The sequence below is a fragment of the Paenarthrobacter ureafaciens genome (assembly GCF_004028095.1).
In the GTDB taxonomy this organism is placed as follows: Bacteria; Actinomycetota; Actinomycetes; order Actinomycetales; family Micrococcaceae; genus Arthrobacter; species Arthrobacter ureafaciens.
In genome coordinates this window covers 1,932,414-1,990,084 of the sequence record NZ_SBHM01000007.1, presented here as the reverse complement: position 1 = coordinate 1,990,084, position 57,671 = coordinate 1,932,414, and the positions used below count along the sequence as shown (strand labels likewise).

The following is a 57,671-nucleotide window of genomic DNA, read 5'->3' as shown; positions in this document are numbered from 1 at the left end:
TGCCGTCCGTCGCGCGGGCCCTGACATAGTGGTTGCCGGGCGTTGCGTCCCACTCGTACGACCACTGCCTCCACGTGATGGTGGACGCTTCGTCCGACAGCGTGGCTTCCACCCAGTCGCCGTCGTCTATCTGCACCTCCACTTTGGTGATGCCCCGGGTTTGGGCCCAGGCGGAGCCACCGACAGCGACCTTCCCGGCCGGCAGTTTCGCAAAGGACGCCGGGACGTCCACCCTCGCCATGGTCTTGATAGGTCCCCGCTCGGACCACCCCCGCTCGGTCCAGTAGGCCTTGCTGTCTGCGAAGCGGGTGACTTCCAGGTCGACGACCCACTTGGTTGCGGAGACAAAGCCGTACAGTCCTGGAACCACCATGCGCACCGGGTAGCCGTGTTCGAGGGGCAGGGGTTCGCCGTTCATGCCGATGGCCAGCATCGCATCCCGGCCAGCCTCCTGCAGGACTTCCAACGGAGTGGAGGCGCTGAACCCGTCAATGGAGCGGGACAGGACCATGTCCGCGCCCTCCTTCGGGCGTGCCTTGGCCAGGACATCGCGCAGGGGCATCCCCAGCCATTTCGCGTTACCGACCAATTTTCCGCCCACCGGGTTGGAGACGCAGGTGAGCGTGACGTGCGATTCGATCAGCTCCGCGTCGAGCAGGTCCTGGAAAGTCAGCGTGATCTCCTCTTCGACCATCCCATGGACCCGCAGTTCCCAATCCTCAACGTTGATTTCGGGAACGCTCAAGGCTGTATCGATCCGGTAGAAATCCTTGTTCGGCGTCAACCATGGCAACACACCCTTCACCGGCGACTGGACATTCGCCGGTACGGGGGCAGCTGGCCTGGAGGGCACAGGAAGCCTTAGTGCATCCCGGGCCTGGGCGATGTTATTCCGGGCCGCGCTCAGCAACCGGCCACCGGTAGCAGCGATACCGGCCGCCGCCGCCGTCACACCGGCAGCGGCAAAGAAGCGACGGCGGCTGGTGACGCGGCCGCCGTCGGGAGTGTCGGCGTCGGTTGCCATATCCGCCGGGATTTCCGGCCAAGCCTTCAACCGCCACACCGGCAGGAGAAGCAGGCGCAGGACCGCCAGCCCGGCAAAAGTTCCTGCAATGGATGGAATAGCGTCCGCGGGTTGCACCCCGGCCCGCGTTAGGACACAGGCCACGATCACGGCACCCATGAACAGCACGCCCAGGACCCCCAACGCCCACTTCCGGTAGGCAACCACACCCAACACACACGCCAGAACCGCAATGGTCAGGCCCATCCCAACCAAGAGGGCGGCCTTGTCATTGGTACCGAACGTTGCGATCGCGAAATCCTTCAACCACGGCGGCGTGAAATCAATGAAGGTGGCCCCCAGAGCGAACAACGGCGTTGCCCTGGCCGTGAAGAACGCACCGACCAACTCCGCGACTGCCAGAACAACCGCGGCCGATACCACCCCCGCCAGCGCGGCCATACCTTTAGCATCCCTGATCCTGTGCGTATTCCTCGTCATGTATAGAGATTCGGAGCAGCCGGACGTATGGATCGGTGTACAACCCCGCCAGTGGACCCGTCGTCAGAATTACCTGCGACAAGAAAGGCCATATTCGCCGGCAGATCGGGCCCACGTTCCCAGCTAACCAGCCAACACAACAGCCCCCAGGCCCAGAGCCGCAATCAACGCCCACGCGAACAGAGCCATGACCAGGGACCGCGGTCCGGCGTGCAGGAGTTCGCGCACGCGCACCGAGGAACCCAGGCCGAAGAGGGCTGCTCCAAGGGCGATCTCCTGCGCCAGGTTTCCGAAGTCCAGCACCTCCGGCGAAGCCCAGCCGAGGCTGCGGACGGCGATCATGGCCAGGAAGCCCACCACGAACAGGGGAACGATCGGCGGGAACGTGCCCGCATGGTCCGCTGCAGCGGCAGTTGCCCGCCGCCGTCGTCGTTCAAACAGACCTGCGGTGGCGACGATCGGAGCCAGCAGGACCACCCTGGACAATTTGATGACCACCGCGGCGCTGAGTGCAACAGCACCGGCCGTCTGGGACGCAGCCACCACCTGTCCCACATCGTGAACCGATGCACCAACCCAGCGGCCAAACGTCACGGCATCCAGGCCCAGGGGGTGCATGAGCAACGGAAGCGTGCCGATGGCCAAGGTGCCGCACAGGGTTACGAGGGCCACGGGCAGCACCGTGTCCTGGTGCTTCGTTCCCCGGACCGCTGCCATGGCACCGATGGCCGAGGCACCGCAAATAGAGAATCCCGTGGCGATGAGAAGAGGTGCGTCGCCGGGGAGCTTGAAGAGCTTGCCCAAGGCGTACGTACCCGCGAAGGAGAGCAGTACCACCGCGACGATGAGCGCAAAGGACTGCCAGCCGAGGGCCGCGATGTCCCCGAGGCTGAGCTTCAGGCCCAGGAGGACGATGCCGGCACGCATCAAGTGCTTGCCCGCGAATCGAAGGCCGGGTTGCCAGGATCCGCCAACCCATCCCGAGACGCCGGGCAGGTTTGCCGCTGCGATGCCGAGGACCACCGCCAGTGTCATGGCGGGCAGTGACGGCAGTAAGGCGTGGATGCCGAACGCCAGGGCCAAGGCCACGACGCACGCGGCCAGCCCGGGCGCCAGGGAAAGGACAGGCCCACGACGCCGGCCGCCACGTCCGCCGCGCGCGCCCCACCCGGGGGTCGCAGGGGCTTCCGATGCGGCGGAGGTCCGCGGCCGTGTTGTGCTCATGGTTCCACCATCCTCCGAATCCCCTCCCGGCGGTAGCCGCCTTTCCGGCCTGAACTCATGCGCAATTGACATGACCTTAAGGCTGCACATATCTTCCAAGCATGAGCAGCCGCCCGGACCTGACCGCGTTGGAGATCCTCGTCCTGGTGGCAGAGACTGGTTCGTTGGGGGCTGCGGCAAGGCGCGTCGGCATGGCCCAGCCGAACGCCAGCCGTGCCCTCGCCCGGCTGGAACGCCAACTCGGCCTCACCCTTGTGGTCAGGACTCCGGCCGGTTCACGGGTCACCACCGAAGGGGAGGTGGTGACTGCCTGGGCCCGCGAGGCACTTGGTGCGATGGACCGGATGATCCTTGGCGCCCGGTCCTTGGCAGCGGAGCAGGCCGCCCACCTTACGGTTGCGGCCAGCCTGACCATCGCCGAGTACCTCGCACCGCGCTGGCTGGCACGCTTCCGCAGGGCACACACGGACCTGCACGTGAGCTTGGCGGTAGGGAATTCGGGAGAAGTCCTTGAGCAATTGGCTGCACGGAAAATCCCCTTGGGCTTCGTGGAAACCCCCACAGTTCCGCGCACTGTGGCGTCAACTACGGTGGCCCGCGACGAGCTGGTTGTGGTGGTCGGAACGAGCCATCCATGGGCGCGGCGACGCACTCCCGTGGAGCCCTGCGAACTGATTGCCGCGGAGTTGGTGCTCCGCGAAGTCGGCTCGGGAACCCGCGACACCTTGGTCCGGGCGTTGGAGCGGTCCGGCACCCCGTTGGCGGCAACGAGCATGGAACTTGCCAGCACGGTGGCGGTCAAAGCGGCCGCCGTTGAAGGTTCGGCGGTGGCTGTGCTGAGCGAACTGGCTGTGACGGCGGAGCTTGCCACGGGCCAACTCGTGGCAGTGCCCGTCCAAGGGCTGGATCTCACCCGTTCACTGCGGGCTGTCTGGCTGCCCGAGCGACGCCCGGAGGGGACTGCCGCGGAGTTGATCCGCATCGCCAAGGCGAGCAAGTAAAAGCACTCAACGCCCCTTGAGCACGTAGCGCCTTTCCGGACGTCCGACGCCGTACTTCAGCTTCACGTCAACGGCGCCGGCATCGTGGAGGTACTCAAGATAACGCCGCGCGCTCACCCGCGATGTGCCCAGTTCTTCTGCGACTTCGGCGGCTGACAGGTCCCCGGAAGCAGCCTTCAATGTTTCCTCCACCCGTTCCAGGGTCTCCACGCTGCACCCCTTGGGCAACGTCCGCTCGGAGGTTCCCAGCCCAAAAACCCTGTTGACGTCGGATTGCTCAGCTTCGGCTTTTGAAGAATCCAGGCCGTGGTACGCGTGCAGGTAATGCTCGAGCCGCTCTTGGAGGTCGGCCTGGGAGAAAGGCTTGATGAGGTAGTGGACAATGCCGCCGCGGAGGGCCTTGCGCACCGTTTCCACTTCGCGGGCTGCACTGATCACCAGGACGTCCAGGTCCGGAGCCACCTCCCGCAGCTTGTGCATGAGGTCAAGTCCGTTGGCGTCGGGCAAGTGGATATCCAACAGCACAAGGTCCGGTTGCAACCGTTGTGTTTCCAGCACGGCCTGCGCGCCCGTATGCGCCACTCCCAAAACGGCAAATCCCGGAGTCCGTTGGATGAAGCCGGCATGCACTTTGGCCACCATGAAGTCGTCATCGACAATCAGGACCTTGATCACGGGCGTACTGCCTCCTTCATGAAACGCGCAGCGAACACCGCACCGTTATGGTTCGATACCGACAGATCGCCGCCGCTGCGCCTGCAAATCACCCGGGAGATTGCCAAGCCGAAACCCCGGGAATCCCCGGAACCTGGCTCCTTGGTGGAGAAGCCCTGCGAGAAGATCTGTTCGGCATCGCCCTCGGGAATCCCGGGACCATTGTCCCGGACGGTGACCCGGACCTCGTCACCGGACTCGACCACCAAGACGCTGACCGTTGCCCCGGGGAGTCCGGTGACGGCGTCGAACGCGTTGTCCACCAGGTTCCCGACCACAGTAGTGAGGTCGCGGGAAAGTTCCTCCGCTACGCGCGGCAGCGCGGATCCCGGATCAAGCTGCAGTTCCACCCCGCGCTCCGTAGCGAGGCTGGACTTGGCAATCAACAAGGCCGCGAGCGCCGGGTCCTGGATCCTGCTGGTCACTTCATCATTTAGCCTGGTGCGGTCCACGGTGGCGCCGTTGACGAACTGGATCACGGATTCGTACTCCTCCAGTTGAAGCAGCCCGGAGATGACATGGAGCTGGTTGGCGAACTCGTGGGCCTGGGCACGGAGCGTGTTGGTTACTGTCCGGGTTGCCCCGAGTTCGCGCTCCAAGGAAGACATTTCCGTCCGGTCCCTGAGCGTCGTGACCGAACCCATGTCCCTTCCGCGGGAGGTCAGCGCAACCCTGTTCATGACCACCAGCCGATCACCCACCAGAACCAACTGGTCCGGGTCCGCCTGGTCCCTGGCCAGCACCACTTTGAGCGCCGGGTCGACGGGCAGCGAAGCGAGGCGCTGTCCGACGCAATCGCCGGGAAGCCCCAGGAGTTGCCGGGCGCTCTGGTTGGCCACAGTGATCCGCCCGTGGGGATCCAAAGCGACCACACCCTCTTTCAGGCCTTGCAGCATGGCCTCCCGGTTTTCCACGAGTCCGGTGATCTCGCGTGGTTCCATGCCCAGGGTCTGCCTCTTGACGCGCCGGGACAACAAGAGCGAACCCGCAACGCCGAGGATGCTGGCCACGCCGAGGTAGGTCAGGAGGTTGGGCGCGGCGTCGCCCAGTCTTTCCAGGGTTGAGGGGTAGTTACGGCTGATGGAAGCTATGCCGATCATTTCACCGGAATCATCCAGGACCGGCACGTGGGCGGAAAGGACCGGGCCGGTGCTGCCGGCGAGGACTCCGGTCCAGGCCCGGCCTTCCTTCACCCGGCTGTCGCCAAGGGGCAGAATTTTGCCTACCAACCCGGGATCGGAGGCGGTGACCACCGTCCCGTCCAGTTTCGCGAGGGCAACCTGGCCCGAGCCGGAGACTGTCCGTACCGACTCGGCGACGGCCGGAAGGGCGGAACCGGCGCGGGGTTCCGCCGTCGGGAGCAGTTCACGGACGGTGGGGTTGTTCCCCAACGCTTCGGCAGCGGACAGTGCCCTGCGCCCCTCGGTGCGCTCGAAGGCGGCGGCGGATTCAGCCAGCGAAATAGCTGCGACGGCCACGAGCACGGCGAGCACGATCAACAGCTGCAGCAGAAGGTACTGTCCGGCGAGGGACATGCCTCTTCTTCGAGCCAGTCGGGTCACTGCTTGGTCCTTTGGGTGATTTCCAGGTTTGCCGGATGCCGATGGGCTTCGATGCGTTCACGGGACATCCGCCATGGAGTACCGGAACTATACCCCTGAGCGGGTCTTTTTGCCTCTTACTGCGTGAACGCAATGAACTTAAAGATCACTGCGAACACAAGGGTGATCCACGTCACCGGCCGTCCTAGCATCGACCGCAGGGCAGGAACCCGAGGGAACCTGCACAGAGATTCGATGAAGAATTTTTTTCACTGAGAAGAGGAACATCATGCGCCAGATCCGCGCATTGCGCATTGCCGCCGTTGCAGCCGGCATCGCCCTGATGGCTACCGGTTGTGGTGCCACCAGCAAGAGCTCCACCGGCACCGAAAGCACCGGTGCGGCCAAACCCATCAGCGGTCTGCAAATCATGGTCCCCAACACCCCCGGCGGCGGATACGACACCACCGCCCGGGCCGCGGCCAAGGTCCTGGACAACGAAAAGATCGCCAGCAACACCGAGGTCTTCAACCTGGCCGGAGCAGGCGGCACCGTGGGCCTGGCGCGCGTGGTCAACGAGAAGGGCAACGGCGATCTGGCCATGCTCATGGGCCTGGGCGTGGTGGGAGCCAGCTACACCAACAAGTCGGAATCCAAACTGACCCAGACCACTCCCCTGGCACGCTTGATCGAGGAACCCGGCGCCATCATGGTCAGCAAGGACTCCCCGTACAAGACCATCGATGACCTGGTGAAGGCATGGAAGGCCGATCCCGCTTCCATTTCCGTGGGCGGCGGCTCCTCGCCGGGCGGCCCGGACCACCTCCTGCCCATGCAGCTGGCCGGTGCCGTGGGCATCGACGCTACCAAGGTGAACTTCGTTTCCTACGACGGCGGTGGGGACCTCCTGCCTGCGATCCTCGGCAACAAGCTGGGCTTCGCAGCGTCCGGAGCCGGCGAGTACCTGGAGCAGATCAAGTCCGGCGAAGTCCGCGTTCTGGCTACCAGCGGCGAAAAGCGGTTGGACGGCGTGGACGCACCAACGCTCAAGGAGTCCAACATCGACCTCGTCTTCACCAACTGGCGTGGCGTTGTGGCACCTCCGGGCATCAGCGATGAGGACAAGAAGTCCCTGATCGCGGCCTTGGAAAAGATGCACGAATCCGCAGGATGGAAGGAAGCCCTGAAGACCCACAGCTGGACGGACGCCTTCATCACCGGTGACGAGTTCCAGACCTTCCTGACCGACCAGGACAAGCGGGTGGCCGACGTCCTCACCAAGCTTGGCTTGGCGTGAGCACTGCAGTAAAAGGCCTCAAGGGCCGCGCCGAGCTGGGAGTTTCCCTCCTGCTCGGCGCGGCCGGGGTCCTGGTCTTCCTGGACGCCAACGGCCTGGCCACCCCGTACTCCAAATCGGACCCGGTTGGGCCCAAGACTGTGCCGTTCATCGTCGCAGGCCTCTTGCTGGTTTGTGCCGTTCTGCTGGCCATCAACGTCCTCCGCGGCGGCAAGGGTGAAGCCGAAGGCGGCGAAGACGTCGACCTGGCGCACCCCGCCGATTGGAAGACGGTCCTCCCCTTGGCGGGCGCCTTCATCCTGAACATCCTGCTCATTGACTGGGCCGGATGGGTGATCTCCGGAACTCTCCTCTTCTGGGGCAGCGTTTTGGCCCTGGGCAGCCGGCGCTATGTCCGTGACGGCCTGATTGCCCTGGCACTCTCCCTGCTGACCTTCTACGGCTTCTACCTCGGCCTGGGCATTGCACTGCCCGCCGGGCTTCTGGAAGGAATCCTCTGATGGACGTCCTGTCCTCGCTGATGGACGGTTTTGCCACCGCCCTGACCCCCATGAACCTCCTGTACGCCATGATCGGCGTACTCCTCGGCACCGCCGTTGGTGTCCTCCCCGGCCTGGGACCGGCCATGACCGTGGCCCTGCTCCTGCCCGTGACGTACGCGTTGGAACCTACCAGCGCTTTCATCATGTTCGCCGGCATCTACTACGGCGGCATGTACGGCGGTTCCACCACCTCCATCCTGCTCAACACCCCGGGTGAGTCATCGTCCGTTGTCACAGCCATTGAGGGCAACAAGATGGCCAAGGCCGGGCGGGCCGCCCAAGCGCTGGCCACGGCCGCCATCGGCTCGTTCGTTGCCGGCACCATCGGCACCGCCTTGTTGGCCGTCTTCGCGCCGATCGTGGTCAAGTTCGCCGTCAGCCTTGGCGCCCCCAGCTACTTCGCCATCATGGTCCTGGCCCTGCTGGCAGTAACAGCGGTCCTTGGTTCGTCCAGGCTCCGCGGCTTTGCATCACTGGCACTCGGGCTGGCCATCGGCCTGGTGGGCATCGATTCGGTCACCGGCCAACGCCGCTTGACGTTCGGCCAGCCGTTCCTGGCCGACGGCCTGGACATTGTGGTTGTCGCCGTCGCCATTTTTGCTGTTGGTGAGGCACTCTGGGTAGCCGCCCACCTTCGCCGCAGCCCATTGCACATCATTCCCGTAGGCCGCCCCTGGATGGGGAAGAAGGACTGGAGCCGTTCCTGGAAGCCGTGGCTCCGCGGCACCGCGTTCGGCTTCCCGTTCGGCGCCCTTCCCGCAGGCGGAGCGGAGATCCCCACCTTCCTCTCCTACGTCACCGAGAAGCGGCTAAGCAAGCACCCTGAAGAATTCGGCAAGGGCGCAATCGAAGGCGTTGCCGGGCCGGAAGCTGCCAACAACGCAGCCGCGGCGGGCACCCTGACCCCCATGCTGGCGCTGGGCCTGCCCACCAACGCAACGGCCGCCGTCATGCTCGCAGCCTTCACCACCTACGGCATCCAGCCGGGACCGCAGCTCTTTGCCAGCCAGGGACCGCTGGTGTGGGCCCTGATCGCCAGCCTGTTCATCGGCAACCTGCTGCTGTTGCTCATCAACCTGCCACTGGCTCCGCTGTGGGCCAAACTGCTCCAACTACCGCGGCCCTACCTGTACGCAGGAATCCTGTTCTTCGCCACCTTGGGCGCCTACTCGGTGAACCTGCAGGCGTTCGACCTGGTGATCCTGCTGGTCCTCGGTGCCCTGGGCTTCATGATGCGCCGCTTCGGCCTACCTGTCCTGCCCTTGATCCTCGGCGTCATCCTCGGCCCGCGGATCGAAGGCCAACTCCGCAAGACCCTGCAACTGAGCGCCGGCGACCCCGCCGGGCTCTTCAGCGAGCCGATCGCGATCGTTGTGTACATCATCGTTGCGATCGTGCTGGTTTGGCCGTTTGCGTACAAGCTCATCCGGCCCAAACGTCCAGCCAAGGACCCGCTGCTTCCCGCCAATTCCGGTGCTGCGGACTACAGCGACTAACACCAAGAAACAGGAGAACCCATGACCATCGTGGTGGGATACGTCCCCACGCCGGAAGGTGAGGCCGCGCTGACGCAGGCCATCGCCGAGGCAAAGAAGAGCAACAACCACCTCCTCGTCATCAATTCCTCGAAGGGCGATGCCCTGGTGGACAACCGCTACGCCCAGGAGCCGGACATCCAGGGAATCGAGCAACGGCTTGCAACGCAAGGCATCAGCCACACCATCACGCAACCGGTTCGTGGCCATGACGCGGCGGCCGAGGTCCTGGATGCCGCAGATGAACACGACGCGGATCTGATCGTGATCGGACTGCGTCGGCGCAGCCCCGTTGGAAAGCTCATCATGGGCAGCGTCTCCCAACGGATCCTGCTGGAAGCGGACTGCCCGGTGCTGGCAGTCAAAGCCGACTAGGAGTTTTGCGCACGGAAAATGCCCCTAAGATGCGTTCTTGGGGGCATTTTCCGTACCCGACTCCTGGAGGGACACTGCGTTGACCGAGACTATCCGCACCGCTACAAGCAACGACGCCGGGAAGCTCGCTGAGCTTGCGGCCGTCACCTTTCCGCTGGCGTGCCCGCCGGGCTCCTCCCCGGAGGACATCCAGGCCCATCTGGAGAAGCACCTGAGCGAGGCCAGGTTCGCCGAGTACCTCGCGGACGCGAACATCACCATCCTCGTGCTCGATGACGCCGGCCAACTGAACGGCTACACCATGCTCATCGCCAAGCCCGCCAGCGACCCCGATGTGGCCTCGGTCCTCTCAGCCCAGCCTTCCACCGAACTCAGCAAGTGCTACGTCCATCCCGAACACCACGGCCACGGCGCAGCTGCCCGGCTCATGAAGGCCTCCCTTGCCGATGCGGCAGACAAGGGAGCGGCCGGTGTGTGGCTCGGAGTCAACAGCCAGAACGCCAAGGCCATCCGTTTCTACGAGAAGAACGGCTTCGAACGGGTGGGCACCAAGTCATTCCAGCTGGGCAACACCGTGGAGCACGACTTCGTCATGGAGTACGCGGTCTAGCCGAACAGGTCCCCGGCCAACGGCGGCCGCGGATCGTTGCGCAGCCGCAGGTTTTCCGGCAACCCCGCCACCGACCCCGTGGGCCCGGCTGCCTCGATGGTGATCCGTGAGTCACCCAGCAAGACGTTGTCAGCGCTGAACGTCCCGAAGGATGCGGGGAGTATCGGTGCCAGGTGCAGCACGTCCCGGGTGAAGTCCGGATCGAAGCGCAGCAGGATCCTGGCGAGCTGCACCGGAGCCGCAGCCGCCCATGCCTGCGGGGAACACGCCGTCGGATAGGGAACGGGCTCCGGAAAGTCCGAGCGGTCAAAGCCGCAGAAAAGTTCCGGAAGCCGGCCGCCGAAGTGCTTGGCGGCGTCGAACAATCCGCTGGCAACGCGACTGGCTTCCTCAACGAAGCCATATCGCATCAATCCGGTGGCGACGATCGCCGTGTCGTGGGGCCACACCGAACCGTTGTGGTAGCTGACGGGGTTGTAGGCCCCCATGTCCGAGGCGAGGGTGCGGATCCCCCAGCCGGTGAACATTTCAGGCGACATGAGCCGCTCGGCCACCAGCGGCGCTTTGTCTTCGTCCACGATGCCAACCCACAGGCAGTGGCCCATATTGGACGTGCACGAATCCACGGGCTTCTTGTCCTTGTCCAGGGCGAGCGCGTAATAGCCCTTGTCCGGCAGCCAGAAAGTCTTGTTGAAGGCCTCCTTGAGTGCCTCGGCCCGGTCCGCGCAGCGGCGTTCGACGGCGGTGTCCCCCGCCGCGCGTGCCAGCAGGGAACGGCCCACGTACGCCGCATAGGCGTAAGCCTGGACTTCGCAGAGTGCGATCGGCGCCTCCGCCATGGTTCCGTCGGCGAAGTTGATGCCGTCCCATGAGTCCTTCCACCCTTGGTTGATCAGGCCGTGGGGGTTCGGCCTCTGGTACTCGATGAACCCATCGCCGTCGCGGTCGCCGTACTTCTCCATCCACTCGATCGCCCGGTCGGCATGCGGGAGCAGGGATTCGATGATGTCCGACCCCAGTCCCCAGCGGCTGAGTTCGCCCAGGGTGGAGACGAAGAGCGGTGTGGCATCGGCTGTCCCGTAGTAGGCTGTGCCGCCGAGCGAGAGCCCCGCAGTCACCCCGAGCCTGACTTCGTGGGGTATCCGTCCCGGCTCCTCTTCGGAGTCGATGTCCACTTTGGTCCCCTGCAGGCCTGCCAACGTTTGCAGGGTGCCGGCGGCGAGGCTGGGGTCGACCATGAGTGACATGTAGGAGGCCAGCAGCGAGTCCCTGCCGAACAACGCCATGAACCAGGGCGCTCCGGCCGCTACGGCAGCACGGTCGGGGTGTTTCGCGTCGAAGATCCGCAGGGAGCCGAGGTCGCGCTGGCTCTTCTCCAGCACACCGGTGACGTTGATGTCGGTAACGCGGATGCGGGGAACGTGCTCCTCCCACTGTTCATGGCGTTGCGCGCCGACGCTGTGGCTGAGCGGCGTCGCCGCGGTAAAGGGATTTTCCGGTTCTTTCCCATTGGTGATGGGCAGGGCAATCACAGTGGCGGTCCAGTGGGTCCTGGCAGGGATAGTGACATTGAACGTCAGCCCTTCCTCGGTGACCTTTGCCCCCTCTGCGTGGAAGGAAACGCCCCGCTGCTGTCCGTTTGAGTGGCGGGACTCGATGTACAACCGGTCCTCATGCGCGGTCTTCAGGGTCCCGTCAACGTGTCCGGCGCGACCACCCTTGACGTCAAAAAGGTCCGCAAGATCGGCGTCGAGGATCACTTCGATGGTGCAGTTGGACGGCTCGCTGGAGTAGTTCCGGATAGTGATGTCATCCCGAAGTCCCGAGCCGATGCTGCGCTGGTGCTGGACCAGCAACGGGCTCTCGAACCGGCCGTCCTCAGTGCAGGCCCGGCCCACATATTCTGCTTGGAAAGCCGTCGGATTGCGGGCCACCAAGGGCTCGCGCGGTTCGCCGTTGATGCGCAGTACCCAGCGGGAGACGATTCGGGTGTCCTGGTAGTAAGCGCCCTGCGAACCCCCGGCGTGGACGTCACCTGTATGGGATGAGATGCAGAAGGAAGAGCCTTCGACGACCGTCACCGCCCCCAGTTCGGACGCTCCTGCTTCTGTATCTGCATTCCAGGCTGTCATGGGCGGTGGGGCTCCTTAGCTGCGGTTTTAAAAGGCCTGCCTTTGATTCTCTTTCACGTAAGGCCCGCCCGTAACCCCCTTGCCCTTGAATTGTTCGATCACCCGCGCGTAGAGCTCCAGATGTTCCGCTGCCATCCGGCCTGCACTGAAGTACCCCTCAACGGCTCTCCGGCATTCGGCGCGGCTAAGCTTCGTTGCGGCGTCCACGAAACCGGCCAGCTGGTGGACGTCGCCCAGGAATCCGGTCTTGCCGTGCTGGATGATCTCCGGGGCTGCACCCATGGGCGTAGCAATGACCGGGGTTCCGGTGGCCAATGCCTCGATCATCACCAGCCCGAACGGTTCGTGCCATTGAATCGGATTGATGAGGACGGCGGCGTCACCCATCAGCTGGTACTTCTCCGGATCAGCCAGCTCACCCAGGAACTCCTCCTGTGGGCCCAGCGCAGGCTTCACCACTTCCTGGTAGAAACGCTGTTCGTCCTTGGCGTGCATCTTGGCGGCGATCCGCAGGGGTATCCCGGCTTCCCGGGCGATCCCCACCGCCTCCATGAGCCCTTTGTCCGGGCACATGCGGCCAACGAAGCAAGCGTAGCCTCCGCTGCCGCTGCCGACGGACACCGTGGAGAGATCCAATCCGTGATGGATCACGGCCGACATCGGAACATCGGGCACCCGGGACCGCTGGCAGTGGGAAATGGCGATCACCGCCGTGTCTGATGCCATGGCCCGGTACAGCACCGCCGATTGCTCATTCAGCGGTCCGTGGATGGTGGTAACCACCGGAACGCCCGGGGGCCTGTGCCCGTACAGGGGCCCGCCCAGGGTGTGGTCATGGATGATATCCACCTCGCCCATGCCCGCATAGGCCTTGATGATGTGTTCCAGTTCGCTCAGCGTCTCCCCGAGTTCGCCCGGACGGCTGGGACCCAGCCCGTCCAGTTGGGGTACCGGACAGGTACTGTCCGACGACGCCGCGAGGAGAACGTCGTGCCCGGCGTCGCTGAGCGCCCGCGCAAGGGCATCCACGACGCGCTCGGTTCCGCCGTATTTCTCCGGCGGGACGGTGAACCAGGGTCCAACAATAAGTCCAATGCGCATCCATGCCTCCGCGCATAACCCCCATACACAGCGGGCTGACTTCCTAACCCGGATCAAGGCTATTAGCCCCGTGAGGAAAATAACAGCCTGTTGCCGGAATGCTCCCTGTGCTGCCCCGGTTGACGCAGGCATGAAGATTGAGATCTGGTCCGACGTCGCCTGCCCGTGGTGCTACATCGGCAAGCGCCGTTTTGAAAGTGCCCTTGCACAGTTCCCGCATCGCGATTCGGTGGAGGTGGAATGGCGGAGCTACCAACTGGATCCTTCCGTCCCCGAACACTACGACGGTACCGAGCTGGACTACCTGAGCAAGCGCAAGGGCATGGCTCCGGAGCAGGTCAAGCAGATGTTCGCCCACGTCACGCAGACTGCGAAGGACGAAGGGCTGGATTACCACTTTGACAGCGTTGTGGTGGCCAACAGCTTCACGGCCCACCGGCTCATCCATTTGGCAGCCACCCACGGCAAGCAGGACCTGGCGAAGGAGCGCCTGCTCAGCGACCACTTTGAGCACGGCAAGGACATCGGAAGCCAGGAGTACCTGACCGGGCTCGGTGAGGCGCTGGATCTTCCGGCCGATGAGGTGGCTGAACTCTTCACCACGGACAAGTTCAGCGAACAGGTCACCATGGACATCAACGAGGCCCGCGCCATCGGCGTCACCGGCGTCCCGTTCTTCGTCATCGACCGCAAGTACGGCATCTCCGGCGCCCAGCCGGCCGAGCTCTTCTCCCAAGCCCTCAACCAGGCGTGGCAGGAAGCCAACCCGCTGATCCCGGTGGGATCCTCCGACGCCGAGGCCTGCGGCCCGGACGGCTGCGCCGTCAACTGACCACCCGCCGTCGTACTCCCCCCAAGTAGGTCGCAGTTAAGCGCGTTTTGACGGCTCAAAATGCGCTCAACTGCGACCCGGTTGGGTGCCGCCCGGTTGGGTGCGGGGGCTAGGCTTTCGCCACCTCGAGTTCGACGACGGCCCAGGACAAAGCGGGCAGCGTCAGCCGCAGCTCGGAACCGGAGGCCTTGACGCCTTCCAGTGGCGTCAGCCCCACCCGGTCCGGCTGGGACTGGCTGTTGATGGTGAAGCGGTCCCCGCCGTCGGGTATTTCCAGGACCTCGGCCCGAAGAACCTGGCGGGCGTCGAAACCATGCAGGGCTGCCTCGACGTCGGCGGCCTCCTCCAGTCCGCGGTTGGCGAAGAACAAGGCAACCCGGCCCGTTTCCTCGTTCCACGTGGCGCTGACGTCCACCAGGTCGGTGTCGCCGAAACGCGCGTTCGAGTACTTGTCCGAGTTCACGGACAGCTGCAGGATCTGCCCCTTGGCCAGCTCGGCCATGCGTGCGAACGGGTGGAAGATGGACTGCTTCCACGCCGGTCCGTTGGCCTCGCTGAAGATCGGCGCGATCACGTTGACCAGCTGCGCCTGGTTGGCGATCTTCACGCGGTCGCCGTGCCGCAGCAACGAGTTCAGCAGAGTCCCCACCACCACGGCGTCGGTGACGTTGTACTTGTCCTCGATCACCCGCGGGTGTTCAACCCACGGGCCCTTGACGATGTTGCTCAACTGGTCCTCGGTGTCCCGGCCGCGCTGGTACCAGACGTTCCACTCGTCGAAGGACAGGTTGATGTGCTTCTTGTGCTTGCCCTTGGCCCGGACAGCGTCGGCGGTCGCCACCACCGACTCGATGAAGTAGTCGGTGTCGACGGCGGAAGCGAGGAAGCTGCCGACGTCGCCGTCGTGCTCCTGGTAGTAGGCGTGGAGGGAAACGTAGTCCACCTCGTCATAGGTGTGGGTGAGCACCGTTTGCTCCCACGCTCCGAACGTGGGCATCCCGGAGTTGGAACTTCCGCAGGCCACTAACTCAATGGTGGGATCCACGAAGCGCATTGCTTTGGCAGCTTCCTGTGCCAACCGGCCATATTCCTCGGCGGTCTTGTGCCCGATCTGCCACGGCCCGTCCATCTCGTTGCCGAGGCACCACAGCTTGATGTCGAACGGGTCCTTGTGGCCATTCCTGGCCCGGAGGTCGGACCAGTAGCTGCCGCCGGGGTGGTTGGCGTATTCCACGATCTGGCGGGCAGCATCCACTCCCTTGGTCCCCAGGTTGATGGCCTCCATGATTTCGGTGCCGGCCTGCCGGGACCAGTCCACGAACTCGTGGAGGCCGAATGCGTTGGTCTCCACGGTGTGCCAGGCTCCGTCCAGGCGGCGCGGCCGGTCCTCCCGGGGGCCGATGCCGTCTTCCCAGTTATAACCGGAGACGAAGTTGCCGCCTGGGTAGCGGATCACGGTGGCACCGAGTTCCTTGACGAGCTTGAGGACATCCTGGCGGAAGCCCTTCTCATCTGCCTCCGGGTGGCCGGGTTCGTAGATGCCGGTGTAGACACAGCGGCCCATGTGTTCCACGAAAGAACCGAAAAGCCGGCGGGGTACCTCGCCTACGGTGAAGTCGCGATCGAGCGTAATGCGTGCGCGGGACATGAATCTCCTTGGGTGTGTTTCGAATCCGGGTTTTGAATGTCAGGTTTGGGTTTATCGGTTGTGGCGTGCTCGGCAGGTGCCTGGTCAGGTTCCGGCGAGTCCGGTCGTTGAGATGCCCTTGATGATCTGCCGCTGAAAGAAGAGGAACACGACGATCAGCGGCAGCGCCGCGAGCAGCGCGGACGCCATGTTCTGCGCGTACTGCACGCCATAGGCGCTCTTGATGGTTTGAAGGCCCACGGGGAGGGTCAGCAGCGAATCGTCGTTGGTGGAGATGAACGGCCACAGGAAGTTGTTCCAGGCACCGATAAACGTGAAGATAGCGACGGCAGCCAGGATGGGCCGGGACAACGGCAGGATGATCGTCATGAAGATCCGGAGCCGGCTGGCCCCGTCCATCACGGCCGCCTCTTCGAGTTCCCGCGGGATCTGGTCGAAGAACTTCTTCAGCACGAACACCATGGCGGGATGGATGACCTGCGGCAGGATGATGGCCCACGACGTATCGATCATCTTCAACGCAAGCATCTGGTAGAAAAGCGGGATGATCAGGACCGGCGGCGGGATGATGATGGACGCGATGATGACCGTCATCAGCAGCTTCTTGCCTTTGAAGTCGATCCTGGACAGGGCGTAGGCAACCAGCGCCGAGATCACCAGAGTGATGATCGTGATGGCTGCCGAGGTGTAGAGCGAGTTCCACGTCCACAGCGGAATGTTGCCGTCCTGGAAGACTTTGGCGAACGCCTCGACCGTGAAGCCCGACGGCGGTATCCAGCTGATCTTCGACGCCGAAGCGTCCGTCTCGGTCTTGAAAGCGGTGACGGTGGCCCAAGCGAACGGAATAAGCCAGAGAACGGCAATGAAGGCGGCGACGACGATCGCGGCCACCCTGCCGACCGTCAGTTTCCTGCGCGGCTTGCGAAGGTCCTGGGTGGTTCCGGTGTGCTGTGCGGGACGGGTGAGGGTTGTGGTTGCCATGGCTATGCGCTCCTGCGGCGGGTGATGACGAACTGCATGACGGAAACCACCACGATCAGCCCGAAGAAGATGTAGGAGATGGCTGCGGAGTAACCCAGCCGGTAGCCGGTGAATCCGGTTTCGAAGATGTACTGGACCACCGGCCTGGTGGACCCGCCGGGACCGCCGGCCGTCATCTGGTAGATCTGGTCGAAGATCTTGAGCGACGCGAGGATCTGCAACAGGACAATCATCACCGTGGTGGGTGTGAGCTGCGGCAGGGTGATGGAGAAGAACTGGCGCCATCCTCCCGCCCCGTCCAGGGACGCGGCCTCGTAGTGCTGTGCCGGTATGTTTTGCATGGCCGCCAGGTACAGCAGGAAGTTGAAGCCGACGGTCCACCACAGCGTGGCTATCACAATGGCCCACATGGCCACGTTCGGATCGTTCAGCCAGGCGACTTTGGGAAGGCCGATCTTGGCGAGGAAATCGTTGATCAGGCCAAGTTGCGGGTTGTACATCCAGGTGAAGAACAAGGACACCACGGTGGATGCCAGAAGGAATGGAGCAAAGTAGGACAACCTGAACAGCCATTGTGCGGGCAGGTTCATGTTGAGCAGGGCCGCCATCAGCAGCGCAACCAGTACCAGCGGCACCGTACTGATCACGGTGAAGTACAGGGTGTTGCCCAACGATCGCCACATTCCGGCGTCGGCAAAGGCCTCGGAGTAGTTGGCAAAGCCGATCAGGGAATCATTGGCCCCCGTGAGGGATTTGCCCGTGAGGCTCATGTAGAAGCCGTAGATGATGGGCCATACAAGGAAGACAAGGAAAAACACCAGGAACGGTGCGGAGAAGGTCCACCCGCTCAGGGCGTCCCGCTTGCTGCGAAGTGACAGGCCGGCGTTGGCGTTCCGGCTCTGGGTGGTCCCGGGCTGGCTGGCCTGCCGGGACAAGGTAGAGGAACTCATGAAGGACTCCTTTGTCGCTCGGTAGGACGGTTAGACCGGGTTGGGACGGGAGAGAAGATCGTTGGTGCGGGCTACGAAGCCGTCCCAACCTGTGGTTGCCTTGTCACGGCCCAGAAGCACGTTCTGGATGTGTTCTGCAAAGTACGTCTGCCAGTCCGAGCCGGACCCGCTGAACCACGACTCCGGATCGTACGTAATGATGTCCGCGGCATTGGCGTAGTGGATTTGCGGCGACAGCTGCCGGTAGCCCGGCGACTGGACCACTGGCTGGTACGCCGGAATATGCCCTGCCTCCGCCCAAGCGAGGGAGCCCTTGAGGATGTCGCTGACGAACTTATAGACATCGCGGCGCTTGTCCGCGTCTGCAGTGAGTTGCCGCGGAAGGACGAAGGAGTGGGAATCGGCGTACGAGGCCGGCGTTCCGTACAGGGTGGGGATGGTTGCCGCGTCCACAGGCAGCTTGGCCTTCTTCATGGTGGGGAGCTCCCACACTCCGCTGAACAACATGCCTGAATCGCCGCGGACGAATTCGGCGATGCCCGTATTGATATCACCGCTCTTGGCCGCGATGGTGTCATCGAAGAGCGACGCCATGAACTCAAGGGACTCGATGGCCGCATCCCGGTCCGCCTGCATCTCCTGGCCCGGAGTGAGTACGATCTCCGCCCCGTGCTGCTTGTAGAGGGTGTAGAAAAGGCGCCACATCTGCGAGCCCAGGTTGAGGTAGCCGAAAGACAAACCACGGGCCTTGGTGACTTTCTGCATCTCCCGGGCCATGGCCTTGAAATCGTTGGGGGTGGACACCTGCTGAAGCTGGCCGTTCGTTTCCAACAACCCGGCTTTGCCTGCCACATCCGTGTTGTAGAACATGATGAACGGGTGTGAATCCAGCGCGATGGAGAACACCTTGCCGTCCTGCTGGCTCTTCTCCCAGATCCTCGGGGCGAAGTCCCCGGGCCGCACACCGTTTTCGGCGAGGAGGTCCAGGTCCCACGGTTCGATGAGTCCGCCGGGCGCGTAGCCGGGCACGCGGCTCGCGTGCATGATGGCGAGTTCGGGCGGCCTTCCGCCCGCCGAGGCCATGGCCAGCTTGGTGTAGTAGGGCGGTCCCCACGCCAGCACGGTGGGGTGCACCCTGAATCCCGGGTTGGCTTGATTGGCAGCGGCGATCATCGCCTGCATTTTGATGCCATCACCACCGGAGAGCAGATGCCAGAAGCCGATCTCGCGCGCTTGGGACGCCTGGGCCGCTCCGCCGCAGCCGGTCAGCCCGGCCATCAGGCCCAGACTGCCGAGGGCCGCGGATCCGGCTAATAGTTGCCGCCTGGATACCTGTCTCCCGGCCGTTTCGAATTGCTTCACCCGTCACTCCTTTGGATGGGTCCGCTGAAAGTCACTGCTAGCTGCAAAGTCCGGCTTGCTTGCGCCGTGTCCAGCTGAATGGTGGAGCCGGAGTGACGCAGGTCTCACATTACAACGATGTAAATTGCAAGGCAAGGAAAAATTGTTAGCGCAAACAATTTGACGCCAAGCGGCGTTGCCAGCTCCGGAGTGCGGAGGTTTCCCTGGCCCCGGGCTTAGTGCCCTTCCTTGCCCCGCGGGGCAGTGCTGCCGCGCTCCACGATGGAGTAATCCACCTGCACCACGCGCTGGGAGGAGTCGCGGTCCGTCATTCGATCAGTCAGCAGGCGTAGTGCCTCGGAGGCCACATGGCGCCGGTCGAAGGAAACGGTAGTGAGGGGCGGGACAGCGAAGCGCCCGTCCGCAACGTCGTCGAATCCTGCTACTGCAATGTCATCGGGAACCCGGATGCCCCGCTTCCAGAGGACGTTGAGCGCCCCCAGCGCCATGGAGTCCGTAAAGCAGAACAAAGCCTCCGGCACGGGGTGCGAATCAAGCCAGGAATCAAGCGCTGCCGCCGCGGACTCGGACGTCCATTTTTCGCAGCGGATCAGCAGTTCATCGTCCGGCGCTATGCCCAAGGCCTCCAGGGCCGACTCGTAGCCGGCCGCGCGGTGGATGGCAGTTGACGACGGCCGGGCCGCATTGACGCCCAGGACGGCAATCCTCCGGCGTCCCGGTTTTGCCAGCGCGAGCGTCATGTCCCGCGCCGCAGCCATGCTGTCCACAAACACGCGATCGGCTATGTGCTGGGTGACTTCGCCGAGCAGCACCACCGGAGGAAGGGAAACACCAACCTTGACGGCGCTTTCCTGCAGGACCACGGGGTTGAGGATGAGGCCGTCGATCAGGTTGGACCGTGCACGGGTCATCAGGTCCTGTTCCCGCTGCGGATCCGATCCCGTCTCCTCGATCTGCACGCTCCACCCTTGTTCGTGGGCAACTTCCACCACATGGTGGGCAAGCTCGGCGGAAAAGGGCGTGGCCAGATCCGGCAGTGCCAGGCCAATGACGCCCGAGCGGCCGTTGCGCAGTCCCCGCGCAGAGAGGTTGGGAACGTAGTCGAGCTCCTGCATGGCCTGCTCGACCTTGAGGCGCGTGGGCGCACTGACGGGCACCACGCCGTTCATCACATTCGAAACGGTCTTGGGAGACACTCCCGCGCGGCGCGCTACATCCTTGACCGTTGCCCGCAACAGTCCCCCTTGGTGAAATCAATCCGGTTGACTCGATGCTACGCGAGTTTCCGCCCGCCTCCGCCCCGCAGGGTTCACGGGTATTTGCTGACAGATAACGGTAAAGTGTCTATATGCCAAGGATCACGGCCGCCACGAACGCTGCCCAACGCGCCGAGACCCAACGTCGTATCCTCACAGCGTTCGGTGAGCTTCTGTTCACCCACGGCCTCCCCGGCCTGACCATGACCGACGTCGCCCGCCACGCAGGCGTGGGACGCACCGCGGTCTACAACTACTACGCGGACATGGAGCAACTGCTCATCGCGTACGCCTTGGACGAGACCGAACGTTTTATCGGGGACCTGCGCGATTCCCTGGCAGCCTTGGACAATCCGGTGGACCGGCTGGCCCTCTACGTCCGATCCCAGGTGGAGGACCTCAGCCGCCGCCACCTGCCGCCCGGGCCGGCGATGGCAGCTGTCCTATCCCCCGCTTCCTTCGCCAAACTCGCAGACCACGTCGGCGGGCTGAACATCCTCCTCGAAGACATCCTTAAGGACGGGGTCCGCCAGGGCTACCTCCCGGACGTGGACGTGGCGCAGCTGGCGCGCCTCATTCACGGCACCCTGTCCGCCAGCGCCGCACGACGCAACAAGACGCCCGACGGCGACGCGCCGCTGCCATCGCCGCTCACCGACGTCGAAACCGCCACAGCGCTCACCGTACGGTTCATCCAGCTGGGGGCTGGGGCGAAGTTCGACGACGCCGGCAGGCCAGTCCGGGCTGCCGCGGCGGGGACACTGCAGGCCAGCGACGCGTAGAAGCGCTGTGGGAGTTTAGTTGCCTGCGGGATCCGTGGGGATGATGGGCCACTTGGAATTGTCCGCGATGCGGAGGTCCTCACGGGGGCAGCTGAGCTTGCCTGGCGTCTTGTCAACCTGTTCCGGTTCAACCAGGCCCTCGTAGCCCGGGGTGAGGATGACGTCCACGGACTCGTCCTCACGGTTGTCCTCGTAGTAGTCGGTACCGGCGAGGTTGCGCTGGATGTTGAAGGCGGCCGCCTGGCCCTTGACGCCGGATATGACGACGCCGACTCCCGAATAGGCGGTGTCGCTGTTGTCCACGGCGCCCACTTTATGGCCGCGTGCGGCGAATTGCTCCGCGACCGTGCCGGCCAGTCCGCTGCGGGACGTGGCGTTAAAGACGTTGAGGCTGACGGTTTCGTTGGGAACGTAGTCGAAGGTGGTTCCCGGGCAAAGGCTCGTGGGAGCTTTGCTGGCTACTGCGGTGGGCACTTTCACCACGCCGTTCATGACGGCCCAGGCGCCCACGGCTCCGGCCGCGATGACCCCCACCAGGAGGACCAGGACGATCGCGTGGAAAAGCCGCCTCCCGAACCGTGAGGGCGGCGTCCCGGAGTCGTCGGCGAACGTGGCGCGAAGTTCCTCGCCCGTGACCACGTGATGGCCATGGAGGTGCGTCACATCCTTGGGACGCCTAGCCATCGATCACCAACACCCTGGCATGGATCGCCGTCCTTTGATGCAGTGCCGTCCGGACCGCCCGGTGGAGTCCGTCTTCCAGGTACATGACCCCTTGGTACTGGACCACGTGGGGGAAAAGGTCTCCGAAAAATGTTGAATCCTCAGCCAGCAACGCTTCCAGGTCCAGGGTGCGCTTGGTGGTGACGAGCTCGTCAAGCCGGACCGGGCGGGGAGGCAGGGCAGCCCAATCCCGCGGCGCGGAGTATCCATGGTCAGGGTACGGGCGTCCCTCGCCCACAGCTTTGAAGATCACCCTGCAAGCCTATGGAAGTTACAGCTCCAACGGAACTTGTGAGCCCCGGCACAGGCAGGTTGTAGCCAAATGGTGATTATCAGGCCCGCGGCGTCACAGCTGTGGAGTGGGCCCCGCGGACTGACAGAATAGGGACATGACTCAACCGCTCCAAAGTCCCGGCCGGACTGTTACCCGGGAGAACCCGGCCCTCGCGCTGCTCCTCGACGTCGACGGTCCCATCGCCAGCCCTGTCACGCGGGACGTGAAGCCGGACATCATCGCCGACCTCGTAGCCCTGGCCGCTGCGGGCATCCCGGTCATCTTCAATACCGGCCGTTCCGATGCTTTCATCAGCGAACAGGTCATGGAGCCCATGATTGCCGCGGGCATGCCTGCAGGCACCACCATCCACGCTATCTGCGAGAAGGGTGCGGTCTGGTTCAGCTACACCGCCGAGGGTCCCGGTCCCATCCACGTGGACCACGAACTCGCGGTGCCCAAGGCTTACGGCGACGACATCCGCCGGCTGGTGGCCGAGGACTACGCCTCACACATGTTCTTCGACGAAACCAAGCGGGCCATGGTATCCGTGGAGCAACACCTTGACGTTGCCAGCGAGGACTACCTCGCCGAACAGAAACTCTTCGACGCCGACGCGCTGGACATCATGGCACGGCACAACCTCAACGCGGCCATCCTGGACCACCACGCACCCGGATCCGATGACACCGCGGACTATCGGCTGGACCCCACCATCATCTCCACGGACATAGAGTCGGTCCGTTTGGGCAAGGACCTGGGTGCAAGCCGTGCCGTGGAACTCCTGGCTGCCCAGGGCATTACGCCGCTCTCCTGGCGAACGGTGGGTGATTCCCGCACCGACTACGCCATGGCGGACTGGCTCCACCACAACGACCACGACGTCAAGCATGTGGATGTACGGCCCGCGGACGGTGTTCCGGTGAAGCCCTACACCATCCTCACCGCGGCGGACCTTGAGCTTGCCGCTGACGTCATCCATGACGACGCCGGAGGAGCATTCCTTCGCAGTTGGCGCGAAGCCCTGGACATCTAGCTCCGGCTCCGCCGCAAGGCAGCGCCCTCAACATCAGCTTCACCTCAACACAGCAAGGAGGAACAGCCATCACGCAGGCACAGGTCGATCAGGTTTACCACGGCAGCCCCACGGTCGAGGAGGACTCGATTGCGGAGGCGGCCACCGCGTCCGTCGTTGCGCACCTCAAACACAGGTCCGACGTCGTTCGCCACCGCGGGCGCTATGCCCTCCTTAACACCGACCTCACGCCACAGCAGGCCATGGTTGCGGATCTGCTTGACATCCGCGCGGCGCTGGACGCCGCCGGCGTCGACTTCATCCTGGTGCGGGGCAACGACGAACGTCCGGTCATCGCCGTCGACTGGGAATCGCGCAAGGCCGTGCGGGACGCACTGGTGGAGGCTTTCCGGAACGAGCCGTTCTATTCGATGACCGTAGATGCCAAGAAGAAGGTCTCGGTACTGGTAGCGGACGGGGAGCTGTCCGCCAACCGCAAGTCCCGCATCTTCCGCCTCTACCGCCCCCGGGTAGAGACGGGCGGCGGGCTCTGGTACGGACCTGCCTTGGGCGTCCAGCTGGAACTTTGGCGCTTTGATGGCGATCGCCTGGAACTGCCCGTGGAGAATTCGCTGACCCGCCGGACCCTGCTGCGGCAGGACGCCGTGCGCGGTTCCGTGACCCGGCACGGCCTGGAGTGGCCAACCATAGAAAACATGTTTGCGGACCACGCCAGCGACATCGACTTCGACATCGACATCGTTTTCTCGTGGGTGGACGGCAGCGATCTCGCGTACATCGCGGCACGGCGCGCCCAGCAGGCAGATGCCGTGCTGGGCGAGGGTGACGACCATGAAGCCCGGTACCGGCAGATCGACGAGCTCAAGTACGCCCTCCGCTCGGTGTACATGTTCGCGCCGTGGATCCGCCGCATCTTCATCGCCACGGACTCCCCCGCCCCCTCATGGCTTGCCGACCACCCCAAGGTGACCATTGTCCGCAGCGAGGACTTCTTCAGTGACCCCTCCGTGCTGCCCACGCACAATTCGCAGGCCGTCGAGTGCCAGCTCCACCACATCGATGGCCTTTCGGAGCACTTCCTTTACTCCAATGACGACATGTTCTTCGGCAGGCCTGTTGGACCGGAGATGTTCTTCACGCCCGGCGGCATCACCAAGTTCATCGAAGCGGATACCAGGATCGGGCTCGGCGAGAACGACGCCGAGCGCAGCGGCTTCGAGAACGCCGCACGGGTCAACCGCAAGCTGCTGTGGGAGCGCTTCGGCCGGATCACCACCAGGCACCTGGAACACACGGCCGCTCCGCTCCGCCGGAGCGTGGTGGCCCGGATGGAACATGAGTTCCCCAGCGAGTTCGCCAAGACCGCGGCCAGCCGTTTCCGGGCCGCGGACAACATCTCCGTGACCAACTCGTTCTACCACTACTACGCGCTCCTGACCGGCCTTGCAGTCACCCAGGAGAACGCCCGGGTCCGGTACGTGGACACCACCCTGTGGTCCGGCCTGCACTACCTGCCCAAGCTCCTTGCCAAGCGCCACATGGACCTCTTCTGCCTCAATGACGGCAGCTTCCCCGAGGTCCACGCGGACGAACGCGCCCAGCTGGTGACTGACTTCCTGGAGAAGTACTTTCCGGTCAAGGCACCTTGGGAGAAGTAGACAAGCGGGTCTTCCCCCTGAAGCGTGTGCGTGACTGGCCGGGGATGGCGACTCCGGCGGCCTCCAAGCGGCGCCGGACTCCTTCGGCGTCGAGTTCTTCGCCCACGGTGTCGCCGCCGGACAGGGGCACCACGGAGTGCACAATCGTGTCCTCGTAAACGTGCACCATGTTGTAGGCCTGGGCGCCGTCGCGGCCCCTCTGGCCGCCGGCGCCCACCGCCAGGTCCTGGGTGTAGCAGGTGGCTGAAGCCACCGACACCGGTACGCCGGCAAAGGTGGCCGACGTCGAGTAATGCAGGTGGCCGCCCAGGATGGCCCTGACGTCCGAGTTGCCGACGACGGCGGCCAGGCGGCCCTGGTCCCGCAGCTCCACCAACACCGCGAGGTCCTGGACGCAGGGCACGGGTGGGTGGTGGAGCGCCAGGATGGTGCCGTCGGGGGCTGGTGTGGAGAGCTCATCGGCCAGCCATTCAAGCTGCTGCTCCGACAACTCGCCGTGGTGGTGTCCGGGAACCGTGGTGTCCAAGGTGATGATCCGAAGGCCGTTCACGAAGTAGCTCCGGTCCATCGGATCCATGGGCCGGCTGCCTTTCGCGGCCTCCGGGAAAACCGCGCGGAAATTAGCCCGGTTGTCGTGGTTACCCATGGCCCAGACCGGCGTAGCCCCGAGGGCCGCGCACAGCGGTTCCACTACTTCGCGGAGCCGTTCGTAGGCCTCGAGTTCGCCCTTTTCCGCGAGGTCGCCGGTGAAGATCACGGCTTCGGCATGGATCCTCGAATCGATGATCTGCTGGCAGACTTCGCGCAGCCGCTCCGTGCTGTCAACAGCGCCATGAAGGGCACGCGTTCCGCCCAGCAGGTGCAGATCACTCAGGTGCAACAGCACGTGACCTGGTTTCGGATATTCGGCCTCGATGAGCTCCATGGCTGCCTTAGCGTCCGTGGGAGCCGGCGACTCCCGTGTCAATCCAGTAGGTCCAATCCAACCAGATAGGAAGCGAACATTCGGCTAATTTCGGGCGGAAAGTTGGAAAATTCTTCCTCCCTGCGGTCACCGCCGGAGCTCTCCACAGAGTCCGCCGGGGTGCACCGACCTACGGCGTGGGCAGGATCAGGCTGGACAACGGCACGATCACACCATCCGGGCGCTGAACGAGGTCCGGTGCGATCAGGATGTATCCAGGCGGCAGGACCACCGTGGGAAGTGTCGCCAGCGTTGCAGCCGGCGTTGGTGCAGGTGCGGGGGCGGCGGGAGCCTGCTGCGTCACGACCGGAGCCGGCGCAGGTGCAACGACTGCCGGTGCCGGCGCCACCACAGCCGGGGCGGGTGCCGGAGCGACCACTGCCGGAGCCGGTTCCGGTGCAGTCACCGCGGGAGGTGCTACGGGTGCGGGATCCGGAGCTGTCGTTGCAGGCGGCACTGTCGTTGCAGGCGGTACGACGGCGGATTCAGCCGTCGGTGCGGCGGGAACCGTAGTGACGGGGGCCGTCGTCGTCGGCGCCGTAGTGGTGGGCGCAGCAGTTCCGGTGGGAGTCGGCGTCGCGGTCCCGGTGGGCGACGGCGTGGCCGTCTGCGTCGGAGTCGGCGTCGCGGTCCCGGTGGGAGTCGGCGTCGCGGTCTGCGTCGGAGTCGGCGTCGCGGTGCCGGTTGGCGACGGCGCGGCCGTCTGCGTCGGAGTCGGCGTCGCGGTCTGTGAGCCGCCCGGGTTGGACGGAGTTGCCGTGTTCGACGGCGTCCCTGGGCTCACCGGCGTCTGCGTGACGGGCGGCGCCACATCTTCTTCATGCTCACCACCGATGACTGCCCGGGTGGTCCCGTCCGTGATGGGCACTGCCCACTGCGGAGTGCCGGATCCCGTGCCGACACCGGGCTGGTAGTTCACCATGGTGATGCCCTGGAGCGGATCGATCTGCTTGATGGGCAGCAACTGCCACTGGTTCGGGTTGGTGTGCAGCCCGTTGACGATCGTTTCGAAGTGGAGATGGCAGCCGGTGGACCATCCAGTGGTGCCGACCTCGGCGATCACTTGGCCCACCCGGACTGACTGGCCTTGCGTAACTCCGATGGCCTGCAGGTGGTTATACGTGGTCACCAAGCCGTTGCCGTGCTCAATCTCGACGCGGTTGCCGCCACCCCAAATGTGCCAGCCCACGGCCTTGACCGTCCCCGAGTCCGCCGAGTAAACGCGGGTACCGCAAGCCGCCGCATAGTCCTGGCCCCAGTGGAATTCACCGGGCAGGCCCGTCAGCGGGCTGAAGCGGTAGCCGTAGGGAGAGCTGGGATTCAGGACTTCCAGGGGCGAGTACAGGTGACCGGCCGGCGGACGGGACAGCCCTGCCGAGGCAACCGTCAGCGCGCCGGAACCATCGGCACCCACGGTGCGGACCAAGGCACGGTCGAAATACACCATCGGCGTGCCGGCCACTTGCTGAGGAGGCTCTGGCATGTTGTCCAGCACCAGGGTTTCGGCCTCAGGCGGCACCAAGGTTCCCAGTGCCAGCGGGCCGACGACTCCTTGGGCCGACGCGCCATCCAGCGAATACGACGGACCGGACGTCAGCGGTTGGAATCCAAAAGCGAAGAACGCAGCTATCGCGAGGGCGCCTGCGATGAAAACGCGGCGGAAACCCTCGGTGCGCACCAGGATCGCTACCCGGTCTGATTCATGATGCTTGCCCACAAAACACTCCCCAAAGCCAGCGGCACCAAACCCCAGCCTGGCGTGCATGCACCATTGTTGCGGGTAAGCCAATGAAAATAAAGGCTTCCAGCTTGACTTCGAGCGAAAGGTTGGCTCAGCTTTTCCTCAAGACATCTTGAGCTTCGGCCATGACGCGCTCAGGTCAGGTTTTCCTTGAGCAATGCGCGGTGTTCGATCGCCGCGGAAGCATGGAGTGCGCGGCCGGCTTCCGTTAGTTCCAGGAAGACCGACCGGCGATCGTCCGCGCACGTTTGGCGTGACACCAGCCCGGCTTTTTCAAGCCGGTCCACCACTTTGGAAACTGCGCTTTGCGTCATGGGCGTCCGCTCCCCCAGCTGCTTCATACGGCAGGCAGCGTCCGTACTTTCGGCCACGAGGTCCAGGATTTCGAACTCGTTGAGGCCGATGTCGAACTTCGCTTCCAGCGCACGGTCGAGAGCTCCGGCGGTGCGGAAGTAGGAGTCCTGGATGCTGCGCCACTGCTCAACCAGCTTGGTGGCGACGAGCGCACCGTTCGCGGACCGCCTCATAGAGAAGTTCGGCGCCACGCAGCTCATCCTGACGGGCCTGACCGCCCTGGGCCTGGGCTACGTGTTGTTCCTCCGCGTGGGCACAACGCCCAATTACGCACTGGACATCCTGCCTTCGGTGATCCTGCTTGGACTCGGCTTCGCCCTGGCGTTCCCGTCCATCAACGTCCAGGCCACGGCCGGTATCCGCGATTCCGAGCAAGGTCTGGCCGCCGGACTGATCCAAACCAGCACGCAGGTTGGCGCAGCACTGGTCCTCGCCGTCACTACGGCCTTGGTCAGCGGACACGGACACACTGAGGGTTCGGTCAGCGCCCAAGCCATGCTGGAGCAGTACCGTCCGGGACTCATCCTGAGCGCCGCCGTCGCCATTGCCGCCCTGCTGGTGGCAGCAGCACCTGCCAGGCGCCGCTCCCGCGTGTAGTTTGTAAGGCATGCGGAACTACTTCCTCGAGTACCGCCACGAACTTCAGCGCACGTTCACCGGAACGTCCGGAACACCGCCTGAGTGGGTGCCTCGCCTCGCAGAAGGGAACGACGCCGGATACCACCTTCCGGGGTCGGCGGTGTGGGCTGTGCACGGCTCCATGTCCACCATCGTGGCCGGCATCCGGGTCCTCTTGATGCAGGCACTCCACCCGGGCGCACTTGCCGGCGTGTATGAGCATTCCGGGTTCAAGGAAGACCCCCTGGGCCGCCTCGCAAGCACCATCCGCTGGATCTTCACGGTGACCTACGGTTCAACGGAGGCCGCACAAGAGGCCACCAACAGGGTCAGGAAACTGCACCAGCGTGTCCAGGGAACGTACATCGACGGGAACGGAACACCGCGCGACTACGCAGCCAACAATCCGGAGCTCCTCCGCTGGGTCCACGTGACCTACGCGGACTCGTTCCTCGCGGCGCACCGCATCTTCGGCGGCCCCATCCCCGGCGGCGCCGACGCCTACGTCCGTGAGTGGGCATCGGCCGGCCGGCTCATGGGTGTGGAGGATCCGCCCGTCACGGAAACGGAGGTTCGGCGGGAGCTGGACCGCTGGTACTCCTCCGGCGCTTTGCGGTGCGACGAACGCCTTGCCGAGACGGTCGAATTCATCCGGACGCCGCCCCTGAGCCCGTTGCTGAGGCCGGGTTACCGTATTCTGTTCGCTGCCGCCGTCGCAAGCCTTGAACCCAAGTACCGGGACCTCCTTGGCTTGCGGAAAGCCCGCCTGGGTCCCGTGCCGTTGCCGGCCATCACGGCGGCCAAGGCGATCCTGGCCTTCGTCCACCTTGCCCTTGGCCGGCGCGGCCCCAGCGAGCTGGCTGCCCGGCGTCGGCTTGAGCGGTTGGGACGGGCGTCGTCGAGGGGTTAGCTTTGGACCCTTGCACAGGCACTTTGTACCGAAAGCCAACCCCTCGATGCGTGACCTGCTAGATCAGCCCGTCCGAGAGGTGGTTCGGGGTGCCGAAGCGGTGGGCTGTGATGGACACGGCCTGTTCGCGGAGGAACGGCAGCATCTCGATCCGCCCGGCCTGGGTCACCGCTCCGTGATACACAGCGATGTCCGGACGGCCACCGGTCGCCGCGCTCAGCGCGGTGAAGTCGCCACCGATCAGGCGGATGCGGCCGCCGTCGAACGTTGCTGCGCGGGCCAGCCACGCGGCGTCGTCCTCGACCCGGACGCTGACATTCAGGTTCGCAAATACGCTCACCACGGCGTCCGGAAGTACGACGGCGGAGCTCACCTTGAGTGCCGAACCGGCCACCGCGCCGGCCGCGACAAGCCGCAGCAGGTCGGCGATCCGCTCGCCTTCCGAGAGGCGGATAGTGACCGGGATGGGACGGTAGCGGAAGACATTCCGCTCCGCGGTCAGGGCGGAGACGTCCTTGCGGGTACCGAACTCGCTCGCCCAGGCGTCGGCGTCACTGAACAGCGACTGCTCCAGGACGCGGAGCTCCTCGCCGGTGACGTCCACGGACTTCGCTGCGGCGAGAATCTCCGCAGCGGCAGCCTGCAGGACGGTGCCGCGCTTGGCGTGTGCCTCTGCGGGCACCCAGTTGCCCAAGCCGATGAGGTAGTTCGGGCCACCGGCTTTGGTCCCGGCACCCACAGCGGACTTCTTCCACCCGCCGAAGGGCTGGCGCTGGACGATCGCGCCGGTGATGCCTCGGTTGACGTACAGGTTGCCGGCCTGGATGGTCTCCAGCCAGGTGCCGATTTCGGCGGAGTCCAGGGAGTGCAGCCCGGCGGTGAGGCCGTATTCGATCTCGTTCTGGATGGCGATGGCTTCTTCCAAGGTCTCGGCGGTCATGACGCCGAGCACCGGTCCAAAGAACTCCGTCAGGTGGAAGTAGGAGCCGCGCTTGACTCCGGAACGGATGCCCGGGGACCACAAGCGGCCCGTCCCGTCGAGGCGTTCGGGTTTGACGGCCCAGGTTTCCCCTTCGCCCAAGGTGGTCAGGGCGTTGAGGAGCTTGCCGTTGGCGGGCTCGATGATGGGACCCATCTGCGTGGTGGCGTTGTCCGGGTAGCCCACGGTGAGGGACCGCGCGGCGTCGATCAGTTGGTTGTGGAAGCGCTTGGACTTCGCAACGGAACCCACAAGGATCACGAGGGACGCCGCGGAGCACTTCTGGCCGGCATGGCCGAACGCCGAGTACACGACGTCCTTGGCGGCCAGGTCAAGGTCGGCGCTCGGGGTGACGATGATCGCGTTCTTACCGGACGTTTCCGCCAGCAGCGGAAGGTCCTGGCGGAAGGAACGGAAAAGTTCTGCGGTTTCGTAACCACCGGTCAAGATCACGCGGTTCACGCTCGGGTGCGACACCAACTGCGTGCCCAGCTCCCGCTCTTCGAGCTGCACGAGCGCCAGCAGCTCACGCGGCACGCCGGCTTCCCACAGCGCGTCCACCATCACGGAACCGGAGCGGCGGGCCTGCTTGGCCGGTTTGATCACGACGGCGGAACCTGAGGCGAGCGCTGCGAGCGTCGAGCCTGCGGGGATCGCCACCGGGAAGTTCCACGGGGGTGTCACTACGGTGAGGTTGGCCGGGACGAACGTGGCGCCGTCGACCGTTTCCAAATCCTTGGCGCGTTCGGCGTAATAGTGCGCGAAGTCGATCGCCTCGCTGACTTCGGGATCGCCTTGGTCCAGGGTCTTGCCGGTTTCGGAGGCCATCACCTCGAGCAGCTCGGCCCGGCGGGACTCGAGGATGTCCCCGGCACGGTGGAGGGTCGCGGCACGCTCGACTGCCGGGCGGGCTCCCCATGCCTTGCCTGCTTCGAGTGCCGCGGCGATGATGCGTTCGAGTTCGGCGGCGTCGGATACCTTGGTGGACTCGACGATTGCGTTACCCGCCGTGGAGCCGGGGATGCGCGCCAGGATGTCGCGGCCCCAAGCCCGGTTGGCCGGGAGGGCGGGGTCGGTGTCCGGGGTGTTGCGGAAGCCCTCGGTCGGGGCGGGTTCAGCCGGAAGGTGGCGGTCCTGCTTGCGGTTCGGCTCCGGCACATCCTCGCTCAGGTTCGCGAGGGAGTTCAGGAAACGCTGCTTTTCACGTTCGAAGAGCGGTTCATTGTCGCTGAGCTCGAACACGGCAGACATGAAGTTTTCCTGGCTGGCTCCCTCTTCGAGACGCCGGATCAGGTAGGCGATGGCAACATCGAACTCACCCGGGTGGACCACCGGGGTGTAGAGGAGCAGGCTGCCGACGTCCTTCCGGACAGCGGTCGCCTGGCCGGTCGCCATGCCGAGCAGCATCTCGAACTCGATGCCTTCAGTGACGCCCCGCTGCTTCGCCAGGAGCCAGGCGAAAGCGACGTCGAAGAGGTTGTGTCCCGCGACGCCGATGCGGACGGCGTCAATGTGCTCAGGGGTGAGGGCGTAGTTGATGACGCTCTTGTAGCTGGTGTCCGAATCCTGCTTGCTGCCCCATGTGGCCAGCGGCCAGTCGTGGAGTGATGCCTCCACCTGTTCCATGGGAAGGTTGGCACCCTTGACCACACGCACCTTGATGGGCGCACCACCCTTGGCGCGGCGTGCGGCGGCCCACTCCTGCAGTTCCTGCATGGCGCCGAGTGCGTCCGGGAGGTAGGCCTGCAGGACGATGCCCGCCTCGAGGTTCAGGAACTCGGGCATATCCAGGATCCGCTTGAACACGGCGATGGTCATGCTGAGGTCTTTGTATTCCTCCATGTCCAGGTTGATGAACTTGGGCTTGGGGAAGGACGCTGCCAGGCGGTAGAGCGGGGTGAGCTTCTCCACCACGTGGTCCACTGCCTCGTCGAAGGCCCACGGGGAGTGCGGGGCCACGGTGGAGGATTCCTTGATGGACACGTAGTCCACGTCCTCGCGGGCCAGGAGCTTCAACGTGCCGTCCAAACGACGCTGGGCCTCGTGCTCGCCCAGGACCGCTTCGCCCAGGAGGTTCACGTTAAGGTGGACGCCGTCCTGCTTGATTTTGGCGATGGCCGGACCGAGCTTGGCATCGGTGGCATCGACAATCAGGTGGCCCACCATTTCGCGGAGTACGCGGCGTGCGATGGGAATGACCACCTGGGGCATGATCGGGGCCATGATCCCGCCGACGCGGACGGCGCCGCGCATGTACCACGGGAGGAACGTGGGCACCTTGGGTGCCAGTTCGGCGAGTTTCCGGCCGGCGACCGACAGGTCCTCGGGGCGGATGACGCCGTCGACGAATCCGACCGTGAACTCCAGGCCGTTCGGGTCCTTCAGGACTCCGGCGAGCCGTTGCGCGGAAACGTCAACAGGAATTTTGGCGGCTTCAGTCAGCCAATGGCGAACCAGCGCAATGGCCTCGTGGGCCAGTGCGTCGAACTGCCCGGAATCCTGGGTGCGCGGGGAGGTCGCATCCGGGAGGGTGCTGGTCATGAGGGCTCCTTCTGGGGCGGAGAAGTTTGTTTGTTTCCATCAGTATGGATCTACAATCCCATTAGGAAAAGCGACCTTTTCTGACGAATATTCATTACTCATCCCGAAGTTTTGGAGGCTGCCGTGCTGGACGTCCGCAGGCTGCGATTGCTGCACGAACTCAAGATCCGCGGCACCCTCGCCGAGGTGGCTGACGCCATGCAATACAGCCCGTCTTCCGTCTCCCAGCAGCTCACCCTCCTGGAGAAGGAAGCCGGGGTGGAACTCCTCCGGAAAGCGGGGCGCCGCGTTCAACTCACGCCCCAGGCTGAGATCCTCGTAGCCCACACGTCCGCCCTCCTCGAGACGCTGGAACGCGCCGAGACGGAGCTCGCTGCGTCTCTTTCCACCGTGACCGGCACCGTGCGCCTGGCAGTGTTCCAGTCCGCTGCACTGGCGCTGCTCCCCGGATTCCTGACGATCATGCGGCAGGAGTACCCGGAAGTGCGCGTAGAGATGACCCAACGGGAGCCGGAAACCGCACTTTACGAGACGTGGGCCAGGGACTTCGACATCGTGGTGGCCGAGCAGTACCCCGGGCACGCAGCACCGCACCACCCCGGCCTCGACCGGGCGACCTTGACCAGCGACGCCATTCGCCTGGCTACTCCCCCGGTGGGGCTCGGCGGGGAACATGTTGCATCCATCGCGGACACGGCCTCCATGCCGTGGGTCATGGAACCCCGTGGAGCCGCATCACGGCACTGGGCCGAGCAAGCCTGCCGTTCAGCCGGATTCGAACCCGACGTACGTTATGAAACCGCCGACCTCCAGGCGCAGATCCGGCTCATCGAATCCGGCAACGCCGTAGCCCTGATGCCGGACCTCGTCTGGACGGGAATGGAACGGCCGGTCCAGCTGCTTGACCTGCCCGGTTCGCCCGCGCGGACCATCTTCACCTCCACGCGCACTGCCGGGCGCATCCACCCGGCCATCCTGGCGTGCCGTGAGGTGCTGGAGCGGGTGGCGGCTGCGCAAAGCTAGCGCCCTGTCTCGTGAGGGCTGCCCCGGGGCTTGGCTGGTGAACGCAAAAGGCCCCGGTCCAGTGGACCGGGGCCAAACGCGGAGAATGGGGGATTTGAACCCCCGAGGGCGTTAACCCAACACGCGTTCCAGGCGTGCGCCATAGGCCGCTAGGCGAATTCTCCTTGCTTCCGATTCGAAAGCAGATACTACTGTACCTGAGATTTTCGGCATCTCCCAATCGGGCGCCAGAACGGGTTCCAAGCCCGCGACGCCGCCCGTCGGCAGCAGCCTGAACGACAAGACTTTAACGAAAAAATGGACGCCCCCAACGCGCCCATTCCTACGGTACTTCCGTTGAGCCGCCGGGTCCGGCCCCTCTTGCCCAGGCCCCGCGGCTCACAATCGACGGAGATTGCCCCAATCGGTGTACATACTTATGGTCCGCTGCGACCTCTCCGGATGCAATGCTTGGGGCCGGTTCCGGGCCTTAGTTGCTGACAAAATGTCTTTACGACCGAACTGCATGCCTTGGTTGTCTACGTGCCCGAAGATCATGCGGACGCCGTCCTGAAGGCGATCGGCGACGCCGGGGCCGGTCGAATAGGCGACTATTCCCATTGCGCTTTCACCTCGCCCGGCACAGGCCGCTTCACTCCCCTTCCGGGAGCGCAACCGTTCATCGGCGACGTCGGGGAGCCCGAGCAGGTGCCGGAAGTCCGCGTTGAGTGCGTAGTCGCCGGAGAACTGCTCGACGGCGTGGTACTGGCTTTGCGTGAAGCCCATCCTTACGAGGAGCCGGCCTTCATGACGTGGCCTGTCAAAGGGTGGCGATGATCCACTCCGTCGCACTGGGCCGGCCGTTGACGCCGCACCCTCACCCGCAATCCGCACCCATAGGAACTGGAGCGCCACGCGGAAACGGGTGCGCCGCCAACTCACAACGGGTGCGCCAAGCGGAAACAGGTGCACCCAGACAGAGTGGCCGCACAGCCCCACCCCGGGCAGACACCGACGCCCGCCGCCGGGGCCGGCCGTTGACCCGCCGCCGACGCCGCACCCCTTCCCGCAATCCGCACCCATCAGAACAGGAGCGCCACGCGGAAACGGGTGCGCCGTCCACCCACAACGGGTGCGCCAAGCGGAAACAGGTGCGCAGAGCTCGGGTCGATAAGTGATTGAGGGACGGCCGGAAACGGACTGGACCTGATAGAGGGGCGGGCGGAAACGGGCGGCAGGTGATAGAGGGACGGCCGGGTTCGACGGCGCGGAGTACCCGCCGTCGAGCGGTTTCCACAGTCCCCTCCAGCCGATTCGAACCGTGCCCCAAGTTCGGGTAAGCTTGTCGACGGCCCCTCGTGTGGCGTCATCCTGTTGAACTCCCCCAGGACCGGAAGGTAGCAAGGGTAGATGGGCTCTGGCGGGTGCATGAGGGGTCTCTTATTTAAATGTCAGTCCCTATAGGTAGGTTTTCCCTGTGACTGTTACAACTGCCCTGTACCGAAGGTACCGCCCGGATTCGTTCGCGGACGTTATCGGACAGGAACACGTCACGGAGCCGCTGATGACGGCGCTGCGGAAGAACCGCGTGAACCATGCCTACCTCTTTTCCGGCCCGCGCGGCTGTGGCAAGACCACTTCCGCGCGCATCCTCGCGCGCTGCCTGAATTGCGCCGAGGGCCCCACGGACACTCCCTGCGGAAAGTGCCCCAGCTGCATCGAGCTTGCCCGCGGCGGTTCGGGTTCGCTGGATGTGATCGAGATCGATGCCGCCAGCCACGGCGGTGTGGACGATGCCCGGGATCTCCGTGAACGCGCCACGTTCGCCCCTGTTCGCGACCGCTACAAGATCTTCATCATTGACGAAGCCCACATGGTCACCTCTGCCGGCTTCAATGCGCTGCTTAAGATCGTCGAAGAGCCGCCGGAACACATCAAGTTCATCTTCGCCACCACGGAACCGGACAAGGTCATCGGCACCATCCGCTCCCGCACGCACCACTACCCCTTCCGTTTGGTGCCGCCGGAGCCGCTCATCAAGTACCTTGAGCTGCTGTGCCACCAGGAGAATGTGCCCGTGGCTCCGGGCGTGCTTTCTCTGGTGATCCGTGCCGGTGGCGGCTCAGTGCGCGACTCCCTTTCCGTGCTGGACCAGCTCATGGCTGGAGCCGGACCGAACGGCCTCGATTACGAGCTCGCCGTTGCCCTGCTTGGCTACACCCATGCCTCCCTTCTTGACGACGTCGTCGATGCCGTCGCCGCGGCGGACTCCGCCACGGTGTTCCGTGCCGTTGACCGCGTCATCCAGACGGGCCACGATCCGCGACGCTTCGTGGAGGACCTCCTGGAGCGGTTCCGGGACCTCATCATCGTCCAGGCCATGCCGGAAAGCGCCCAGTCCATCCTCCGCGGCATGCCGGAGGACCAGATCGCCCGCATGCGCAACCAAGCCACCAATCTGGGTGCGGCTGAACTGTCCCGGGCTGCCGACGTCACCAACACCGCCCTCACCGAAATGACCGGTGCCACGTCACCACGGCTGCACCTGGAACTTCTTTGCGCCCGCATTCTCCTTCCGAGCGCGGAGCAGACGGAGCGCGGGATCGCCGCGCGCATAGACCGCGTGGAACGTCGGCTCAACTACGCCGGCGACGCCGGGATCCCGGCTGCCGCTTCAGCCTCACCTCAGGCCGGGGCAGCACCAGTCGCCGGTTCGCAGGCTCAGCAGGCACCGGCAGCTCAACCCGTGGCTCCTGCCGCTCAGCAAACAGCCCCCGCTGTCCCTGCTGCTACGGCACCCATGACTCCCCAACAGCCGGCGGAACGTCCCGTTGAGCACCAAACCGCTACTGCCCCCGCGGCACCGACGGCACCCGTTGCACCTGCCACCGCTCCAGCGCAGGACCACCAGCGACGAGAGCCACAGCATCCGGCCTCCGAGGCCCGGACGTCCCTGACGGCACCACGGGTCTCCACCAACGACTGGCCTGTGGAGGACCGGTCCGTTTCCGGGCGCCCAACGGGTCCCGCTGAGGGACAGCAAGCTCCTGTGCAAACTCCGGCGACGCAGCAGAATCCGGCGGCGCCCACGGGACAGGCAGCACCGGCGGCACAAAGCCCGGCTGCGCAGCAGAACCAGCCGTACCCTTCACCAGCCTCACAACCTGCACCAGCCACGCGATCCGCTCCAGCCTCGCAGTCCGCACCTGCGCCGGAAGCTCGGCCCGCGGCCATTCCGTCAGCCCCAACCCCCTCCGGCGGAGACGTTGAAACGCTCCGGCGTGCTTGGCCGGACGTGCTGCAGACGTTGGCCAAGATCAAGCGCAGCACCTGGGCCTTGGTGGAACCCAACGCCCAAGTGGCCCAGTACGACGCCCAAGTCCTTACCCTGGCCTTCACAACCAGTGGCCTTGCCGGGGCGTTCGGACGCGCCGATCATGCGGAGAACCTGCGCCAGGCCATCCACAAGACCATCGGCATCGATTGCCAGATTGTCGCAGTGGCAGGCGCCAACAGCTCAGCGAGCTCTGAACCAAACCCAAAAGCACGTACTAGCCGGGACACCCCGGCAACGAACGCGCAAGAACCGGTTTCCGGCGCCCAAGGAGCCGGAAACACGGTTTCAGACGGAGCTGCACACCTGGCCAGCGGATCGGATACAGCTCCGCTAGCTCCAGCACCAGTCGCGGCAGCTCCAACGCCGGTCGCGGCTACTCCGGCACCAGTAGCGGCTACTCCAGCACCAGCTCCGGCAGCTGCCACCGCCGTGGATGCAGCGTGGGGCATTGCTCCGGCGTCACGCCCTGAACAAGAGTCTTCCGCCGGGAAAGATCCTGCGCAGGACGCGCCCCGCAAAGCTCCTGCGCAGGAAACCCCTGCCCCGGAGCCAGCAGCGCCGGAACCCGTTTCAACGGATCACACTGCCAGCACCTCAGAGTCCTCGGCCCGCAGTACGGAGAACGCGGAAGCTCCGAGCTGGCCGGCCGCTTCCCCGGTGGACCGGGAATCGGTCTGGTTGACGGGTCCGAAGACGCCGGAAGAACCACCTGCTGGACCGCAGGCAACTCCCCAGGCCGGACCCCGGGCATCCGTGCCTGACACGGCCGGCGACTACTCGTACCCTGATGACGATTGGGGTCCGCCGCTCGACGAGGACGCCCCGCCGCTGGAGGAAGAACCGCCGGCTGACTGGGAGCCGACCCCCCGGTACGAGGCCCCGGCCGCCCCTGCGCAGGCCCAGGCCGACGCACGGCCCCGGACACCGTCGCGCCCACAGGCAAGCCCACAGCCCACGCAGGCCACGAAACCCCCGAATGCCACCGAGACCCCCTCGCGGCCGGATCCCGCCCAGGATCCGTGGTCACGTGCGGTGGAACATGCGCCGGGAACGTGGGTTGTTGGCACGGAATCCAACGTTGGCGGTAAAGCCAAAGCCAACGGCAACAGCAGCGACCACCAAGCGGCCCAGCCCTCGCAGAACGAGTCGGCCCCGCAGTACGAGCCAGCTGCAGCCCAAATACCGGCAACAGCCCAGGCTCCCACGGCCGGGACTCCTGACATCGGCAGCGAAACCGCCGAGCCGTCCACCTACGGCCAGCCAACCAGCGCCGGGAACAACGGTTCCTCAGGCTGGGACGTCGCACCGCCGTCGGAATGGCCCGGAACCGGCGCGACGCAAACCCAGCAGAAGGCACCGGCGTGGCCCTTGTCGTCCCTGGAGCCGCAGGAGGCCCACGGTTCCGTCGCCACGCTCGAAGGGGACGCGCCGTCGGGCGGTCCGGCGGTCAAGCAGAGCCTCTACCAGCGGTTGACCAACAGCCCTGAGGCCCAGCGGGGCCGCGTCCAGGCGCCTGCCCATCCCCAGGCCCAGCCGACCAGCGTAGCGGAGGACATCCCCAGCCCCGAGGACGAGACCATCGAGGAATCGAGGGTGTTCGGACGCGCCGCGGTGGAGCGTATTCTGGGCGGAAAGCTGATTGAAGAGCGGTCGTTGGACGGTTCTCCCCTCCACATGCGCTGACCACCATCTGCGCCTGGCACGCAGCCCTAACCCTGGGCGCAGCGGCATTGCAACGAAACGAACGAGGACATTGTGTACGAAGGTGCAGTTCAAGAGCTGATTGACGAGCTCGGCCGGCTCCCCGGTGTTGGGCCCAAATCGGCGCAGCGCCTGGCGTTCCATATCCTCGAGGCTGATCCCGAGGATATGAAGCGCCTGGTTGCAGCCATCACCACCGTCAAGGAACGCGTGAAGTTCTGCTCAGTGTGCTTCAACGTCACTGAGCAGGAAACCTGCAACATTTGCCGCGACCCCCGCCGGGACCCCTCGGTCATTTGCGTGGTGGAGGAATCGAAGGACGTCCTGGCCGTTGAACGTACGCGTACCTTCCGTGGGCGCTACCACGTACTGGGCGGCGCCATTAACCCCATCGCGGGCGTCGGCCCGGAACAGCTGCGGATCCGCGAGCTCCTTACGCGGCTCAACGACGGCGCCATCCAGGAAATCATCATCGCCACCGATCCGAACCTCGAAGGTGAGGCGACGGCCACCTATTTGGCACGGATGCTGAAGACGATCGGCATCACGGTCACGCGCCTCGCTTCCGGCCTGCCGGTGGGCGGAGACCTCGAGTACGCCGACGAAGTGACGCTCGGCCGTGCCTTCGAGGGCCGTCGCAACGCCCTCGCCTGATCGCGGGACCCTGACCAACGCAAGCGCCGAATAGCTCAGGCCTTCCGGCGCAACCGCATCCGCCCGGGAAGCACCACCAACGCGGCCACGGCGCCCTGCAGCGCCAGGCCGGTGACCGCTACCGGCACCGTTGGCGGCAGGCTGTCACTCGATTCGCCTCCGAGGCAGGGAACGTCCCGCTGCGGACCATCGGCGGCCCATTGCAACCCGGCCAGTATCCACGCGAAATCGCTGTTCCTGGGAACAAACTCCCCCGCCGTGCTCCCGAAGACCATCACCGGGTTGCTCGCCGCGATCCACGCCACCCGATCGGTGTGCGCAACCTCAACCGGGCGCGTTTGGCCGACGCATTCATAAGCGGTCATGCGCCCGGATTTGTCGCGCTCCACGTTGACCGGAACCGAGGCTTGCGCGGTGGTGGACGTGCCCGGAAGCAGCGCGAGGGTTGCCACCACGTTTCCGAACAACAGGAAAGCCAGAAGCACGGCCACAAGCACGCCTCCGGGCAAGGCCCTCCGGAAACAGGCGCGGCTGCCGGCACCGATCAGCCCGAACAGTGCCACCTCTACAGTGACCACGACGACGGCGGCAATCGCCAGGGCGATCGGCCCTCCCGTTTCTGCGCCAACCGCAGCCAGGACAACGCCGGACAAAAGCGCCAGGACCAGGCCATGCAGCAATCCTGAGAACAGGGCGGCAAGAACGCCGGACGCGGGACGCCTGAATCCTCGGACGGCCCCGTGAGCTGCAGCGACAAGGACCAGCCAAGCCCCCAGCAGCAGGTAGACGGCGTCCCACAGGCCTGTTTCGAACCATCCGTTGGCTGCGCCGAATCCCACCAACGCCGCGGTCAAGGCGCCGGCGGCCGCTATCCCCAGAACGCATGCAGTCCAGTACCGCCACGAGCCAAGGGACGCGACCACATCCGACCAGGCAGCGCGGGCCGCCGCACCCACCGGACTGCGCGGAGGGGCCGGCGACTCATCATCGTGGGCCGACGCCGGTCCCGCCTCGGTCCCGGCACGGTGCGGACGACGGTCGTCAATGACTCCCCCACCGATCACCTCATAGTCGGAATCTCCGCCCTGGAACGTCATAAATGGATAGTACGCCGGGCGATCATAGGCCGAAATGCCTCATGATGCCGCCATGTGGTCACAATTCCTGCGTGGGGAGCACCCGGCGATAAACTTGGCAAATAAGCTACGCCGGCGTGCTCCAATGAGGATATTGGTACGCCGGATTCGAACCCTATTAATTGCAGTGAGGGTGCGCGCATGACTATGCCCACTACCGAAGTGAAAATCGAAGAGCTCGCAGGCGGAGCTGCCATTACCAAGCAGCTGATCGTCCAGAAGTTCGGCGGTTCCTCGGTTGCCGATGCCGACGGCATCAAACGGGTTGCCCAGCGGGTGGTGGATGCGCAGAAGGCCGGCAACGAGGTAGTCGTTGTCGTCTCCGCAATGGGTGACACCACAGATGAGCTCCTCGACCTCGCAGCCCAGGTCACCGACTCCGCCCCCGCCCGCGAGATGGACATGCTGTTGTCCGCCGGCGAGCGTATTTCGATGGCTCTGCTGGCAATGGCGATCAACAAGTTTGGTGCTTCCGCCCAGTCGTTTACCGGCTCGCAGGCCGGCATGATTACCGACGGTATCCACGGCAAGGCGCGAATTATCGACGTCGACCCGCACCGGATCCGCACGGCGCTGGACAAGGGCCACATCGCAATCGTCGCCGGCTTCCAGGGCATGACCCGCGTCACCAATGAGATCACCACGCTGGGCCGCGGCGGTTCGGACACCACGGCTGTTGCACTGGCCGCAGCGCTGGAAGCGGACGTTTGCGAGATCTACACGGACGTTGACGGCATCTACACTGCCGATCCCCGCGTGGTCTCCTCCGCCCAGAAGATTGACCGCATCTCCAGCGAGGAGATGCTGGAGCTCGCTGCGTCCGGCGCCAAGATCCTGCACCTGCGCTGCGTGGAGTATGCCCGCCGGTTCGGCGTTCCGCTGCACGTGCGGTCTTCATTCAGTAACCATGAAGGCACATGGGTCATCCCGGGTGCCGATGAAAAGTTCACGATTCAAGAGGGAGTTGCCTTGGAGCAGCCAATCATCTCCGGCGTTGCACACGACCGGTCCGAAGCCAAGGTCACCGTTGTTGGCGTTCCGGACATCCCCGGCAAGGCCGCTGCGATCTTCCAGGTGATCGCCGACGCCCACTCGAACATCGACATGATCGTCCAGAACGTTTCCACCCACGGGACGGGCCGCACGGACATCTCCTTCACGCTGCCCATCGTTGAAGGCGCCGACGCCCTGGCCGCCCTTCGCGCCGCTGAGGGCCAGATCGGCTTCGAGAGCATTGAGTACAACGAGAACGTCGGCAAACTGTCCCTCATCGGCGCCGGCATGCGTTCGCACCCGGGCGTTTCGGCTACGTTCTTCAAGGCACTCTCTGACGCCGGCATCAACATCGACATGATCTCCACCTCGGAGATCCGCATCTCGGTGGTTACCAGCGCAGACAAGCTCGATGACGCCGTCCGCGCCATCCACGCCGCATTCGAGCTCGACGGCGACGCCGAGGCTACCGTCTACGGCGGCACCGGCCGCTAGGAACATCCCTGGGCCCCAAGCCCTGACAGGTCCGAAGAGATAACGCCGTCCTGAGGCTTCAGGGCTGCGTTATCCGTTAACTGCTTCGGCAGGTCATCCGGCCGGGGGCAAGAGGACATCGATGAGGGTCCGGAGTCCCTCGGCCATGTCCACGTCCTTGTCGTAGAGCCACTGCAGCTGGAGTCCATCGAAGGCCGCCACCACCAGGCGGGAGAGCTGCACAGGATCCACGTCGGACCGAACCTCCCCCAGGTGCTGGCGCTGGGAAATATCAGCGCTGATATCCCCCACCAGGGCTTCGTACCGTTGGCGGAAGTATTCGTGGGAGTCATGCCCGGGGTGGCTGGCGGTCGCCGACGCCACCGCGTACAGGGTGGTCAGCCCGGGCTCCTGGCGGTTCCGCTCGGCGATCGGGGCCATCAGGTCAAGTCCCGCTTTTTCGGAATTCCCGACGGCGGCTGCCCGGCGGTCACGCTCGGCGAGGACCGCCGTGAGGAGCTCCTGCTTGCCCTTGAAGTAGTGGAACAGCGTTGCCTCCCGGACTCCTACGAGTTCGGCGACCCGCTTGAGCGCGGTCCCTTCAAATCCTTCGGTGGCGAAGACGTCTGTGGCTGTCTGGATGATCTGTTCCCGGCGCTCGGCGCCCTTGGCGTACTGTCCGCGTGCCCTCGAAGTAGACATTGGTTCAGTGTATATTTGCGGGCTCCCCGCTAAAAACCTAGTCACACTAGATTTCTAGCGTTACCCTTGGTGAAAGTCCTGAAAAGGCCATGCACAAAGGAGTCACCATGAATCAACCCCGCCTGATGGAAGCCCTCACCGTCGGCACCGACGATGCCGAAGCGAGGATCCGCGAGCTTGCTTCCGGACTCAGCCTCGAACAGCAGGTCCAACTGCTCACCGGCGCGGACATCTGGTCCACCCATTCCCTTCCCGACATCGGCCTGGGCCGGATCGTCCTGTCCGATGGTCCGGCAGGCGTCCGGGGTGAGGACTTCGACGAACGCCACGACTCCGTTTCCCTGCCCTCGCCGACAGCATTGGCCGCAACCTGGAGCGTTGACATGGCACGCCGGTACGGCCAGATCCTTGGCCAGGAAGCCCGGCGCAAGGGCGTCCATGCGGTGCTCGGCCCCACCATCAACCTCCACCGTTCACCCTTGGGCGGCCGCCACTTCGAGTGCATGAGCGAGGATCCCCGCCTCACTGCCACCATTGCGGCCGGGTACGTTGAGGGCGTCCAGTCCATGGGCGTGGGTGCGACACCCAAGCACTACCTCGCCAACGAGGCGGAAACTGACCGCTTCACCGCCGACTCGGTGGTTGAAGAGCAACCCCTGCGCGAGCTCTACCTCGCAGCGTTCGAGGACGCCATCCGGGAAGCCCGCGCCTGGCTGGTCATGAGTTCCTATAACTCGATCAACGGCACCACGGCCAGCGAAAACGACCTCCTGGAAACACCGCTCTCCACGGAGTGGGGCTTCGACGGAGTAGTGGTCTCCGACTGGACCGGAGTGCGCTCCATTGACGCCGCAAACGCGCACCAGGACCTGGAAATGCCGGGCCCTGCGGGCCACTGGGGACCCAAACTCATAGCTGCGGTCAATGATGGCCGCGTCAGCCGCGAAGCCATCCTGGAGAAGGTCACCCGCATCCTCCGGCTTGCGGCCCGCGTCGGCGTACTGGAAGGCTTCAAACCGGCAATTACCCGGCTACCGGCCGAACTGGACGGGGCCGCCGTCGCACGCGACATTGCCGTACGCGGAGCGGTACTTGTCCGCAACCGCGATGGACTGCTTCCCCTGGACGTCGGAAGCATCCGCAGCGTCGCCGTCATCGGCCACAACGCCGAGGAGGCGCGCACGCAAGGTGGCGGCAGCGCTACGGTCATGCCCAAGCACACGGTCTCGCCACTGGAGGGGTTGCAGACGGCACTGCCCGACGACGTCAAGGTCACCTATGCGCGCGGGGCCAAGGTAGCCGAGGGCATCCAGGCCTTTTCCCGGACGGACCTGCACAATCCTGTGTCCGGAGTTGCCGGCATACGGGTGACCTTCCATGCTGCGGACGGTTCGGAAATCTCAGGTGAGGACCGGCTTGCGTCGCACCTTATCTGGTTCGGCGTCGGGATCCCGGAGGGCACAGCGAGCATCCGGATGGTCACCGACTGGACGGCACGGACGGCTGGAACCCATCACATCGGGGTGGGCACCGTGGGCAGAATCCGCCTGGCCGTGGACGGTAAAGACGTCTTCAGTGGCGAACTGGAGGATCAGACCAACGTCCTCGGCGCGGCCCTCTTCGACCCGCCCGCCACGATCCATGCCATCGAAACGGCCGCCGGCCAAATGGTTCGGATCGAAGCGGAGTACCGGCTGCCCGAGGAACAGTTCATTCCACTCACGGCCATCCTGCTTGGCGAGGAAACGGTGGTGGACAACCCGCATGCAGACATCGCCGCTGCAGTGGAAGCAGCCCGCGCCTCCGACGTCGCCGTTGTGGTGGTTGGTACCAACGCAGCCATTGAGTCCGAGGGCTTCGATCGCACCGACCTGGATCTCCCCGGATTCCAGGACGAGCTGGTGTCCGCCGTGGCCGCAGCCAATCCCCGCACCGTGGTGGTGGTCAACTCAGGATCACCCGTTCTGATGCCGTGGTTGGACAAGGTCAGTGCAGTGCTGCTCGGCTGGTTCGGCGGCCAGGAGTTCGGCCACGCAATCGCGGACATCCTTGTGGGCAAGGAGGAGCCCGGAGGACGCCTGCCCACCACGTGGCCGGCCGCGCTGGAGGACGTTCCGGTGCTCAGTACAACGCCGGTGGAGGGCAAGGTGGTGTACTCCGAGGGAATCCACGTCGGGTACCGCGCCTGGCTCAAACAGGAAGCTGCTGGTGGCGCAGCACCGGCCCTGCCGTTCGGGTTCGGCCTCGGATATACCAGCATCGAGTTCGGCACGGCACATGCGCCACAGTGCGTGCCTGCGGGTAAGGACGTGGTGGTCCACGTGCCGGTCCGCAACACCGGAAACCGCACGGGCCGAGAGGTGGTCCAGGTGTACCTTTCCCGCCCGGAGACAGCGGTGGAACGGCCCGTCCGTTGGCTGGCCGGCTACGCGGGAACGCACTTGGCGCCGTCCGGGACTGAAAGCGTCGAGGTGCGGATTCCGGCCAGGGCCTTCGCCCATTACGACGGCGGCTGGCAGTTCGAGCCGGGCACGTTTACCCTGTTGGTGGGTCGCCATGCCGCAGACGACTTCCAGGAGCTGGATGTTGAGCTGCGCTGAGACAGGTGAACACCCCTAACGTGTCCTTTGCATGACATTAGTTACCGTGGTTTTCCCCACATGTGGCCTCTTTACGGTATGGTATGGAATTTTCATGGCATGCTGTACGTTGCATAGCCGTAACTCCCCTATCTGAAGAGGCAAATAAACAAGTGGCAGCCGATTACGACGAACTCCGCACAGACGTCAAAGAAAACCAGGAGCAGTCCCTCCAGGCACTCCAGTCCGCCAGCGCCCCTACGGCCAAGAGCGTGGTGCTGGAACTCGACGAGACCGATGGCCTCGACGCCAACGGCCCCGGCGGCGAAATCGTCGCCGAAGAACTGGTCATCCAGGTCATCCCGCAGGCAAATGACGAGTTCACCTGCAACTCGTGCTTCCTGGTCCGCCACCGCTCGCAGATCGCCCGCGAGAAAGATGGCGTGGCCTACTGCACTGACTGCGAGGGCTAGGACCTCCACAACCCGGGCGGTCTGATCGTCGTCAGGGAGTGCCGCCGTCGGGTTAAATGCGGAAGGACCAGTTCACTCTGTGAACTGGTCCTTCCGCAATTACTAAGCGTTTTCGACTCCCGCACCGGTACCGTGCCCAGCGAGGCTGCGTTGCCGGCGATGATTGATGATCCGCAATTGCAGGATGCGGGCACCTCCGGCCAACGCAACCAGCACGCCCCCTCCGACGGCCGCGATAAAGAGCGTCGTACCCAGGGCAAGCGATCCTTCCAATCCGAAGAACCTCACCGTCACCATGTCCTGGTTCTGCACGAAGAAGACGATCAGCAGCACCAGCACCACCAGGCCAACCGCCACCGCAACCCAGACGGCTGCCGTACGCGTCGGGCGGGAAGATCCAGGCACCGGGCCCTGCGACCGGACGGCGGGTCCGGTGTTTGCCGGGATACTTCCTGCGTTTGCAGGGATCCTTCCGGCATCATCTTGGAAACTCATTCACGGCCCCTCTCCCCAAACAGGACTGACCCTGTTTCCACTCATCCCGTAACAACATAATAAGCATGCTGATCACCCGCGTGGAAGCATCAATGATGGAAGCGCTGGAGCCCGCGGACGCCAAAGCGAAGGACCGGAGCTGAACCCCGGTCCCAGCGTCAGCCCTAAAGGCTGTAATCGGTGGTTGTTGGACCTGGATCGTTGTTCCGGACAGCGTAGTGATGCCCTTCGGAGTCAGTCTCCACGTCAAAATGCTTAAGGTCCTCTTCCGAGGCGAGCTCAAAGTCATCGTGCTTGTGCACCACAGGAGCATCCGAATAGCCATGAGTGGCCGGTCCAAAAACGGACTGCAGCCGTTCGGTTACGTGCTGGAAGCCTTCCAATTTGCGTCCCATTTTCTTCCACCCCCTTTCCGCAGGAGAAAGAAAAACGGCAGGGCCGGTGCGCGCCGTTCCAGTGAGGCAATTTTACGCCCGGAGAGCCACAATGGTCAGTCCGCGAGTTGGCATTTAATCGCAATGTTCCCCGCCCGGACTGCCATCAAATGCCATCTCGCGGGGAGGGCACCGAAGGTTTAGCGCAGAGACTTGTCGTCCGGGTTGCGGGGAACCACGTACGTGCTGCCATCGGGTCGGCGCACGGTTTCCCACTGCTGTGTTTCCGCTTGGCGCTGCGCCAGAAGGCGACGATTGGCCTCGGTCATCTCGTGATCGAGGGAGCTGCTGTGGGCCGGGCCGAAGATAACCCGCAGCCTGCCAGTTGCACGCATGAACTTCTGGGCGAATGATTCCTTGGCCACCGGCGATCGACTCCTTGTTTCAACGGATCAATACCTCCATAGTAGGCTAATAATTAGTGCACTAACTAATTGGCTGCAGGGTTACCGGCAACGCACGTCCGCCGGCTCGAGCCGCGCCCACAGCCCGGGAAGGAAGCCATGACCACAGCCAGTGGAACCGACATCAACGATCAAGCCGACGATCTCCTTCTTGAACGCCAGCTCTGCTTCGCCCTGACCGTGGCATCCCGCAGCGTGGTGGGGATTTACAAGCCCGTCTTGGAGCGGCTCGGGCTCACGCATCCGCAATACCTGGTGATGCTGGCCCTCTGGGAGCGGAGTCCCCGCACCCTCAAGGACCTCAGCGATGCCCTCCTCCACGAGCCCGCCACCCTTTCACCGCTCCTCCGCCGCTTGGAGGAAGCGGACCTTGTGACGCGGGAACGCGTCCAAGGCAACGAGCGCGCCCTCGCCATCACCCTCACCGCGAAGGGCGCTGCCCTCCGTGAGCAGGCAACTGCGGTTCCCGGGCAGATCCGCGAACGCCTGCAGCTAAGCCGTGTGGAAGTGGCAGAGCTGCACCAGGCCATGACAGGCCTGATCGCGGCAACACAACGCGGGGTCAGGGTCGGATAAGTCGGGTAAGCCGGAGAACAGCAGCACACCCCCGGCAGGTACAACACCTGGCGTCCAAAACCGAGAGACCGCGTAAAATGGCAGCAACCAAGGAGATCCAATGCGCATGCGATTCGTTCGGTCCGCCCTCGCAGTACTGACTGTTGCCGGACTGGCCGCCTGCACCGGCGGCCCTGCGCCGGACGCCACTTCAAGCAGCAGCGCCACCTCAGGCAGCACCCCGACGTCCGGTTCCACAAGCAGCACCAGCCCGTCGCCGTCGTCGTCTACTACAGGGGCGACGCCTACGCAGGTTCCCACTACCCTTGGCCCCGGCGATACTTCGCCCAACCCGAGCCTTCCCGCCACCACGCCCACTCCGGGCCAAGGCAATGCGGAGCTGTCCATTACCTTCCTGGCATCTCCTGACGCCGCGCCGAAGAACTACACCTTGGTGTGTCAGGGAGGGGTCCCTGCTGCAGAGAGCAATCATCCCACCGCGGCCGCGGCCTGCGAGGTCCTGAAGAACTACCCTGCGCTCCTCAACCCCGCGCCGGTAAAGACCGATCAGGCCTGCACCATGCAGTTCGGCGGCCCGGAGACAGCCACCGTGACGGGCGCCGTTGACGGCACCGAGGTGGACGCGAAATTCAACAGGTCCGACGGCTGCCAGATTGCCCTGTGGGACGCCGCCGGCAGCATCCTGGGTGCCAGTGGTGGTGCAGCCTAGGCTTCAGCACCTCCCCCAGGAGCAGTGGCTTGGGCTGGAGGCTGCCCATCGCGCGCGCGTCGCCCGCTACGCCGATCCCTACCTCGCCCGCCGTTCCGCCGGGCAGAAGCACCCTGTGGAGGACTTTCTCTTCACGTATTACACGCAGAAGCCCGGGCAACTGCTGCGCTGGCACCCCGGGGACGGCGTGGTGCTCAGCGGGGAGCGCGCCCTGGAGCGGGCGGACTGGAAGTTCTATCACAGGCTCGACGACGGCCAGCTCGCCGCCGTCGGACTGGCGCCCGGGACGCCTGCGGTAGCTTTCCACCGCGAGCCGTTCCTGAACCAGCGTGCGGAAGCTGTTCGCTTCGCCGGGATCATCCTCAAGGGCACTGCAATGCGGCCGGCCCAATTCGGCTGCTTTGGGCTGCACGAGTGGGCCATGGTGTACAGGCAGGAAAAGTTCGAACTACGCCATGAGTACCTGCAGCTCAGGCTCGGCGGGGAGGGGACGGATGACGTGGTGGAAAAGAACCGCATCCGCTGCTCCCACTTTGATGCCTTCCGCTTTTACACGCCGGACGCTGTCCCCCTCAACGAGCTCGCTCCTACGCGGGAGAACCAGCGGACCATAGAGCAGCCCGGCTGCCTCCACGCCAATATGGACCTCTACAAGTGGGCCTACAAGCTGGCCCCCGCGCTGCCCAGCGAGCTGGTGATGGATTGCTTCGAATTGTCCTGGCGGATCCGGGCCATGGACATGCAGGCCTCACCCTACGACCTTGAAGAATGGGGCTACCCGCCCATCAGGATCGAGACACCGGAGGGCAAAGCCGAGTACGTTGAGTACCAGCGGGCTTTCGCAGCCGAGTCGCAGAAGTTGAGGGCCCGCGTGCTTGAGTCGGTGGGTCCGTTACTGGAGGCCCTGCCGGTCAACGCTTGAAGCACCCGCCGCACCAGCGAAAGGTAACCATGGTTTCTTCCGAAAAGACCGAATACGACGTCGACCTGACCGTAACGCTGACCGAGGCACCCGGCGCGGAGCCGAGGACGTTCCGCCTCCGTTCCGTTGACGGCGTCCTCTCCCCGGCCGAAGGTTCGGTGGAATCCAACTTGCCGGACGCGCATGCGGCACTTGCCGCCGTCGAGCAGTTCGGCGAGGAAGCCTTCTTCCCGGTACCGCGTCCGGACCGGCTCTGCACGCAGCAGTACGGTGGACCGCAAATCGCGGTGGTCGAGGGGACGTTCCGCGGACGGCAAGTCAACAGCCAATTCAGCCGGACCGACGGCTGCGAAATCGCCCGGTGGCGCAGCCTGGCTCCCCTATTCGGCGGCCTCGGGGGCTCAACGGGCAACGTGTGAAATTTCCGACGCAAGCAGGCCCGGACGGCGGAGGAACAAGCCCACTGCCAGAGCCGTGGCCAGGCACAGGCCTGCGTTCACCCAGATTGCCGTAGTGACACCGCTGAGGACGGCCGGAGCGGCGTTGTTTCCGATAGACAGGATCTGTGCGGTGAAGATGGCGCTCATGATCGGAATACCCATGGTGATGCCGATTTGCTGGCTCATTGTTGCCAACCCCGTAGCCAAGCCTTGCTCTCCATCAGGCAAGCCAGATGTGGCGGTGACCATGTAACCAACAATGACGACGAGGTTTGCCACACCACCGATGAACGTGGCAATCAGAAGCAGAGCAATCGAAGCCGGGTGTTCGCTGAGCAGCACAAGCGCGCCGGTGGCGATGGCTTGGACAATGAATCCGTAAACAATGGCCTTCTTGTTGCCGATCTTTCCGATGACCTTGGGGCCAAGAACTCCACCGAGCACTGTGCCGAGGCCGAGGACCGCGAAGGCAAGACCGGCGCCAAGCGGGGTGTACCCGAGCACTTGCTGCAAGTACAGGGTCAGCAGGAATACAAGGGACGTCTCGGTGACGAAGGCAAGAATGCCGGCGATATTTCCCCAGGCGACTGCGGAGCGCTTCAAGATGTCCAAGGGAACCAACGGGGACGACGCCTTGCGCTCCACCGCCACGAAAGCCAAGAACAGAACCAGGGCTGCGGCGAGCGACCCCAAAGTCAACGGATCGGTCCAGGAATGTTCGGCGGCGTTGGTCAGGCCAAAGACGAGTGCAAGAAGGCCCAGGGTTACCGTGATGGCCCCGGGGACGTCGAGCTTCAGTTTGGTAGCTGGCTTGCTCTCACCGAGGACGATCGGGGCGATGATGAGAACCGCGACGGCGACCGGGACGTTGATGAAGAAGGCCCAGCGCCAGCTGAGCAGATCGGTCAGGAGCCCGCCAAGGATGGCGCCGGTTGTGAAGCCTGCGGCCATCAGGGAACCATTGAGCCCCAAGGCCTTGTCCCGCAGCGGACCTTCGGGGAACGAGGCCAGGAGCAACGACAGCGCAGCAGGGACGACTATCGCCGTCGCAATGCCTTGACCCACGCGGGCTATCAACAGCAGTGCGGGATCGGCAGCCAGGCCACCGGCCAGCGAGGCAGCTCCCAGCAAAGCCATGCCGATGATGAACATCCTGCGACGCCCCGCAATGTCTGCCACGCGGCCAAACAGGAGCGTCAACCCGGCAGCGCACAGCGCGAACGCCGTAGCTATCCACTGCAGGTTCTCCAGGCTGAATCCAACGTCGGCGCCGATGGCCGGGAGGGCAACGTTGAGGATGGAAAAGTCGACGGCCAAGGTAAAACTCGCCGCCAGCAGGACAATGAGTGCCAGCCTTTGACGGCCGTTCATACGCGCCGAGGCCTGGGTTGCTGCCTGGACGGGCCTCCGGACTTCTTCAGTCAAGGGTGGAACACCGGGTTCCGTGCTGACATCGGGTTGCGTTGTCATGGGAAAGGTCCTTCTCTTGGAGGTACAGCCGCCCGTGGACGGCATCTTCACAACTCCACGTTCATCCAATCCCGCGGCATCAACCACACCCCCTTCTGCCTACCACTGGCAGTGACAGGACAAGGTCCCACGACACCGGCAGAATGGGGCGCATGAGTAATCCAAGTGAACTTGGGGAGTTTCTTCGCGTCCGAAGAGCTGCCTTACAGCCAGAGGACGTCGGCCTGCTGAACTACGGCATCCGTCGCGTACCGGGCCTGCGCAGGGAAGAGCTAGCGATGTTGGCCGGTGTCAGCAGCACCTACTACACCCGGCTGGAGCAGGGGCTCAGCAATAATGCGTCCGAGGCCGTGATCGACGCCATCGCGCGGGCTTTGAACTTGAACACCGATGAGCGGGCACACCTTTTCAACCTTGCCCGGCCCGGAACAAGCAAGCGACGGACCCTGACCAAGCCGGACAAGGTCAGGCCAGGCACACTCCGGCTCATCCAGTCGCTGGCCACGACGCCCGCCGTCGTCCTTGGACGCCGCAGCGAGGTCCTGGCGTGGAACCGCATCGGCCACAGGCTGGTGGCCGGCCACTTGGATTTCGCCTCGCCTGACTCTCCATCCACGCGGCCCAACATGACGCGGCTGCTGTTCCGGGACCGCCACACACGTGAGCTCTACACACGCTGGCAGGAGGAGGCCACACGTGCTGTTTCTTCGCTGCGGCTGGTAGCCGGCCGTGCCACGGATGACCCGGAACTTGCGTCGCTAATTGGGGAGTTGGTCATGAACAGCCAGGAGTTCGCCAATCTGTGGGCCCGTCATCCCGTGGAGAACTGCATGTCCGGTGTGAAGTACATGCACCACCCCGAGGTTGGCGATATTGAACTCAACTTCGAAGTCCTGTCTCCGCCCGATCAATCCGGTCACCGCGTCCTCATGTACGCCGCAGACCCGGGTACGCCCGCGGCAGAAGCGCTGCAATTGCTGATGTCCTGCGAGCACGCCACCGGCGCTGAGCAGCACAAGCGCGTCACGGCCCAGTGATGGCGGCGGACTACTAGACCGCCAACGAAGGACGCTGCCCAGCCACCAATCGGCGGTCCGTGACAACTGTGGCCGGTGGGAAAACCCACCGGCCACAGTTGTTACAGGGAGAACACGGACTAGCCTGCGTTGTTCTCCTGTGTCGGCTCGTCGCTGCGGATCTTGCCGCGGTGCTTCTTGTCCTTCTTGGGATTCTCATTGTCAGGAACAACTACTGCCCCACCCGGGCTCACCACTACGGTGACGAAGCTGGGCTCGCTGGTCCCGTCGAAGGTCAGCCGGCCGATGTAGGAACCCGGTTCCAGGTTCTTCCAGTTCAGCGCGATGGTGCCCTTCTTGCCGTTGGCCAGCTTGATCGGGTTGGGGGTGAGTGTGGCGTTGCCTTCGTTCGCGCCGAGGACGGCGGCATCAACAGTTGCCTTGGTGGGCTGGTTGTTGGGGCTCGCGTACAGGTTGGCGAAAACGTAGTAGTCACCCGGCGCCGGGTTCGTGACAGTCACAGACTCGCTGGCCGAGGCCGTGGCGGACGGGAGCTGCTGCCCGGAGGGTGTCAGGACCAGCATGTCGAAGTCCGCGGCCTCGTCGGAGGAAATGACCGAGAACTTGGCCAGCGCACGGCCTTCACCCACCGTCACCTTCTTCACGAAGTTGGATGCGTTGGTCTCGCCCGCGAAGGGGCCGGGGACCAGTTCCACGGCAGAGGAGTCAGCCCTGGACAGGCCGTCAACCGTGACGCCCACCGGAAGGTTGGTGCCGGAGGTGATGTTGATGGTTCCCGAGCCGTTGGGGCCGGTACCGGTGAAGGCGAGCGCTTTGTCAGCAATCACCGACTGTGGGCGGACCGCGATGGGTGAGGTGACGGTCTGCTTGGCACCCTGCCAGCTCAGCGAACCCATGGCGAACTTGCCCAGTTCTGCGTTCTTGTTCTCGAACCTCACCTTGAACGTCCGCTTCTCACCGGCGCGGCTGAAGTTGAGGACGGACGGGGTGACCTTGACGTCGACTCCGGGAACGTTGACCGTTGCCCGGTACAGACCCGGCGTCAGGGCAGTGACGGTACGGGTGACCTCGATCTTGCCGGCGAGGTTGCCCAGCGCGAAGGAGGGCACGTTCATGTCACGGGCCTGCGTGGTGCCAAGGCCCGGAATGCCCAGGTCCATGCCCGTTCCCTGGACGAACTTGAGGTAGTCCTCCGTGGTGTTGTCGTAGACCAGGCCCGGCGAAAGGACCTTGGCAGGGTCCACCTGTCCGGCTCCGGTTGCGAAGACGTCCGTGTTCGGAGTGCCGTTGGCCAGTTTCACTTGGCCTGCGGTGGTCATCATGGCGGACTTGACCGCTGCCGGGGACCATGTGGGGTTCTTGGACAGGACCAGGGCTCCGAAGCCTGCCACGTGCGGGGAGGCCATGGACGTACCGGACAGGAAGCCGAAGTTGTCCCCTCCGGTTCCGATCGGGGAAACGCCGGCGAGGATGGCGACACCGGGAGCGGAAACATCCGGCTTCAGGAGGTCGGAGTCAGTAGCCAGCAGCGGGCCGCGCGAGGAGAACCCGGCAATTTGCGGCTGGGCTTCGGCCGGGAGACCCGTGGTGTCGCGGTTCAGCAGGGAGACGGTGATGGCCGGGTTGGCCGCGACCTTCTCCTTGATGGTGGCGGTAGCCGGCGGGTTGACGTGCACGGTGGGGACCGCGTGCTTGTCGGTGTCCAGCGAGGAGGCAGTCAGGTTCACAAGGATCATGCCCACGCCGCCGGCACGCAGTACTTCGGCGCTCTTGGCGGTACGGTCAACTACGCCGCGGTCGCAGACAACTACCTTCTCCGCCACCTTGGCCGGGTCCAGCGAATTCGGAGCGCAGAGGGCAGCGTCACCGTTGCCGCTGGCGGCATCGGTGGAAAGCACGACGCCGGCACCGGTCACCTCCTTGTTCATGATGCTCGCTCCGCGGAACTTGCTGCCATCGGAGAATTCCACGGTTCCCTGCAGTTCCTGCGAGAACGAGGTTGCGGCTACCGTGGTCAGCCAGGGTGCTCCGTGGTTGACGGTGCTGGGCGTCGGGCCGGAGTTGCCGGCGGACGTGGCCACAAAGATGCCTGCCGAAGCGGCGGAAAGGAACGCCAGGGAAACAGGATCCGTGGTGGACGTGGCAGAGCCGGAAATGGAGTAGTTCAGTACGTCCACGCCGTCCAGGATTGCCTGCTCGATCGCATCAACGGAAGCCGATCCGTAGCAGCCGCCTGTGGAGGGGTCGGTGTCTTCCCAGCAAACCTTGTAGATGGAGAGTTTCGCGGCCGGTGCTATGCCGCTGGTGACGCCGAAGCTGCGCCCGTCAACCGTTGCCTCAACGTTGGCGTTGCCGGCTGCGGTGCTTGCGGTGTGAGTGCCGTGGCTGTCCACGTCCACGGGGGAAATGAGTTCCTCAGGGGCGCGGTTCTCCGGAGGAACGGTGTCCAGGAAAGCGTCCGCGAAGTAGTGGGTGCTGAGGACCTTGGAATTGCAGGCGCTGCCGTCGTAGTCGGCGCCTGTGCCGGTACCGGGCTGGCACTCACCTACAAAGGTGTCTCCGTCGGCCTTGAGCATCGCAATCTTGCCGTCGTCGGTGCGGTAGGGAACGCCTATTTGGGGGTTGCCAACGAGGGGTCCTACAGGTTCGCCGGCGAAGAACGGGTTGGAGGGGGTGTAGCCGGTGTCGATGACGCCAACCACGGTGCCCTTTCCTGCGTTGTCCACCCCGCCGTACTGGGTTGCCCAGGTGCCATTGGGCCCGCTGAGCTTCAGGAAATCGGTGGTGGAGTAGTCAGGGGCCTGTTGCGTGTCCGGCGCCACCAGCAGGACGTCGGGGTCCTTGGCCAGGTTGATGGCCTGGTCTGCCGTGAGGTTGGCGCTGAAGCCATTGACAGCGGTGGTGAAATCGCGCTGGATCTTGACGTTTTCCTGCTTCGCGATTTCCTGTTGCTTGCGCTGCAGGTGCGACTGGTACTGCTTGACCTCGGCACTGTCGGCCTTTAGCTTTTTGCCCTCTTCCGGTTTGGTAGGCGCCAAGCCGGGCGTGCCGCCGTCGTAGGTCGCAGCGGGCTTCTCCGCGAGGACCACCATGTAACGGCCGTCCTTATAGGCAGCAGGGTCAAGGTTCTTCTTGGCCACAGCCGGAACGTTTTCCGCCGATGGAGCCGCCTGGGCCGGCAACGCCACGGAAGAGAGCAGCAACGGCAGACCGACAGCCAAGGCCGCCGCCTTCCGAAGGCCCTCGCTTCTGACGAAGCTCTTTCCTTGGGATTTCACGAGTGAGTGCACCTTTCACTGGGGAGGACCGGGCGCCATCGCCTGGACCTTTCAAACGGGGGCCGGTTGCGGCATTGACAGTTCCTGTCAAAAGCGCACTACCAACCGAGTCACAGAGTACAGAGTGAGAGCGACATATGACATAAGGCACATTTTTGTGTTTTTGTCTTGTCACAATCGGGCCCGTCCTCCCCAGCATCAGGACGCTAGATCTTCTCCCCCTTCGGCGTTACTTGGAGCCGGTCGAAGGAAACCCGGCGGCCGTCCTTGTCCAGCACCACCACGTCATCCCGGCCATTCCTGACCTCGGGCGGGAGGATGAACTCCACGGTGTCCCCGGTGGTGGGGAACATCCAGCCGAGGCGGTAGCCCGTCTTATTGAGGTACACGTAATACCACTGACCGTACTCAAGCCCGGCGAGGGACACCTTCTGTCCGGTCCGGTACTTGAAGGCCGTGCCGAGATCGAACGGCGGCGTCTGGTCCTCAAGGTCCTGAACTGTCAGTTCGGGCTCCTTGCTTGGCTGTGCCGGCTGCACCTTCAGCTCCAGGGGCTGACCTTCCGCAGTTGCGGTCACTTCCTTGGATCCGTTGCGGGCCGTGGCCTCAAAAGCGGAGGCAGCCAACGATCCACCTGCAACGTCGGCAGCGGTCAGGACGTGCTCGCGTGTTGCCGTGGCAGTGTCTCCGGGGGCAAGGAAGGGCAGCGATATCCCGGCGTCGGGCGCTTCAAGGCCCGTCAACGCTACATTGCCCGCGTTGCCCACGGTGTAGGTGAAAGTTACAGGGTCTCCGGCGCTGGCGAAGCGGTCTCCGTCAGCATCCTTCCATTCGGCCACCACTGTGGCGGACAAGGCAGCATCGCGGACCAACAGGTCCACTTCTCCCCCATTGATCCGATACGTCCTGGTGCTCTGGCCCGCTGCGCTGACCTCCCAGGTGGTGTCGGGAACAAAGAAGCCCTGCTCCACTTCTTCAGCCGTCACCGCGTGACGGGGCGTCGCGCACTCATAGCTCTGGCCTGCCGGGAGGGACAGGTAGCGGCAGTTTCCGGCCCCGGCAGGAAGGAACGGACTGAAGTTGCCGGCTGTAGGAACCACCTGCTCCACGAACGGGCTGGTGTTCTTGACCGTAAAGGCGTAGGGAACCAGCTCGCCTGCCGCGTACGGCCGGGTTGCGAGGTCGCGTCCGACGTCGGTGCGCGCACCGCTGATGTCCGCCGAAATCAGGCCATCCCGCAGGGCGACCGCAGCGCCGGTGAACTGCACCGTCTTGGTGAGTGACGGCGTCGTTGTGGAAGTGATGCTGAAGGTGGCCTCCGGAACAAAGTAGCCCCTCTCCATATCGGCGGCCGTGATGGTGTGCTTGGCCGTGGTGCAGTTGTAGCTGGCTCCGGCTGCAAGGTTGTTATAGCGGCAGTTGGGGGCCGCGGGAGGCAGGAAGCCGGAGTCGAACGTTCCGGTCAACGGCACGGAGTTGGCCGCCACATTCGCGGTGCTCTTGACGTTGAGCGTGTACCCCAGCACGTCACCGGCCTGGTACGGGTTGGCCGCTACGTCACGTGCCGGAGCCGAGCCCGTGATGGTAAGGCCCACTTGCGGAGCCACGGGCGTGGTGGCGGTGAAGGTGAACTGCGAAACCCGGCCATCCGCCGTCGTGAATGCCGCGTT

Annotated in this window: 49 protein-coding genes, 1 tRNA gene and 1 other RNA gene (2 of these 51 cut by a window edge); 25 read left to right on the top strand and 26 right to left on the bottom strand. The window is 64.5% G+C overall.

Annotated elements, in window-relative coordinates; all coding sequences use genetic code 11:
• Together AUR_RS13620 and AUR_RS13615 are read right to left on the bottom strand one after the other, a co-directional pair.
• Nucleotides 1-1,465 carry the 5' portion of a molybdopterin-dependent oxidoreductase gene (locus AUR_RS13620; RefSeq protein ID WP_128397179.1) on the bottom strand. It extends 86 nt beyond the left edge of the window, so only the first 1,465 of its 1,551 coding nucleotides appear in the window; it begins with the start codon at nt 1,463-1,465; its stop codon lies beyond the left edge, outside the window.
• Between the two features lie 162 nt (nt 1,466-1,627).
• Nucleotides 1,628-2,728 (bottom strand): YeiH family protein, encoded by a 1,101-nt coding sequence (locus tag AUR_RS13615; RefSeq protein ID WP_082694482.1) that lies wholly within the window; start codon nt 2,726-2,728, stop codon nt 1,628-1,630.
• A 101-nt stretch (nt 2,729-2,829) separates the two neighbouring features.
• Here AUR_RS13615 and AUR_RS13610 point away from each other — a divergent pair, with 101 nt between their 5' ends.
• Complete coding sequence (locus tag AUR_RS13610) at nt 2,830-3,729, top strand: LysR family transcriptional regulator (protein WP_062095102.1); 900 nt, start codon at nt 2,830-2,832, stop codon at nt 3,727-3,729.
• A gap of 6 nt (nt 3,730-3,735) precedes the next feature.
• On the opposite strand, the gene AUR_RS13605 is transcribed toward AUR_RS13610, so the two are convergent.
• Together AUR_RS13605 and AUR_RS13600 are read right to left on the bottom strand one after the other, a co-directional pair.
• The gene (locus AUR_RS13605) at nt 3,736-4,404 is read right to left on the bottom strand and encodes a response regulator (RefSeq protein WP_062095101.1); all 669 of its coding nucleotides are present in this window, start codon (nt 4,402-4,404) and stop codon (nt 3,736-3,738) included.
• Entirely contained in the window at nt 4,401-5,978 is a 1,578-nt protein-coding gene (locus AUR_RS13600) for a sensor histidine kinase (RefSeq protein WP_062095098.1), read from the bottom strand. The genes AUR_RS13605 and AUR_RS13600 overlap by 4 nt, the downstream gene beginning before the upstream one ends.
• A 295-nt stretch (nt 5,979-6,273) precedes the next feature.
• Between AUR_RS13600 and AUR_RS13595 the strand changes: the two genes are divergently transcribed.
• From AUR_RS13595 to AUR_RS13575, 5 genes are all read left to right on the top strand, one after another.
• Entirely contained in the window at nt 6,274-7,281 is a 1,008-nt protein-coding gene (locus AUR_RS13595) for a Bug family tripartite tricarboxylate transporter substrate binding protein (RefSeq protein ID WP_021471630.1), read from the top strand.
• The gene (locus AUR_RS13590; protein ID WP_021471631.1) at nt 7,278-7,781 is read left to right on the top strand and encodes a tripartite tricarboxylate transporter TctB family protein; all 504 of its coding nucleotides are present in this window, start codon (nt 7,278-7,280) and stop codon (nt 7,779-7,781) included. Before AUR_RS13595 ends, AUR_RS13590 begins: the two co-directional genes overlap by 4 nt.
• Nucleotides 7,781-9,319, top strand: coding sequence for a tripartite tricarboxylate transporter permease (locus AUR_RS13585; protein WP_062095096.1), 1,539 nt, complete (start codon nt 7,781-7,783; stop codon nt 9,317-9,319). Before AUR_RS13590 ends, AUR_RS13585 begins: the two co-directional genes overlap by 1 nt.
• Before the next feature lie 21 nt (nt 9,320-9,340).
• Nucleotides 9,341-9,733: a universal stress protein gene (locus tag AUR_RS13580; RefSeq protein ID WP_062095095.1), complete on the top strand. Its 393-nt coding sequence runs from the start codon at nt 9,341-9,343 to the stop codon at nt 9,731-9,733.
• Nucleotides 9,734-9,812: 79 nt separating this feature from the next.
• Nucleotides 9,813-10,343, top strand: a complete 531-nt coding sequence (locus AUR_RS13575; protein WP_021471634.1) for a GNAT family N-acetyltransferase — start codon at nt 9,813-9,815, stop codon at nt 10,341-10,343.
• Here the strand turns inward: AUR_RS13575 and AUR_RS13570 are convergent.
• Nucleotides 10,340-12,475 (bottom strand): amylo-alpha-1,6-glucosidase, encoded by a 2,136-nt coding sequence (locus tag AUR_RS13570; RefSeq protein WP_062095093.1) that lies wholly within the window; start codon nt 12,473-12,475, stop codon nt 10,340-10,342. The genes AUR_RS13575 and AUR_RS13570 overlap by 4 nt on opposite strands.
• Nucleotides 12,476-12,502: 27 nt before the next feature.
• The gene (locus AUR_RS13565; RefSeq protein WP_062095091.1) at nt 12,503-13,576 is read right to left on the bottom strand and encodes a glycosyltransferase family 4 protein; all 1,074 of its coding nucleotides are present in this window, start codon (nt 13,574-13,576) and stop codon (nt 12,503-12,505) included.
• A gap of 130 nt (nt 13,577-13,706) precedes the next feature.
• On the opposite strand from AUR_RS13565, the gene AUR_RS13560 reads away from it, so the two are divergent.
• Nucleotides 13,707-14,408, top strand: coding sequence for a DsbA family oxidoreductase (locus AUR_RS13560; protein WP_021471637.1), 702 nt, complete (start codon nt 13,707-13,709; stop codon nt 14,406-14,408).
• Between the two features lie 109 nt (nt 14,409-14,517).
• On the opposite strand, the gene arfA is transcribed toward AUR_RS13560, so the two are convergent.
• The 5 genes from arfA to AUR_RS13535 all read right to left on the bottom strand — a co-directional run bounded on the left by arfA (nt 14,518) and on the right by AUR_RS13535 (nt 20,584).
• The gene (gene arfA / locus AUR_RS13555; RefSeq protein ID WP_021471638.1) at nt 14,518-16,056 is read right to left on the bottom strand and encodes an arabinosylfuranosidase ArfA; all 1,539 of its coding nucleotides are present in this window, start codon (nt 16,054-16,056) and stop codon (nt 14,518-14,520) included.
• Between the two features lie 84 nt (nt 16,057-16,140).
• Complete coding sequence (locus AUR_RS13550; protein WP_062095089.1) at nt 16,141-17,037, bottom strand: carbohydrate ABC transporter permease; 897 nt, start codon at nt 17,035-17,037, stop codon at nt 16,141-16,143.
• A 2-nt stretch (nt 17,038-17,039) separates the two neighbouring features.
• Nucleotides 17,040-17,987, bottom strand: a complete 948-nt coding sequence (locus AUR_RS13545) for a carbohydrate ABC transporter permease (RefSeq protein WP_062095088.1) — start codon at nt 17,985-17,987, stop codon at nt 17,040-17,042.
• A gap of 30 nt (nt 17,988-18,017) precedes the next feature.
• Nucleotides 18,018-19,349: an extracellular solute-binding protein gene (locus AUR_RS13540; protein WP_062095086.1), complete on the bottom strand. Its 1,332-nt coding sequence runs from the start codon at nt 19,347-19,349 to the stop codon at nt 18,018-18,020.
• A gap of 215 nt (nt 19,350-19,564) precedes the next feature.
• The gene (locus AUR_RS13535; RefSeq protein ID WP_062095084.1) at nt 19,565-20,584 is read right to left on the bottom strand and encodes a LacI family DNA-binding transcriptional regulator; all 1,020 of its coding nucleotides are present in this window, start codon (nt 20,582-20,584) and stop codon (nt 19,565-19,567) included.
• 113 nt (nt 20,585-20,697) lie between these two features.
• Between AUR_RS13535 and AUR_RS13530 the strand changes: the two genes are divergently transcribed.
• Nucleotides 20,698-21,387 carry a TetR/AcrR family transcriptional regulator gene (locus AUR_RS13530; RefSeq protein WP_062095083.1) on the top strand — a complete coding sequence of 230 codons (690 nt, stop codon included), beginning with the start codon at nt 20,698-20,700 and terminating at the stop codon, nt 21,385-21,387.
• A 15-nt stretch (nt 21,388-21,402) separates the two neighbouring features.
• Here the strand turns inward: AUR_RS13530 and AUR_RS13525 are convergent, their stop codons facing one another.
• Together AUR_RS13525 and AUR_RS13520 are read right to left on the bottom strand one after the other, a co-directional pair.
• Nucleotides 21,403-22,071, bottom strand: coding sequence for a LytR C-terminal domain-containing protein (locus AUR_RS13525; protein ID WP_193592098.1), 669 nt, complete (start codon nt 22,069-22,071; stop codon nt 21,403-21,405).
• Nucleotides 22,064-22,363 carry a type II toxin-antitoxin system VapB family antitoxin gene (locus AUR_RS13520; RefSeq protein ID WP_021471645.1) on the bottom strand — a complete coding sequence of 100 codons (300 nt, stop codon included), beginning with the start codon at nt 22,361-22,363 and terminating at the stop codon, nt 22,064-22,066. The genes AUR_RS13525 and AUR_RS13520 overlap by 8 nt, the downstream gene beginning before the upstream one ends.
• A gap of 136 nt (nt 22,364-22,499) precedes the next feature.
• Between AUR_RS13520 and AUR_RS13515 the strand changes: the two genes are divergently transcribed.
• Nucleotides 22,500-23,420 (top strand): Cof-type HAD-IIB family hydrolase, encoded by a 921-nt coding sequence (locus tag AUR_RS13515; protein ID WP_062095081.1) that lies wholly within the window; start codon nt 22,500-22,502, stop codon nt 23,418-23,420.
• Between the two features lie 128 nt (nt 23,421-23,548).
• Nucleotides 23,549-25,078, top strand: a complete 1,530-nt coding sequence (locus AUR_RS13510) for a stealth conserved region 3 domain-containing protein (protein WP_421913988.1) — start codon at nt 23,549-23,551, stop codon at nt 25,076-25,078.
• Here AUR_RS13510 and AUR_RS13505 read toward each other — a convergent pair.
• The 3 genes from AUR_RS13505 to AUR_RS13495 form a co-directional block, all read right to left on the bottom strand.
• On the bottom strand, nt 25,056-26,003 hold the full coding sequence (locus AUR_RS13505) for a phosphodiesterase (RefSeq protein WP_062095079.1): 948 nt from the start codon (nt 26,001-26,003) through the stop codon (nt 25,056-25,058). The two genes, AUR_RS13510 and AUR_RS13505, sit on opposite strands and share 23 nt — an antisense overlap.
• Before the next feature lie 169 nt (nt 26,004-26,172).
• The gene (locus AUR_RS13500) at nt 26,173-27,759 is read right to left on the bottom strand and encodes a M23 family metallopeptidase (protein WP_062095078.1); all 1,587 of its coding nucleotides are present in this window, start codon (nt 27,757-27,759) and stop codon (nt 26,173-26,175) included.
• 158 nt (nt 27,760-27,917) lie between these two features.
• A complete protein-coding gene (locus AUR_RS13495; protein WP_062095076.1) occupies nt 27,918-28,310 on the bottom strand; it encodes a MarR family winged helix-turn-helix transcriptional regulator in 393 nt (130 codons plus the stop codon).
• On the opposite strand from AUR_RS13495, the gene AUR_RS13490 reads away from it, so the two are divergent.
• Both AUR_RS13490 and AUR_RS13485 read left to right on the top strand, forming a co-directional pair.
• The gene (locus AUR_RS13490; protein WP_241650925.1) at nt 28,276-28,734 is read left to right on the top strand and encodes an MFS transporter; all 459 of its coding nucleotides are present in this window, start codon (nt 28,276-28,278) and stop codon (nt 28,732-28,734) included. The two genes, AUR_RS13495 and AUR_RS13490, sit on opposite strands and share 35 nt — an antisense overlap.
• A 10-nt stretch (nt 28,735-28,744) precedes the next feature.
• Nucleotides 28,745-29,665 (top strand): oxygenase MpaB family protein, encoded by a 921-nt coding sequence (locus tag AUR_RS13485; RefSeq protein WP_062095073.1) that lies wholly within the window; start codon nt 28,745-28,747, stop codon nt 29,663-29,665.
• A 58-nt stretch (nt 29,666-29,723) separates the two neighbouring features.
• On the opposite strand, the gene AUR_RS13480 is transcribed toward AUR_RS13485, so the two are convergent.
• The gene (locus AUR_RS13480) at nt 29,724-33,185 is read right to left on the bottom strand and encodes a bifunctional proline dehydrogenase/L-glutamate gamma-semialdehyde dehydrogenase (RefSeq protein WP_062095071.1); all 3,462 of its coding nucleotides are present in this window, start codon (nt 33,183-33,185) and stop codon (nt 29,724-29,726) included.
• 123 nt (nt 33,186-33,308) lie between these two features.
• Between AUR_RS13480 and AUR_RS13475 the strand changes: the two genes are divergently transcribed.
• Nucleotides 33,309-34,208, top strand: a complete 900-nt coding sequence (locus tag AUR_RS13475; protein ID WP_021471652.1) for a LysR family transcriptional regulator — start codon at nt 33,309-33,311, stop codon at nt 34,206-34,208.
• Between the two features lie 79 nt (nt 34,209-34,287).
• Here the strand turns inward: AUR_RS13475 and AUR_RS13470 are convergent.
• Nucleotides 34,288-34,372, bottom strand: a tRNA-Ser gene (locus AUR_RS13470).
• Nucleotides 34,373-34,730: 358 nt separating this feature from the next.
• On the opposite strand from AUR_RS13470, the gene AUR_RS13465 reads away from it, so the two are divergent.
• The 4 genes from AUR_RS13465 to recR all read left to right on the top strand — a co-directional run bounded on the left by AUR_RS13465 (nt 34,731) and on the right by recR (nt 39,879).
• Entirely contained in the window at nt 34,731-35,024 is a 294-nt protein-coding gene (locus AUR_RS13465) for a YqfO family protein (RefSeq protein WP_241650924.1), read from the top strand.
• 510 nt (nt 35,025-35,534) lie between these two features.
• Nucleotides 35,535-35,631, top strand: an RNA gene (ffs, locus tag AUR_RS13460) — signal recognition particle sRNA small type.
• 33 nt (nt 35,632-35,664) lie between these two features.
• Nucleotides 35,665-39,207, top strand: a complete 3,543-nt coding sequence (locus AUR_RS13455; protein ID WP_082694483.1) for a DNA polymerase III subunit gamma and tau — start codon at nt 35,665-35,667, stop codon at nt 39,205-39,207.
• Between the two features lie 72 nt (nt 39,208-39,279).
• Entirely contained in the window at nt 39,280-39,879 is a 600-nt protein-coding gene (gene recR / locus AUR_RS13450; protein WP_021471655.1) for a recombination mediator RecR, read from the top strand.
• Nucleotides 39,880-39,914: 35 nt separating this feature from the next.
• Here recR and AUR_RS13445 read toward each other — a convergent pair whose 3' ends face one another.
• A complete protein-coding gene (locus AUR_RS13445; protein ID WP_062095067.1) occupies nt 39,915-40,976 on the bottom strand; it encodes a hypothetical protein in 1,062 nt (353 codons plus the stop codon).
• Nucleotides 40,977-41,156: 180 nt separating this feature from the next.
• Here AUR_RS13445 and AUR_RS13440 point away from each other — a divergent pair, with 180 nt between their 5' ends.
• Nucleotides 41,157-42,503, top strand: coding sequence for an aspartate kinase (locus AUR_RS13440; protein ID WP_021471657.1), 1,347 nt, complete (start codon nt 41,157-41,159; stop codon nt 42,501-42,503).
• Between the two features lie 93 nt (nt 42,504-42,596).
• Here the strand turns inward: AUR_RS13440 and AUR_RS13435 are convergent, their stop codons facing one another.
• Complete coding sequence (locus AUR_RS13435; RefSeq protein ID WP_021471658.1) at nt 42,597-43,184, bottom strand: TetR/AcrR family transcriptional regulator; 588 nt, start codon at nt 43,182-43,184, stop codon at nt 42,597-42,599.
• A gap of 107 nt (nt 43,185-43,291) precedes the next feature.
• Here AUR_RS13435 and AUR_RS13430 point away from each other — a divergent pair, with 107 nt between their 5' ends.
• Together AUR_RS13430 and AUR_RS13425 are read left to right on the top strand one after the other, a co-directional pair.
• Nucleotides 43,292-45,784, top strand: a complete 2,493-nt coding sequence (locus AUR_RS13430) for a beta-glucosidase (RefSeq protein ID WP_062095065.1) — start codon at nt 43,292-43,294, stop codon at nt 45,782-45,784.
• Between the two features lie 152 nt (nt 45,785-45,936).
• Nucleotides 45,937-46,236, top strand: a complete 300-nt coding sequence (locus AUR_RS13425) for a DUF4193 domain-containing protein (RefSeq protein ID WP_018778105.1) — start codon at nt 45,937-45,939, stop codon at nt 46,234-46,236.
• A gap of 102 nt (nt 46,237-46,338) precedes the next feature.
• On the opposite strand, the gene AUR_RS13420 is transcribed toward AUR_RS13425, so the two are convergent.
• The 3 genes from AUR_RS13420 to AUR_RS13410 form a co-directional block, all read right to left on the bottom strand.
• Complete coding sequence (locus AUR_RS13420; protein ID WP_021471660.1) at nt 46,339-46,731, bottom strand: LapA family protein; 393 nt, start codon at nt 46,729-46,731, stop codon at nt 46,339-46,341.
• Nucleotides 46,732-46,895: 164 nt separating this feature from the next.
• Nucleotides 46,896-47,126: a hypothetical protein gene (locus tag AUR_RS13415; protein WP_021471661.1), complete on the bottom strand. Its 231-nt coding sequence runs from the start codon at nt 47,124-47,126 to the stop codon at nt 46,896-46,898.
• A gap of 179 nt (nt 47,127-47,305) precedes the next feature.
• Nucleotides 47,306-47,530 (bottom strand): hypothetical protein, encoded by a 225-nt coding sequence (locus AUR_RS13410; RefSeq protein WP_021471662.1) that lies wholly within the window; start codon nt 47,528-47,530, stop codon nt 47,306-47,308.
• Between the two features lie 138 nt (nt 47,531-47,668).
• Between AUR_RS13410 and AUR_RS13405 the strand changes: the two genes are divergently transcribed.
• The 4 genes from AUR_RS13405 to AUR_RS13390 all read left to right on the top strand — a co-directional run bounded on the left by AUR_RS13405 (nt 47,669) and on the right by AUR_RS13390 (nt 50,195).
• Entirely contained in the window at nt 47,669-48,145 is a 477-nt protein-coding gene (locus tag AUR_RS13405) for a MarR family winged helix-turn-helix transcriptional regulator (protein WP_062095063.1), read from the top strand.
• 100 nt (nt 48,146-48,245) lie between these two features.
• A complete protein-coding gene (locus tag AUR_RS13400; RefSeq protein ID WP_062095061.1) occupies nt 48,246-48,854 on the top strand; it encodes an SSI family serine proteinase inhibitor in 609 nt (202 codons plus the stop codon).
• Nucleotides 48,841-49,776, top strand: coding sequence for a 3-methyladenine DNA glycosylase (locus AUR_RS13395; protein WP_206616248.1), 936 nt, complete (start codon nt 48,841-48,843; stop codon nt 49,774-49,776). Before AUR_RS13400 ends, AUR_RS13395 begins: the two co-directional genes overlap by 14 nt.
• Before the next feature lie 29 nt (nt 49,777-49,805).
• Nucleotides 49,806-50,195, top strand: a complete 390-nt coding sequence (locus tag AUR_RS13390) for a hypothetical protein (protein WP_062095058.1) — start codon at nt 49,806-49,808, stop codon at nt 50,193-50,195.
• Here the strand turns inward: AUR_RS13390 and AUR_RS13385 are convergent.
• Nucleotides 50,178-51,587, bottom strand: coding sequence for an MFS transporter (locus AUR_RS13385; RefSeq protein ID WP_062098992.1), 1,410 nt, complete (start codon nt 51,585-51,587; stop codon nt 50,178-50,180). The genes AUR_RS13390 and AUR_RS13385 overlap by 18 nt on opposite strands.
• A 251-nt stretch (nt 51,588-51,838) precedes the next feature.
• Here AUR_RS13385 and AUR_RS13380 point away from each other — a divergent pair, with 251 nt between their 5' ends.
• Nucleotides 51,839-52,723: a helix-turn-helix transcriptional regulator gene (locus tag AUR_RS13380; protein WP_062095056.1), complete on the top strand. Its 885-nt coding sequence runs from the start codon at nt 51,839-51,841 to the stop codon at nt 52,721-52,723.
• A 119-nt stretch (nt 52,724-52,842) separates the two neighbouring features.
• On the opposite strand, the gene AUR_RS13375 is transcribed toward AUR_RS13380, so the two are convergent.
• Nucleotides 52,843-56,001, bottom strand: coding sequence for a S8 family serine peptidase (locus tag AUR_RS13375; protein ID WP_421913713.1), 3,159 nt, complete (start codon nt 55,999-56,001; stop codon nt 52,843-52,845).
• Between the two features lie 206 nt (nt 56,002-56,207).
• Nucleotides 56,208-57,671, bottom strand: the 3' end of a protein-coding gene (locus tag AUR_RS13370; RefSeq protein ID WP_062095054.1) for an exo-alpha-sialidase. It continues 1,509 nt past the right edge of the window; the window shows 1,464 of its 2,973 coding nt (coding positions 1,510-2,973); the start codon falls outside the window, past its right edge; the stop codon is at nt 56,208-56,210.

What these genes read in the sequence shown, in the direction of transcription:
- AUR_RS13610 (WP_062095102.1), top strand. Translation starts at nt 2,830, where the DNA reads ATGAGCAGCCGCCCGGACCTGACCGCGTTGGAGATCCTCGTCCTGGTG.
- AUR_RS13495 (WP_062095076.1), bottom strand. Translation starts at nt 28,310, where the DNA reads ATGAGGCGGTCCGCGAACGGTGCGCTCGTCGCCACCAAGCTGGTTGAG.
- AUR_RS13400 (WP_062095061.1), top strand. Translation starts at nt 48,246, where the DNA reads ATGCGCATGCGATTCGTTCGGTCCGCCCTCGCAGTACTGACTGTTGCC.
- AUR_RS13390 (WP_062095058.1), top strand. Translation starts at nt 49,806, where the DNA reads ATGGTTTCTTCCGAAAAGACCGAATACGACGTCGACCTGACCGTAACG.
- AUR_RS13615 (WP_082694482.1), bottom strand. Translation starts at nt 2,728, where the DNA reads ATGAGCACAACACGGCCGCGGACCTCCGCCGCATCGGAAGCCCCTGCG.
- AUR_RS13430 (WP_062095065.1), top strand. Translation starts at nt 43,292, where the DNA reads ATGAATCAACCCCGCCTGATGGAAGCCCTCACCGTCGGCACCGACGAT.
- AUR_RS13525 (WP_193592098.1), bottom strand. Translation starts at nt 22,071, where the DNA reads ATGGCTAGGCGTCCCAAGGATGTGACGCACCTCCATGGCCATCACGTG.
- arfA (WP_021471638.1), bottom strand. Translation starts at nt 16,056, where the DNA reads ATGTCCCGCGCACGCATTACGCTCGATCGCGACTTCACCGTAGGCGAG.
- AUR_RS13515 (WP_062095081.1), top strand. Translation starts at nt 22,500, where the DNA reads ATGACTCAACCGCTCCAAAGTCCCGGCCGGACTGTTACCCGGGAGAAC.
- AUR_RS13560 (WP_021471637.1), top strand. Translation starts at nt 13,707, where the DNA reads ATGAAGATTGAGATCTGGTCCGACGTCGCCTGCCCGTGGTGCTACATC.
- AUR_RS13385 (WP_062098992.1), bottom strand. Translation starts at nt 51,587, where the DNA reads ATGAACGGCCGTCAAAGGCTGGCACTCATTGTCCTGCTGGCGGCGAGT.
- AUR_RS13380 (WP_062095056.1), top strand. Translation starts at nt 51,839, where the DNA reads ATGAGTAATCCAAGTGAACTTGGGGAGTTTCTTCGCGTCCGAAGAGCT.
- AUR_RS13405 (WP_062095063.1), top strand. Translation starts at nt 47,669, where the DNA reads ATGACCACAGCCAGTGGAACCGACATCAACGATCAAGCCGACGATCTC.
- AUR_RS13415 (WP_021471661.1), bottom strand. Translation starts at nt 47,126, where the DNA reads ATGGGACGCAAATTGGAAGGCTTCCAGCACGTAACCGAACGGCTGCAG.
- AUR_RS13565 (WP_062095091.1), bottom strand. Translation starts at nt 13,576, where the DNA reads ATGCGCATTGGACTTATTGTTGGACCCTGGTTCACCGTCCCGCCGGAG.
- AUR_RS13485 (WP_062095073.1), top strand. Translation starts at nt 28,745, where the DNA reads ATGCGGAACTACTTCCTCGAGTACCGCCACGAACTTCAGCGCACGTTC.
- AUR_RS13550 (WP_062095089.1), bottom strand. Translation starts at nt 17,037, where the DNA reads ATGGCAACCACAACCCTCACCCGTCCCGCACAGCACACCGGAACCACC.
- AUR_RS13580 (WP_062095095.1), top strand. Translation starts at nt 9,341, where the DNA reads ATGACCATCGTGGTGGGATACGTCCCCACGCCGGAAGGTGAGGCCGCG.
- AUR_RS13440 (WP_021471657.1), top strand. Translation starts at nt 41,157, where the DNA reads ATGACTATGCCCACTACCGAAGTGAAAATCGAAGAGCTCGCAGGCGGA.
- AUR_RS13480 (WP_062095071.1), bottom strand. Translation starts at nt 33,185, where the DNA reads ATGACCAGCACCCTCCCGGATGCGACCTCCCCGCGCACCCAGGATTCC.
- AUR_RS13570 (WP_062095093.1), bottom strand. Translation starts at nt 12,475, where the DNA reads ATGACAGCCTGGAATGCAGATACAGAAGCAGGAGCGTCCGAACTGGGG.
- AUR_RS13530 (WP_062095083.1), top strand. Translation starts at nt 20,698, where the DNA reads ATGCCAAGGATCACGGCCGCCACGAACGCTGCCCAACGCGCCGAGACC.
- AUR_RS13585 (WP_062095096.1), top strand. Translation starts at nt 7,781, where the DNA reads ATGGACGTCCTGTCCTCGCTGATGGACGGTTTTGCCACCGCCCTGACC.
- AUR_RS13445 (WP_062095067.1), bottom strand. Translation starts at nt 40,976, where the DNA reads ATGACGTTCCAGGGCGGAGATTCCGACTATGAGGTGATCGGTGGGGGA.
- AUR_RS13600 (WP_062095098.1), bottom strand. Translation starts at nt 5,978, where the DNA reads ATGTCCCTCGCCGGACAGTACCTTCTGCTGCAGCTGTTGATCGTGCTC.
- AUR_RS13545 (WP_062095088.1), bottom strand. Translation starts at nt 17,987, where the DNA reads ATGAGTTCCTCTACCTTGTCCCGGCAGGCCAGCCAGCCCGGGACCACC.
- AUR_RS13435 (WP_021471658.1), bottom strand. Translation starts at nt 43,184, where the DNA reads ATGTCTACTTCGAGGGCACGCGGACAGTACGCCAAGGGCGCCGAGCGC.
- AUR_RS13505 (WP_062095079.1), bottom strand. Translation starts at nt 26,003, where the DNA reads ATGGAGCTCATCGAGGCCGAATATCCGAAACCAGGTCACGTGCTGTTG.
- AUR_RS13595 (WP_021471630.1), top strand. Translation starts at nt 6,274, where the DNA reads ATGCGCCAGATCCGCGCATTGCGCATTGCCGCCGTTGCAGCCGGCATC.
- AUR_RS13420 (WP_021471660.1), bottom strand. Translation starts at nt 46,731, where the DNA reads ATGAGTTTCCAAGATGATGCCGGAAGGATCCCTGCAAACGCAGGAAGT.